The sequence below is a fragment of the Mucilaginibacter aquaedulcis genome (assembly GCF_030409325.1).
GTDB lineage: Bacteria > Bacteroidota > Bacteroidia > Sphingobacteriales > Sphingobacteriaceae > Mucilaginibacter > Mucilaginibacter aquaedulcis.
The window spans coordinates 57,672-115,342 of sequence record NZ_JAUFPR010000003.1 but is presented as its reverse complement, the minus strand read 5'-3'; the positions used below and the strand labels follow the sequence as shown (position 1 = coordinate 115,342).

General features: G+C 42.2%; 50 protein-coding genes (2 of these 50 cut by a window edge). 35 read left to right on the top strand and 15 right to left on the bottom strand.

Annotated features, from left to right (window positions below; all coding sequences use genetic code 11):
* The 5 genes from QWZ01_RS15705 to QWZ01_RS15685 form a co-directional block, all read left to right on the top strand.
* On the top strand, window positions 1-293 hold the 3' end of the coding sequence (locus tag QWZ01_RS15705) for a cell division protein FtsQ/DivIB (RefSeq protein WP_290324836.1). The gene continues 577 nt to the left of window position 1, outside the view; only the last 293 of its 870 coding nucleotides appear in the window; its start codon lies beyond the left edge, outside the window; its stop codon occupies window positions 291-293.
* A gap of 4 nt (window positions 294-297) precedes the next feature.
* Complete coding sequence (ftsA, locus tag QWZ01_RS15700) at window positions 298-1,641, top strand: cell division protein FtsA (protein WP_290324834.1); 1,344 nt, start codon at window positions 298-300, stop codon at window positions 1,639-1,641.
* A 227-nt stretch (window positions 1,642-1,868) separates the two neighbouring features.
* The gene (ftsZ, locus tag QWZ01_RS15695) at window positions 1,869-3,491 is read left to right on the top strand and encodes a cell division protein FtsZ (protein WP_290324832.1); all 1,623 of its coding nucleotides are present in this window, start codon (window positions 1,869-1,871) and stop codon (window positions 3,489-3,491) included.
* A gap of 368 nt (window positions 3,492-3,859) precedes the next feature.
* Window positions 3,860-5,104, top strand: a complete 1,245-nt coding sequence (locus QWZ01_RS15690; protein ID WP_290324830.1) for an aminotransferase class I/II-fold pyridoxal phosphate-dependent enzyme — start codon at window positions 3,860-3,862, stop codon at window positions 5,102-5,104.
* Window positions 5,105-5,349: 245 nt separating this feature from the next.
* A complete protein-coding gene (locus tag QWZ01_RS15685; protein ID WP_290324829.1) occupies window positions 5,350-7,086 on the top strand; it encodes a phospho-sugar mutase in 1,737 nt (578 codons plus the stop codon).
* 111 nt (window positions 7,087-7,197) lie between these two features.
* Here QWZ01_RS15685 and QWZ01_RS15680 read toward each other — a convergent pair whose 3' ends face one another.
* On the bottom strand, window positions 7,198-7,377 hold the full coding sequence (locus tag QWZ01_RS15680) for a hypothetical protein (RefSeq protein WP_290324827.1): 180 nt from the start codon (window positions 7,375-7,377) through the stop codon (window positions 7,198-7,200).
* 337 nt (window positions 7,378-7,714) lie between these two features.
* Between QWZ01_RS15680 and QWZ01_RS15675 the strand changes: the two genes are divergently transcribed.
* Both QWZ01_RS15675 and QWZ01_RS15670 read left to right on the top strand, forming a co-directional pair.
* The gene (locus QWZ01_RS15675) at window positions 7,715-9,148 is read left to right on the top strand and encodes a glycoside hydrolase family 125 protein (RefSeq protein ID WP_290324825.1); all 1,434 of its coding nucleotides are present in this window, start codon (window positions 7,715-7,717) and stop codon (window positions 9,146-9,148) included.
* 309 nt (window positions 9,149-9,457) lie between these two features.
* Window positions 9,458-9,637, top strand: coding sequence for a BF3379 family histone-like protein (locus tag QWZ01_RS15670; RefSeq protein ID WP_022830046.1), 180 nt, complete (start codon window positions 9,458-9,460; stop codon window positions 9,635-9,637).
* 56 nt (window positions 9,638-9,693) lie between these two features.
* Here QWZ01_RS15670 and dapA read toward each other — a convergent pair whose 3' ends face one another.
* The 3 genes from dapA to QWZ01_RS15655 all read right to left on the bottom strand — a co-directional run bounded on the left by dapA (window position 9,694) and on the right by QWZ01_RS15655 (window position 14,295).
* Complete coding sequence (dapA, locus tag QWZ01_RS15665) at window positions 9,694-10,572, bottom strand: 4-hydroxy-tetrahydrodipicolinate synthase (protein WP_290324819.1); 879 nt, start codon at window positions 10,570-10,572, stop codon at window positions 9,694-9,696.
* 670 nt (window positions 10,573-11,242) lie between these two features.
* Window positions 11,243-13,255 carry an NAD-dependent DNA ligase LigA gene (gene ligA, locus QWZ01_RS15660; protein ID WP_290324817.1) on the bottom strand — a complete coding sequence of 671 codons (2,013 nt, stop codon included), beginning with the start codon at window positions 13,253-13,255 and terminating at the stop codon, window positions 11,243-11,245.
* 119 nt (window positions 13,256-13,374) lie between these two features.
* On the bottom strand, window positions 13,375-14,295 hold the full coding sequence (locus tag QWZ01_RS15655) for a DUF6263 family protein (protein WP_290324816.1): 921 nt from the start codon (window positions 14,293-14,295) through the stop codon (window positions 13,375-13,377).
* 166 nt (window positions 14,296-14,461) lie between these two features.
* On the opposite strand from QWZ01_RS15655, the gene QWZ01_RS15650 reads away from it, so the two are divergent.
* Entirely contained in the window at window positions 14,462-14,713 is a 252-nt protein-coding gene (locus tag QWZ01_RS15650) for a hypothetical protein (protein WP_290324815.1), read from the top strand.
* 106 nt (window positions 14,714-14,819) lie between these two features.
* On the opposite strand, the gene QWZ01_RS15645 is transcribed toward QWZ01_RS15650, so the two are convergent.
* The gene (locus QWZ01_RS15645) at window positions 14,820-16,571 is read right to left on the bottom strand and encodes a DUF885 domain-containing protein (protein WP_290324813.1); all 1,752 of its coding nucleotides are present in this window, start codon (window positions 16,569-16,571) and stop codon (window positions 14,820-14,822) included.
* A gap of 117 nt (window positions 16,572-16,688) precedes the next feature.
* On the opposite strand from QWZ01_RS15645, the gene QWZ01_RS15640 reads away from it, so the two are divergent.
* Entirely contained in the window at window positions 16,689-17,177 is a 489-nt protein-coding gene (locus tag QWZ01_RS15640; RefSeq protein ID WP_290324812.1) for a DinB family protein, read from the top strand.
* 51 nt (window positions 17,178-17,228) lie between these two features.
* Here QWZ01_RS15640 and QWZ01_RS15635 read toward each other — a convergent pair whose 3' ends face one another.
* Complete coding sequence (locus tag QWZ01_RS15635; RefSeq protein WP_290324811.1) at window positions 17,229-18,539, bottom strand: alpha/beta fold hydrolase; 1,311 nt, start codon at window positions 18,537-18,539, stop codon at window positions 17,229-17,231.
* 364 nt (window positions 18,540-18,903) lie between these two features.
* Between QWZ01_RS15635 and QWZ01_RS15630 the strand changes: the two genes are divergently transcribed.
* Complete coding sequence (locus QWZ01_RS15630) at window positions 18,904-21,249, top strand: TonB-dependent receptor domain-containing protein (protein WP_290324808.1); 2,346 nt, start codon at window positions 18,904-18,906, stop codon at window positions 21,247-21,249.
* Between the two features lie 3 nt (window positions 21,250-21,252).
* Here the strand turns inward: QWZ01_RS15630 and QWZ01_RS15625 are convergent, their stop codons facing one another.
* The 3 genes from QWZ01_RS15625 to QWZ01_RS15615 form a co-directional block, all read right to left on the bottom strand.
* Entirely contained in the window at window positions 21,253-21,468 is a 216-nt protein-coding gene (locus QWZ01_RS15625; RefSeq protein WP_290324806.1) for a KTSC domain-containing protein, read from the bottom strand.
* Between the two features lie 63 nt (window positions 21,469-21,531).
* Entirely contained in the window at window positions 21,532-21,912 is a 381-nt protein-coding gene (locus tag QWZ01_RS15620; RefSeq protein WP_290324805.1) for a DUF1634 domain-containing protein, read from the bottom strand.
* A 16-nt stretch (window positions 21,913-21,928) separates the two neighbouring features.
* Window positions 21,929-22,765, bottom strand: coding sequence for a sulfite exporter TauE/SafE family protein (locus tag QWZ01_RS15615; RefSeq protein ID WP_290325772.1), 837 nt, complete (start codon window positions 22,763-22,765; stop codon window positions 21,929-21,931).
* 142 nt (window positions 22,766-22,907) lie between these two features.
* Between QWZ01_RS15615 and QWZ01_RS15610 the strand changes: the two genes are divergently transcribed.
* The 4 genes from QWZ01_RS15610 (at window position 22,908) to QWZ01_RS15595 (ending at window position 28,588) form a co-directional block, all read left to right on the top strand.
* The gene (locus QWZ01_RS15610) at window positions 22,908-24,752 is read left to right on the top strand and encodes a UbiD family decarboxylase (protein ID WP_290324803.1); all 1,845 of its coding nucleotides are present in this window, start codon (window positions 22,908-22,910) and stop codon (window positions 24,750-24,752) included.
* A gap of 85 nt (window positions 24,753-24,837) precedes the next feature.
* The gene (locus QWZ01_RS15605; protein WP_290324801.1) at window positions 24,838-25,695 is read left to right on the top strand and encodes a hypothetical protein; all 858 of its coding nucleotides are present in this window, start codon (window positions 24,838-24,840) and stop codon (window positions 25,693-25,695) included.
* Between the two features lie 161 nt (window positions 25,696-25,856).
* The gene (locus QWZ01_RS15600) at window positions 25,857-27,236 is read left to right on the top strand and encodes a M16 family metallopeptidase (RefSeq protein WP_290324799.1); all 1,380 of its coding nucleotides are present in this window, start codon (window positions 25,857-25,859) and stop codon (window positions 27,234-27,236) included.
* A 14-nt stretch (window positions 27,237-27,250) separates the two neighbouring features.
* Window positions 27,251-28,588, top strand: a complete 1,338-nt coding sequence (locus tag QWZ01_RS15595) for a M16 family metallopeptidase (protein ID WP_290324796.1) — start codon at window positions 27,251-27,253, stop codon at window positions 28,586-28,588.
* A 247-nt stretch (window positions 28,589-28,835) separates the two neighbouring features.
* On the opposite strand, the gene QWZ01_RS15590 is transcribed toward QWZ01_RS15595, so the two are convergent.
* Both QWZ01_RS15590 and QWZ01_RS15585 read right to left on the bottom strand, forming a co-directional pair.
* Window positions 28,836-29,924, bottom strand: a complete 1,089-nt coding sequence (locus QWZ01_RS15590) for an AI-2E family transporter (RefSeq protein WP_290324794.1) — start codon at window positions 29,922-29,924, stop codon at window positions 28,836-28,838.
* 135 nt (window positions 29,925-30,059) lie between these two features.
* Window positions 30,060-31,541: a glycine--tRNA ligase gene (locus QWZ01_RS15585; RefSeq protein ID WP_290324792.1), complete on the bottom strand. Its 1,482-nt coding sequence runs from the start codon at window positions 31,539-31,541 to the stop codon at window positions 30,060-30,062.
* Between the two features lie 139 nt (window positions 31,542-31,680).
* Here QWZ01_RS15585 and QWZ01_RS15580 point away from each other — a divergent pair, with 139 nt between their 5' ends.
* The 4 genes from QWZ01_RS15580 to QWZ01_RS15565 all read left to right on the top strand — a co-directional run bounded on the left by QWZ01_RS15580 (window position 31,681) and on the right by QWZ01_RS15565 (window position 34,815).
* Window positions 31,681-32,346, top strand: a complete 666-nt coding sequence (locus QWZ01_RS15580; protein ID WP_290324790.1) for a ferredoxin reductase domain-containing protein — start codon at window positions 31,681-31,683, stop codon at window positions 32,344-32,346.
* A 77-nt stretch (window positions 32,347-32,423) separates the two neighbouring features.
* On the top strand, window positions 32,424-33,131 hold the full coding sequence (locus QWZ01_RS15575) for an ATP-binding cassette domain-containing protein (RefSeq protein ID WP_290324788.1): 708 nt from the start codon (window positions 32,424-32,426) through the stop codon (window positions 33,129-33,131).
* Window positions 33,132-33,613: 482 nt separating this feature from the next.
* The gene (locus tag QWZ01_RS15570; RefSeq protein WP_290324786.1) at window positions 33,614-34,108 is read left to right on the top strand and encodes an outer membrane beta-barrel protein; all 495 of its coding nucleotides are present in this window, start codon (window positions 33,614-33,616) and stop codon (window positions 34,106-34,108) included.
* Window positions 34,109-34,281: 173 nt separating this feature from the next.
* Window positions 34,282-34,815, top strand: a complete 534-nt coding sequence (locus QWZ01_RS15565; RefSeq protein WP_290324785.1) for a hypothetical protein — start codon at window positions 34,282-34,284, stop codon at window positions 34,813-34,815.
* A 71-nt stretch (window positions 34,816-34,886) separates the two neighbouring features.
* Here QWZ01_RS15565 and QWZ01_RS15560 read toward each other — a convergent pair whose 3' ends face one another.
* Window positions 34,887-35,885 carry a helix-turn-helix domain-containing protein gene (locus QWZ01_RS15560; protein WP_290324784.1) on the bottom strand — a complete coding sequence of 333 codons (999 nt, stop codon included), beginning with the start codon at window positions 35,883-35,885 and terminating at the stop codon, window positions 34,887-34,889.
* Window positions 35,886-36,137: 252 nt separating this feature from the next.
* On the opposite strand from QWZ01_RS15560, the gene QWZ01_RS15555 reads away from it, so the two are divergent.
* From QWZ01_RS15555 to QWZ01_RS15520, 8 genes are all read left to right on the top strand, one after another.
* A complete protein-coding gene (locus tag QWZ01_RS15555; RefSeq protein ID WP_290324782.1) occupies window positions 36,138-36,653 on the top strand; it encodes a hypothetical protein in 516 nt (171 codons plus the stop codon).
* A gap of 36 nt (window positions 36,654-36,689) precedes the next feature.
* On the top strand, window positions 36,690-37,178 hold the full coding sequence (locus QWZ01_RS15550) for a hypothetical protein (RefSeq protein WP_290324780.1): 489 nt from the start codon (window positions 36,690-36,692) through the stop codon (window positions 37,176-37,178).
* A 136-nt stretch (window positions 37,179-37,314) separates the two neighbouring features.
* A complete protein-coding gene (locus QWZ01_RS15545; protein WP_290324778.1) occupies window positions 37,315-37,818 on the top strand; it encodes a hypothetical protein in 504 nt (167 codons plus the stop codon).
* A gap of 170 nt (window positions 37,819-37,988) precedes the next feature.
* A complete protein-coding gene (gene gldG, locus QWZ01_RS15540; protein ID WP_290324776.1) occupies window positions 37,989-40,385 on the top strand; it encodes a gliding motility-associated ABC transporter substrate-binding protein GldG in 2,397 nt (798 codons plus the stop codon).
* A gap of 144 nt (window positions 40,386-40,529) precedes the next feature.
* Window positions 40,530-41,654: a DNA polymerase III subunit beta gene (gene dnaN / locus QWZ01_RS15535; RefSeq protein WP_290324774.1), complete on the top strand. Its 1,125-nt coding sequence runs from the start codon at window positions 40,530-40,532 to the stop codon at window positions 41,652-41,654.
* 111 nt (window positions 41,655-41,765) lie between these two features.
* Window positions 41,766-42,467, top strand: a complete 702-nt coding sequence (locus QWZ01_RS15530) for a DUF4397 domain-containing protein (protein ID WP_290324772.1) — start codon at window positions 41,766-41,768, stop codon at window positions 42,465-42,467.
* 10 nt (window positions 42,468-42,477) lie between these two features.
* Window positions 42,478-43,221, top strand: a complete 744-nt coding sequence (locus QWZ01_RS15525) for a DUF4397 domain-containing protein (RefSeq protein WP_290324770.1) — start codon at window positions 42,478-42,480, stop codon at window positions 43,219-43,221.
* A 47-nt stretch (window positions 43,222-43,268) separates the two neighbouring features.
* Window positions 43,269-43,928: a DedA family protein gene (locus tag QWZ01_RS15520; protein ID WP_290324768.1), complete on the top strand. Its 660-nt coding sequence runs from the start codon at window positions 43,269-43,271 to the stop codon at window positions 43,926-43,928.
* On the opposite strand, the gene QWZ01_RS15515 is transcribed toward QWZ01_RS15520, so the two are convergent.
* Complete coding sequence (locus tag QWZ01_RS15515) at window positions 43,918-44,643, bottom strand: TMEM175 family protein (RefSeq protein WP_290324767.1); 726 nt, start codon at window positions 44,641-44,643, stop codon at window positions 43,918-43,920. The genes QWZ01_RS15520 and QWZ01_RS15515 overlap by 11 nt on opposite strands.
* Window positions 44,644-44,915: 272 nt before the next feature.
* Window positions 44,916-45,887 (bottom strand): zinc dependent phospholipase C family protein, encoded by a 972-nt coding sequence (locus QWZ01_RS15510; protein WP_290324765.1) that lies wholly within the window; start codon window positions 45,885-45,887, stop codon window positions 44,916-44,918.
* Window positions 45,888-45,964: 77 nt separating this feature from the next.
* On the opposite strand from QWZ01_RS15510, the gene QWZ01_RS15505 reads away from it, so the two are divergent.
* Window positions 45,965-46,630: an HAD family hydrolase gene (locus QWZ01_RS15505; RefSeq protein ID WP_290324763.1), complete on the top strand. Its 666-nt coding sequence runs from the start codon at window positions 45,965-45,967 to the stop codon at window positions 46,628-46,630.
* On the opposite strand, the gene QWZ01_RS15500 is transcribed toward QWZ01_RS15505, so the two are convergent.
* Window positions 46,627-47,379 (bottom strand): class I SAM-dependent methyltransferase, encoded by a 753-nt coding sequence (locus QWZ01_RS15500; protein WP_290324761.1) that lies wholly within the window; start codon window positions 47,377-47,379, stop codon window positions 46,627-46,629. The two genes, QWZ01_RS15505 and QWZ01_RS15500, sit on opposite strands and share 4 nt — an antisense overlap.
* A 263-nt stretch (window positions 47,380-47,642) precedes the next feature.
* Between QWZ01_RS15500 and rpsT the strand changes: the two genes are divergently transcribed.
* From rpsT to QWZ01_RS15460, 8 genes are all read left to right on the top strand, one after another.
* Window positions 47,643-47,897, top strand: coding sequence for a 30S ribosomal protein S20 (rpsT, locus tag QWZ01_RS15495; RefSeq protein ID WP_090529771.1), 255 nt, complete (start codon window positions 47,643-47,645; stop codon window positions 47,895-47,897).
* A 279-nt stretch (window positions 47,898-48,176) separates the two neighbouring features.
* Window positions 48,177-48,875, top strand: a complete 699-nt coding sequence (gene radC / locus QWZ01_RS15490; RefSeq protein WP_290324751.1) for a RadC family protein — start codon at window positions 48,177-48,179, stop codon at window positions 48,873-48,875.
* A gap of 638 nt (window positions 48,876-49,513) precedes the next feature.
* A complete protein-coding gene (gene pheT, locus QWZ01_RS15485; protein ID WP_290324749.1) occupies window positions 49,514-51,913 on the top strand; it encodes a phenylalanine--tRNA ligase subunit beta in 2,400 nt (799 codons plus the stop codon).
* Between the two features lie 213 nt (window positions 51,914-52,126).
* Window positions 52,127-52,417, top strand: a complete 291-nt coding sequence (locus QWZ01_RS15480) for a hypothetical protein (protein WP_290324746.1) — start codon at window positions 52,127-52,129, stop codon at window positions 52,415-52,417.
* Between the two features lie 20 nt (window positions 52,418-52,437).
* Window positions 52,438-52,728 carry a cell division protein ZapA gene (locus QWZ01_RS15475; protein WP_172336454.1) on the top strand — a complete coding sequence of 97 codons (291 nt, stop codon included), beginning with the start codon at window positions 52,438-52,440 and terminating at the stop codon, window positions 52,726-52,728.
* A gap of 245 nt (window positions 52,729-52,973) precedes the next feature.
* Window positions 52,974-54,539: a ribonuclease Y gene (gene rny / locus QWZ01_RS15470; RefSeq protein WP_290324740.1), complete on the top strand. Its 1,566-nt coding sequence runs from the start codon at window positions 52,974-52,976 to the stop codon at window positions 54,537-54,539.
* A gap of 71 nt (window positions 54,540-54,610) precedes the next feature.
* Window positions 54,611-55,165 (top strand): Mpo1 family 2-hydroxy fatty acid dioxygenase, encoded by a 555-nt coding sequence (locus QWZ01_RS15465; protein WP_290324738.1) that lies wholly within the window; start codon window positions 54,611-54,613, stop codon window positions 55,163-55,165.
* A gap of 102 nt (window positions 55,166-55,267) precedes the next feature.
* Window positions 55,268-57,671, top strand: partial view of a TonB-dependent receptor gene (locus QWZ01_RS15460; RefSeq protein ID WP_290324737.1) — the 5' portion only. It continues 860 nt past the right edge of the window; 2,404 of the gene's 3,264 nt are visible here — the first part of the coding sequence; the start codon lies at window positions 55,268-55,270; its stop codon lies off the right edge, out of view.

The following is a 57,671-nucleotide window of genomic DNA, read 5'->3' as shown; positions in this document are numbered from 1 at the left end:
TAAATAAAGACAGGGAAATTGAATTGATACCACGCGTTGGCAATCAGCGTATATTGATAGGAGATGCCGACTCATTGCAGGTGAAGTTTAAAAATCTGCTGGCCTTTTATAAAAAGGTATTGCCACAGGCAGGCTGGGATAAATACAGCATGATCAGTGTTAAGTACTCGGGTCAGGTAGTTGGTATTAAAAATGAAAATATGAAGGCAGACTCAATAAAGGCAAGTAAGGCATCAGCCCTGAAGCCCGATGCTGCCAAACTCACAAAGGATACAAGCGCTCAAATAAATTAGGAATATGGATAAAAGCTCAACACAAGAAAAAAGTTCGCCAATTGTAGTAGGATTGGATATCGGAACTACAAAAATATGCGCCATTGTTGGTCGCAGGAGCAAGAACGGGAAGATTGAGGTATTAGGAATTGGCAAGGCCGAGTCTGCGGGAGTTACCCGTGGTATGGTATCAAATATTGATAAAACAGTACAAGGCATAACCCAGGCGGTTGATGTTGCCGGGGCGCAATCAAATGTTGAGATCAGGGTGGTATTTGTGGGTATTGCGGGTCAGCACATTAAAAGTTTGCAGCACCGTGGTTTAATAACCAGGAGAGATCTGCAGTCGGAAATTGGCCGTAAAGATATTGACAAACTCATTGAGGATATGTACAACCTGGTGATGCCTCCAGGCGAGGAGATCATCCACGTGTTACCTCAGGAGTTTACTGTAGATAACGAACCGGGTATTAAAGACCCGATAGGTATGGCCGGTGTAAGGCTGGAAGCGAACTTCCACATTATATCGGGCCAGGTTACGGCTATCAAGAACATTGTAAAATGTGTAAACAAAGCCAGCTTGGATAGCCAGGACCTGATATTAGAGCCATTGGCTTCTTCAGAATCTGTATTGAGCGAAGAGGAAAAGGAAGCCGGTGTTGTTTTGGTTGATATTGGTGGTGGTACTACAGACGTGGCCATATTCCACGAAGGTATTATTCGCCACACCGCGGTAATTCCGTTCGGTGGTAATAGCGTAACAGAGGATATTCGTGAGGGCTGTTCTGTAATGCGCAATATCGCCGAGCAATTGAAAGTAAGGTTCGGGTCAGCATTGGCCGATGAGAATAAAGAGAACGAAATTGTTTGCGTACCCGGTTTACGTGGCCGCGAACCAAAAGAGATCTCTGTAAAAAACCTGGCATACGTTATCCAGGCTCGTATGGAAGAGATCGTAGAACATGTATACTACGAAATCAAATCATCAGGCTATGAGAAAAAACTGATTGCCGGTATAGTAATTACAGGTGGCGGCGCGCAGCTTAAACACCTGCGTCAGCTGGTTGAGTTTGTTACCGGGTTAGATTGCCGTGTGGGTTACCCAACAGAGCATTTGGCCAAGAACGAGGTACTACCAAAAAATATTTATGAGGAGCTGCAAAGCCCAACTTTTGCAACAGGTATAGGTTTGTTGATAAAAGGTATACAGAGAACAGAATACATGAACGCGGCCCCGGGTGCCGAAACAAAATCAGAAAAACCCAAGTTTGAACCAAAAGCCAAAGAAGGCGGTTTGTTTGACAGGTTATTGAAAAAGAGTATCACATTTATTAAAGATGATATCAACGACGAAGACTTTTTGAAATAGTTGATTAGTATCAGGAAGTTAGTATCAAGTATCACAATAATATGAGCATTGTAGAAAGTCTTGATACATGATACTAACTACTCGATACCCAAACACAATATTTATTCACAACCAATAACTTTTCCACATTATAGACATTTGTGGATAACTATTGTTGAAAAAGTCATATTATTACGATGGTAAAATCTAAATATTGGTTGAATCACATATAGCTGAAAACGAAGATTATGCAGTTTGAGATGTTAAAAGAAAAATCGTCAATTATCAAAGTAATTGGTGTTGGCGGTGGCGGCGGTAACGCGGTAAACCATATGTACAGGTCGGGAATAACCGGTGTTGACTTTATAATTTGTAACACCGATGCCCAGGCGCTGGAGTTAAGCCCTATACCTAACAAGGTACAGTTGGGTGCCAGTTTAACCGAAGGTATGGGTGCCGGTTCAATACCAGAAGTGGGTAAAAACTCAGCTATTGAAAATATCGACGATATTAAGCAAATGTTGGGCGTTAACACCAAAATGCTGTTCATTACGGCAGGTATGGGTGGCGGTACCGGTACAGGTGCCAGCCCGATAATAGCTAAGGCTGCCCGCGAAATGGATATACTGACCGTAGGTATTATCACCACACCGTTTTCATTTGAAGGCAAGCGCCGTAAAATGCAGGCCGATGCTGGTTTGGAAGAATTGAAAAAATACGTTGATTCATTCCTGGTAATATCAAACGATAGGCTTCGTCAGATATTTGGAAACTTAACCATGAGCTCTGCCTTTGCACAGGCCGATGATATATTAACAACTGCCGCTAAAGGTATTGCCGAGATCATTACCTTACCGGGTTATATCAACGTTGACTTTAAAGACGTACGCACTGTAATGAAAGACAGTGGCGTATCAATCATGGGTAGTTCAACAGCCGAAGGTGAGAACCGTGCTTTAAAAGCTGTAGAAGGTGCTTTGTCATCGCCATTATTAAAGGATAATGAAATTGAAGGCGCAAGGTATATCCTGCTTAACATCAGCTCGGGCCTTAAAGAGGTTACCATGGATGAGGTGAGCATCATTACCGATTATATACAGGAAGAAGCTGGTTTAGCTGCCGACCTGATTTGGGGTAACTGCGTGGATGATAATTTGGGCGAGCAATTGTCTGTTACCATTATTGCTACAGGTTTCCAAACCAAGGATGAGCGCGAAAAAGAGAATAGCAACAAAAAGATCATCTCTATGCTTGAGCCTGAGGCTAAGCCTTTGGTTAAGCCTGTTAATGAATTTATTAACCCGGTAAAAGCTGCCGCTGCAGCTCCTGTTGCTGAGCCTTATATGAAACAGAAGGATGAGCCAAAACAAACCGGCTTATTTGATATGTTTGCCCGCTCTGAAGAAAAAGAAGAGGTTGTATTAAGATATAATTTAGAAGAAGAGGCATCGGAAGAAGAAAGTGAACCTGATAACGCAGGCTTTACTTTCAAAATGAGCGAGCCTGAGTCATACAGTGCCCCGGTTATCAGGGAAGAGAGAAGAATGCCTGAGCCACCGGCTCCGGCACCTGCCCCCGAACCAGAGCCAGTAGTTGGCGCCGATGACAATAAAACAAATGAATCAATTGAGGAGCAGCTGAAAAAATCGCGCGAGCGTATCATGCGCCTGAAAGATCTGAGCATGAAACTGCGCAGCGGCAACATCCAGGAGCTGGAAAATGTACCTGCTTACAAACGCAAGGAAATTGCCCTTCAGGAAACCCCGCAATCAGACGAAAGTCAGATCTCCAGGTTTAGCCTGATGCCAGATAGCGAAGGCAATACCGAGATTCGCAAAAATAACTCCTTCTTGCATGATAATGCGGATTGAAAAGTAGAATCAAGAGAAAAGAGTCAAGGCATAAGACCACAATAATTAAAAACAGGAAAGATATCGAAGGAGTAATTCTCAGATAGCTTTCCTGTTTCTGTTTTAAAGAGATACCAATTTTTTCAAGTCTTGATTCCTGAATCTAACCATTTGTCTCGTTTTCCTTAAGCTACCGTAGGAGTAATTCTTAGATATCTTCCCTGTTTTTGTTTAAAGGAATACAAGATTTTCAAGTCTTGGTTCTTGGCTCTAACCTCTTGATTCTTTTCCTTAAGTTATAACCTATTCTAAAAAGTTATAGCTATTGCTGCAAGCTATTAAAACGGCTATATTTGTACTTTAAAAACTATCTACAAAAGCATACTATTTTGGATTTATTTGATAAAATAACAAAAAGTTTGGGCGGCCCAATTGGTCAGCACCAAAAATGGTCGCACGGTTATTTTTCATTTCCTAAACTGGAGGGAGAGATTGGGCCGCACATGCAGTTTAATGGCAAAGAACATTTAGTTTGGAGCCTGAACAATTACTTAGGTTTGGCCAACCACCCCGAAGTAAGAGCAGCCGACGCGCAAGCTGCTGCCGATTATGGTATGGCTTACCCAATGGGTGCGCGCATGATGTCGGGAAACTCTATTCACCACGAGGAATTAGAGAATGATCTGGCTGCTTTTGTAGGCAAACAAGCTGCTTTTTTATTGAACTACGGTTACCAGGGCATGGTGTCTATTATTGATTCGCTGGTTGACAGGAATGACGTAATAGTTTACGATGCCGAGTCACACGCCTGTATTATAGATGGTGTGCGTTTGCATATGGGTAAACGTTTTGTTTATCAGCATAATGATATTGAAAGCTGCGAAAAGCAGTTGGAACGTGCTACCCGTTTGGCCGAACAAACCGGCGGCGGTATCTTGCTGATCACCGAGGGTGTGTTCGGTATGTCGGGAGTGCAGGGTAAACTGAAAGAGATAGTTGAGCTGAAAAAGAAATTTGATTTCCGTTTATTGGTTGATGACGCGCATGGTTTTGGTACCATGGGTAAAACCGGAGCCGGAACCCATGAGGAGCAGGACTGTGTTGAAGGTGTCGACGTATATTTCGGAACATTTGCCAAATCAATGGCGGGTATTGGTGCTTTTGTAGCCGCCGATGAGCAGATCATCCATTTTCTGCGTTATAATATGCGTTCGCAAACATTTGCCAAAGCATTGCCTATGCCAATGGTTATGGGATTAAAAAAACGCTTTGAGTTGTTAAAGTCAAGCCCTGAACTGCGTGAAAAATTGTGGCTAATTGCTACGACCCTTCAAAATGGCCTAAGGGAACGCGGTTTTGACCTGGGTGCCAGCAATACTATGGTTACCCCGGTATTTTTAAAAGGCGATCTGTTTGAGGCAACCAGCCTTACCCGCGATCTGCGTGAAAATTATGGCATATTCTGCTCTATAGTAATATACCCGGTTATCCCTAAAGGATTGATCGTATTGCGCATTATTCCAACAGCTACACATTCATTGGAGGATGTACAGCGCACCCTTGATGCCTATACCGAAATGGCCGAAAAACTAAAATCAGGCTATTATAAAGAAAACAAGCTGGAGATAGCTTAAGCTTAAACCATATATTAAAATATAAACAAAACGACCTCAAATTTTTGAGGTCGTTTTGTTTATGGGTATTTTACTTATTCAATTAAATAGATTTCAGATACAAGAAGTTCCTGAAAAAATATTGCAGGGAAACATAGTATTCAAAAAAACCGTAGAATATTTTATTGTTCAATTGCGCTCACACTTTTTATTACCATATTTGTTATCAAACTTATTACAATAATTTACCCATTAATAACATACACATGCAAGAATTAGACCCCTCCGTTCTACAGAAAGTGAATACATGGCTTCAAGGAAACTATGACGCCGATGTTAAACAGCAGATTCAAAAATTACTTGATGATAAGGCATATACCGAATTAACCGATTCTTTTTACAGGGATCTGGAATTCGGAACTGGTGGTCTTCGCGGTATTATGGGGCCTGGCTCAAATCGTATCAACAAATACACCATAGGCGCTGCTACACAGGGCCTGGCAAACTATCTGAAAAAAACTTATCCCGGCGAGAAAATTAAAGTTGCTATTGCGCATGACAGCCGCAACAATGCTGATTTTTTTGCTACCACCACAGCCGAGGTATTTTCGGCAAATGGTATACACGTATATTATTTTGAAGCACTGCGCCCAACGCCCGAGCTTTCATTTGCTGTGCGTCATTTAGGTTGTAAAAGTGGTGTAATGCTTACCGCATCGCACAATCCTAAAGAATATAACGGTTACAAAGCCTATGGCGAGGATGGTGGCCAGTTTGTTGCACCGCATGATAAAGCTGTAATGGACGAGGTTGCGGCCATTAAAAGTATTGATGAGGTTAAATTTAACAGGGTTGATGAAAATATTGAAGTAATAGGTAAAGATATCGATGATCTGTACCTGTCAGAGATCGTAAAACTTTCTGTATCTCCAGAGGCCATTAAGCGCCAGAAGGATCTGAAAATTGTTTACTCGCCAATTCACGGTACCGGTATAACGCTTACCCCAAAAGCACTGGAGCTTTTCGGTTTTGAGAACGTGATACTGGTTGATGAGCAAACCACTCCTGATGGTAACTTCCCAACGGTAGTATATCCGAACCCTGAGGAAAAAGAAGCATTGACCCTGGCTCTTAAAAAAGCCCGTGAAACCGATGCCGACCTGGTGCTGGCTACAGACCCGGATGCCGACCGTGTGGGTATAGCTGTTAAAAATACCGATAATGAGTTTATCCTGTTTAACGGTAATCAAACCGGAAGCCTCCTGATCAACTACCTGCTTACTGCATGGGAAGAGAAAGGAAAACTAACCGGTAAAGAGTACATTGTTAAAACCATTGTAACATCTAACCTGATTGAGCAGATAGCTAAAGCTAAAAATGTGACCTTTTATAACACGCTTACCGGCTTTAAATATATTGGTGAACTGATGACCCAGTTACAGGGTAAACAAACCTTTATAGGCGGTGGCGAAGAGAGCTATGGCTACCTGATAGGTGAGCTGGTGCGCGATAAGGATGCCATTGTATCAAGCGCCTTTATTGCCGAAATGACCGCTTATTATAAGGATAAAGGAACCAGCCTGTTTGAGGCGCTTATTGATACTTATGTACAGTACGGTTTCTTCAAGGAGAAACTGATCTCGATAACAAAAAAGGGAAAAACCGGGGCAGAAGAGATTGTGGCTATGATGGAAAAATTCAGAAACAATCCTCCGGCAACATTGGGCGGTTCAAAAGTGATTACCTTGAAAGATTATGAAAAAGGGGTAGAGACTGATCTGAACACCAATACCACCAAGGCTATCGAGTTGCCAAAATCTGATGTGCTTCAATTTATAACTGAAGATGGCAGTATCATATCTGCCCGCCCGTCAGGTACCGAGCCTAAGATCAAGTTTTACTGCAGCGTAAATGGTAAACTGGCCAGTAAAGCAGCTTATCATGAAACTGATGCACAGCTTGATGCTAAAATAGATACCATTATGCAGGATCTGGGAGTTTAAGCAATACCGGATAGATAAAAAAGAGGCCGTATTATAATATATAATACGGCCTCTTCTGTTTTTATGATGGTGATAAACCTTCCCCTTTACGGATATTTTTAAAGCTGGGTATTAATGATAATAACCTGCTTTTCCAATAAAATTAGGGTCGGTTGGTTTAGTGTTCCTGGTAAATAGTTCTATCACGTAAACAGCAGCTATTACGAAAACGCCTGCTATTAATACACACAATAAAACAAATTGCGAATACAAGCTACTTAGATGTAATGCATGGTTTAATTTAGTTATCATATTGCTTAAGGTTTATTATAATTGATATTCTAAAATTATGAATACCAAATTATAAATATCTTGCTCAGAGATAGTTGTACATTAAATTGTGATGGAGTGTGCATAAATGTGAATTAATGTAAAATAGCGTGTAAAAAAACGACACATTCCTATACAGTAGATTAACCACAGCTGTTATTTTAAGCTTTTGGATATTTCGGTTAAGCTAATTTATGGAGGTTGTGGTTTTTATTTAAAAGGCGCAAATGCTCTGCTAAAACCTTTTAAAATAATAATAGATTATCTTTCGGATAACCAAAGGCTTTTATATTTTTACAGCTACCATTAAAAAATCTGTATGCTTACCAGAAGACATTTTATAAAGTTAAACGGCATTGCTACCGCAGGCTTGAGCCTTGGGCTTACGCCATCATTATTTGCAAGCACATTGCCTGCATTTGAAAGCCAAAGACCAAAATTGGCCGACAGGAAATTTACCAGTAAAGCGGTTGAAGCCATCATCCAAAAGGTTAAAAAGGATATTAAGGATCCTGAACTGGCCTGGTTGTTTGAAAATTGCTATCCAAATACACTTGATACTACAGTAAATTACTCAGAAGCCGGAGGCAAGCCCGATACCTTTGTAATTACAGGCGATATTAACGCCATGTGGATGCGCGATTCATCTGCGCAGGTTTGGCCGTATCTGCCCTTCATTAAAACCGATCCGGCGCTTAAAAAGCTTATTCAGGGAGTTTTGAGCCGTCAGGCTAAGTGTGTGTTGATAGATCCTTATGCTAATGCCTTTAACCAGGGCCCAACTGGCAGCGAATGGGATACCGACCATACCGTTATGAAGCCCGAACTGCATGAACGTAAATGGGAGATCGACTCATTATGCTACCCGGTAAGGCTGGCTTATAACTATTGGAAAATAAGCGGCGACACCAGCTTTTTTGATGAAAACTGGCAAAAGGCAGGAAAAACCATCTTAAATACCTTTAAGGAGCAACAGCGTAAAGAAAACAAAGGGCCATACTATTTTCAGCGTAAAACACAGGTAGCCAGTGATACCGCTCCTAACAAAGGTTATGGTAACCCGGTTAAACCTGTAGGTTTGATCTGCTCTATCTTCCGCCCGTCGGATGATGCAACAATATATCCTTTCCTGATACCGTCAAACTATTTCGCGGTAACCAGCCTGAATCAGATGGCCGAGATGTTTGCAACTATTGGTAACGATAGTACAACATCAGCAGCTTGCAGGGCTTTGGCCAGCGAAGTTGATGCCGCCTTGAAAAAATACGCGGTAGCCCAACATCCTGAATTTGGAAAGATATTAGCCTTTGAGGTTGATGGTTATGGTAACCAGCTTTTCATGGACGATTCAAACGTGCCAAGCCTGCTGGCATTGCCTTATCTTGATTCATTACCGGCAACTGATCCGTTGTATCAAAACACCAGGCGCTTTGTACTGAGTTTAAGCAACCCATACTTTTTTAAGGGAACGGCAGCAGAAGGTATTGGCGGCCCGCACGTAGGTATAGGCTATATATGGCCAATGGCTATTATTATGCGCGGTTTAACATCAAGCAACAAGGAAGAAATTACAGAGTGTTTACGCTTATTAAAAACCACACATGCCGGTACAGGCTTTATGCATGAGTCGTTCAATAAGGATAATCCGGCTGATTTTACCCGTAAATGGTTTGCCTGGGCCAATACTTTATTTGGCGAGTTGATCATAAAAACGCATCAGCATTACCCGGATATATTGCAAAAAACCATTTAATAGATATTTATATATAATAATTGTATTAAATATATGTGTTTGGTTGCTTTAAATCTTATTTAATAATATACTAAGGGTATGTTAAAATATAGTTAAGGTATATTATGTTATGAATAAGATTATTTAAATTTAATATGTGATTTTGATATTGTATAATTATAAGTAAATGGAACAAAAGCGTTTAAAATGTGGAAAAAAAGCACTTTTAAGGCAGTATTTTTCCTTGTCAAAAATTTTTAATTAAAAAAAAACATTTTAGATTAGCTTAAATTAAAACAATAAACCGCATAATTTAAAAGGAGTAATTAAATGAAAAAATTTACTGAAGTAAAAGAGCTTGTAGCATCTTTGGAGGCCGACGCCGACAAATTCTACAACAAAGGAAACAGCGCTGCCGGAACCCGTGTTCGTAAAGGCATGCAAGATCTTAAAAACCTGGCTCAGGCTATCCGTTTGGAAGTACAGGAAGCGAAAAATAAAGAAGCTTAGTAAGATTTTTATTATTCCAATAAAAAACCCGGTTAGTTAGTAACCGGGTTTTTTGTTTATGCTAATTTTTGCGTTTCCTTCTTTATGGCCTCTGCAATACCGCTGCTTACCGGTACAAGGGGCAACCTGAGTGTTTCGCCGCAAACACCTAAATGCTTCAGGGCGTTTTTAGCACCTGCCGGGTTACCCTGAACAAACATTAACCTCGTAAATTCAATAAGGCTGCTGTGTATCTTTTGAGCCTGCTTGTAGTCGTTGTTCAGCAATAGCTGCACCATGGCCGACAGCGGCTTAGGCAAAGCATTACCAATTACTGATATTACGCCAACCGCCCCAAGAGCCATCATCGGCAAAGTAACCGGATCATCGCCTGATATTACCATGAACTCCTCTGGTTTATCACGCATCAATTGGTTAAACAGGTCAAAATTGCCCGATGCTTCTTTTATAGCTATAATGTTTTTAAAATCACGGGCCAGGCGCACTGTTGTTTCAGCAGCTATGGTGCTGCCTGTACGGCTGGGTACGTTATATAAAATGATAGGTAGCGGTGCAGCCTGCGCTATAGCTTTATAGTGCTGGTAAATGCCTTCCTGCGTAGGTTTGTTGTAATGCGGGCTTGATGAAAGTATAGCATCATAACCCTCGGTATTAAATTCTTTTACTTGCTCAACAACTTCATGGGTGTTATTACCACCTATACCTGCAACCAGCGGAACACGCTTATTTACAACCTTTGCCGTAAATGCCCAAACCTGCTTTCGCTCATCGGCATTCAATGTAGCGCTTTCGCCGGTTGTACCTAATGATACCAGGTATTGCACCCCGCCATCAATCAAATGTTCAATAAGGTTTTTTAAACCTTCGTAGTCAACTTGACCATCCGCCTGAAAAGGGGTCACCATGGCTACCCCTGTTCCGTAAAATATATTCATGAGTAAAATTAAAGGATGCTAATATAGTGAGTTCGTAGCAAGTAGCTGGTATCGGGTATCAAGTATTTGCCAAATTTGTATAAAATACTCAGGTTTATTACCATGTATTCAGCATCGAATATAAAACATTCAAAACTCAAAGGGGGAATCATAATCCCTGGTTCTAACTGCTTGACACTAAATTATAAACTTATCCTCAGCCTGATTGCCAATTTGATATTGATGCCGCTGATGAACGACGTACTGTAATAAACCTGATGTTTAGATATTGCAGGCCTGCACCCAAGTGGGGGTAAGCTTTAAACACATATATATATATTTAGGATGCTTTTTGAGGACTTTTTGCGTCACCAAGGGGAGGGTGAACTCTGTTTTTCAGATTCCAGTCTTCGATATTAACCAAGCCTATTTTAGTTTTATAGTGATGCTGATCTTTTGGGCAGCGCACTAAGAAGCCTCCTTTTACCTGTTCAATTACAGGCCTGGCTCCACACTCTTTGCAAGGTTCACAATTAATATTTTTTTGTATTTCAATAAAAGACCCCATCTAAAAGTATTTTTTATAAAAGATTATTTTACTACTACGTATGGGAATTACGTAATTAAAGTGTGTTTGGTTTTGCAAAGATAATATTTTTTTAAAATATTTAATTACCTTATTATTAATGTGTTATCCGATCATTGCCAGTAATTCTTCGTCGCTGATGATTGGGATATTCAGTTTTTGTGCTTTTTCTAACTTAGCAGGACCCATATTATCACCTGCAACCAGATAGTTGAGTTTGGCCGATATACTGCTTAATATTTTACCACCATTTTGTTCAATAATATCCTTAAGCTCATCGCGAGAGTATTTTTCAAATACGCCCGATATGATGAAACTTTGTCCGGCTAATTTTTCGCTGGCCAGTTTAACCTCTTTTTCTTCCACAACAAATTGCAGGCCCAGTTCTTTTAACTTTTCAATTTCCTGATGATGCTGCTCAGTGCTGAAATATTCAATGATGCTTTGTGCAATGCGTTCGCCAATTTCATCGGCAGCAACCAGTTCTTCCTGAGTGGCAGCTATTAGCCCGTCGATTGATTTAAAGTGTATGGCCAGTTTTTTGGCAACGGTTTCGCCAATATAACGTATACCCAGGCCAAACAACACTTTTTCAAAAGGCATCTGCTTTGACTTTTCAATACCCTCCAGCATGTTGTTGATTGATTTATCGCCAAAGCGCCCCATCTGCTTCAGTTCATCGGCACGGGTATGTAGTTTATAAATATCGCTAATATGCCTGATATATCCGCGAGAATACAGCGTTTCGATGGTTTCATCGCCAAGGCCATCAATGTTCATGGCTTTACGGCCAATAAAGTGCTGCATTTTACCTACTATCTGTGGCGGGCAGCCCTCATCATTAGGGCAATAGAAAGCAGCTTCGCCTTCCTTACGTTCCAGATGGGTGTTACAGGCAGGGCAGGTGGTGCGGTAAACTACAGGAACAGCATTTTGAGCCCGCTTTTCAGGATTTACGCTGATGATCTTCGGGATGATCTCGCCGCCTTTTTCTACAAATACGGTGTCGCCCTCATGCAGATCAAGCCTGATGATCTCGTTGGCGTTGTGCAGGGTGGCGCGCTTTACGGTAGTACCGGCCAGTAATACAGGTTTCAAATTAGCAACCGGTGTTACTGCCCCCGTACGGCCAACCTGGTAGCTTACACTCAGCAGTTCGGTTTCAACCCGCTCGGCTTTAAATTTATAGGATATTGCCCAGCGCGGTGATTTGGCGGTGAAGCCAAGCTCCTGCTGTTGCGAATAGTTATTAACCTTGATCACTATACCATCAATATCATAGCTGAGTCCAAAGCGGTCTTTATCCCATTTGGCTATGAATTGTAATACCTCGTCGATATTACTGCATAAGCGACTATGCTCATTAGTATGGAAGCCCCAGTTTTTAACGGCTTGCAGGCTTTCCCAATGGGTTTTAAATACCGGTTTTTCGGTGTACAGGAAATACAGAAAGCAATCCAACGGACGTTTAGCAACCTCGGCCGAATCCTGCATTTTGATGGTGCCTGAAGCAAAATTGCGCGGGTTGGCGTAAGCTACCTCGCCGTTTTCCAGGCGTTCGTTATTAAGGCGCTCAAAGGCCTTGCGATGCATAAAAACTTCGCCGCGTATATCAAAATAGTTCGGGTAATTGCCTTCGTGCAGGCGCTTAGGAATGGTATTTATAGTGCGTACGTTGGTAGTTACCTCATCACCCTGAACACCGTCGCCGCGGGTAACGGCATGTACCAGTTTGCCATCTTCATAGGTTAAGCTCATGGATAGGCCATCAAACTTAAGCTCGCACACGTACTCAAAATTATCGCCAATGGCCTTGCGGATGCGCTGGTCAAAATCAAATAACTCCTGTTCGTTATAAGTGTTGCCCAATGATAGCATGGGCCACCGGTGCCTAACAGTTACAAATTCCTTGGTGATATCGCCGCCTACCCTTTGTGTAGGTGAGTCGGGATCTGCAAACTCCGGAAATCCCTTTTCCAGTTTGTTAAGCTGCTCCAGTTTCTGATCAAAATCATAATCATTAATTGTAGGCATGGCCAGCACATAGTAGTTGTAATTGTGCTGTTTTAGTTCGCTTGTTAAAGCCAGGATCTGTTTTTTAGCTTCGGCTGGTGACATAGGTGCGAAGTTAGTAAATTGCTTTATTAGTTCAATTGGTCATCGGTTCAATGGCTATTTGCAATATATGTAATTTATGCAAAATAGCTCAACTTATACAATAACCAACAACTGACAATTTACTTATCCGCACTTACAGTTTCGTTCACTACGCTCATCGGGAACACTATCCCTCCCGGAATTTTAGGATTGTCTTTAATTTCAACAGTGCCGCTTAATGATTGCTTTATTTTTGATTCGCTTACCCAGCCTGTAGTCTTATCTGCTTTAATATCGGCTACCATAGTGCCAGTTACATGATATTTCATGGGCATGCCATTCACCTGCTTAAAATCGCCGTCGCCGGCCGATTCTATTTTGCCATCACCATGTATGGCATAGCTGGTAGGTGTTATATCTGTAAGTTGGTAAACGGTGGTTACCTTGGCGGTCATGGCACTCTCGAGCATGGTGTTTATCGTCCATTTATCGTTTTTTGATACCGGGGTTTCCGGAAAAAGCGCGGTCGAGAGCTCGATGCTTCCTTTAAGGGCCTTTGCGCCAAACGATTGGATAAACTGTTCTTTGATCTGATCTTTTTGAGGGCCCTGTATTTGTGTATATCCATCTAAAACAGATGATATCATATTTTCTACATTCTCTACCGAGCGCACCCTGCCGCTTTTGGTTAATGTGGCCGTAAATGGTTTATTCACAATACCGGCCAGCATAGATGACATTACATCGTTCGGATCCTTCTTTTGCGAATCAAAATTGAGCGGGCCCGTGGGCAGCTGCATTTTCATGCTTACGTTTTTATAATTAACCTCCATGTAATACAGGGAATCATCAACATTAAGCACTTTGAACGCCGTGGTGCCGGTTATGGTAAGGTTCACATTGTTGGCCTGCCCGTTCACAGTTTGCTTAATGGCCGACGTAGTATTGGTGACCATGGTATAAGTATTACCTTTTATTAAACTGAGGGCCAGCTTTAATTTTTGCGCCTGGCATGAAAAACCTATAAATATTACTAAAAATGAGCTGATAATATATTTCATGAGGTAGTTATTATGGCGGCTAAAGGTATTATAATATTTGCGCAAAAAATTACAATAAATTATAACAATTATTTAAAAGTAATTTCGTTAACTTTATAGTAATCAGTGGGCTTTACATTTTTTTACACACTTTACTACACAAGTTAACGATTGAAAGGGGGTTTTTATGTTACAGCAAATAGCATTTATACCGCAGCATCAGTTTCATGTATTGATCAATTTCAAGGATGATGAACGTATTGTAGCTGTTTTACCCAATAGGGAGGCTGGAAGATTCCGCGTGGTTGATCAGGGTAGAGTTATAGCAGAAGTTAATTATGACAGGCAGAGAAGCAGCATTGTTTGTTGCCGGGGCAAGCTGGAAGATAACATTATGACCCAGCTTGCACATCAAATAAAAAATCATTACGCACAGTAAAAAAAGACTTTGATAGTTCATGGGTGATGGCTTATGGTTCATAGTCCATGGGTTTTTATTTCTCATGGGCTATCTCTTTTTTTCAGCCTTTCACCATAAGATATTACTACTTTTTTGCAGGCGGTTTAGCCAGCATAGCCTCTTTTATAAACTTAACCGGGGCGCTGCCATAGCTTAAAAACTTCTCGTTAAATTCTTTCAGTTTGTACTTATCATCCATTTTGGTTTTGTAGGCATCGCGCAGATCAATGATCTCTTTGTAACCGGTGTAGTAACTGGTTAGCTGCACGCTGCTTACACTTACCCTTTTCCATTTGCCTTCAGCCTCGGCCTGTTGCTGGAAAGCTTCGTTAGTGAGCATTTTAATGGCCTGTTCTTTGGTCATGTTGCCACTGTGTACACTATAATCCAATATGGTATTACAAACCGAACGCAGGTGCCATTTATACCACATCAGCCTCATTTCGGGCTCATTGTTACCGTAGCGGTTATCAAGCATCATTTCTTCTGCGTATACTGCCCAGCCCTCATTCATAGCTCCGTTACCAAAAACCGATTTAATGATGCTTGGCGCCTTGTTGGCGTAAACACCTTGTACATAATGGCCTGGTACGGCCTCATGAATACTTAATATCTGTATAATGTATTGGTTGTACTCACGTAGGTAGCTTTCGGCTTTCTCGGGGCTCCAGCTGGCTAAACTGCCAACGTTATAGTAAGAGTTACCGTCTTTATCATATGGGCCTGGACCGCTCATGGATGCACCCGCGACACCAGCCATGTAGCCAGGTTCCTTACGGATGATCAATGGTTTTGACGGATCAAGCGTTAGCAGGTCTTTAGTTTTTACAAAATCATTCAACTTAGGAATAAGCTGTACAATGGCCGATTGAAAATCATCAGGCTTCACATGTTTGGATGATAGTGTATCGATCATAGCGCTAACTAATGCAAGCGTATCGGCAGGAATAGCTTTGCTGCCAAAATATTTAGGCCACAGCTGGCGGCTTATTTTAGCCATTTCGCCATGGATGTATTTTTTACGTTTAAGCGCGGCATTGTAAACCTGCTGGGCATTACTGGCCGATACTATTTCATACTTGAATTTATCTTCATAAAGATCTTTACCCAGCCTGAAACTGCGCGGATGATCATTTTTCAAAGCTTTTAACCAATCGGTATAACCCTTTATGGCTTGCGCGGCGGTGGCAGCTCTGTCGGTCATTAATTTTTGCTCGGCCTTGGGGATGTCGGTTTTCTTTAACGAATCTGCAAAGTCTTTTTCAATTACGCTGAGGCCGCCCAGGTTTTGTTCAATAGCCAGGCTGGTAAGCTCCGCAACCGGGTTTTTGATCTGCTTTTCGGCGTCTTTGTAATAAAGCGGAACTTCGGCCATGCGCTGATAAAAATTACGCAGACGTTTAGCTAAAGGCGCATAATGTTCATTTAATATATAGGCGAAGGTGCCTACCACGTTGTATGATGATGGATCCCACTCGTAGGCCTTAAGCTGCTGAATTTGCCATTGGGCATATTCCATCTGATTCTGCATCATTTTATAATCAATGCGGTTAGCTTCGCTCAGGGTGGTTATTTCAAAACGGCTTAGCGAGTCGATCTGAAATTTGGCAAAGTCGAGCATTTTCTGGCGATTTTGCTCATTTGGAATATATAGTAGGCTATCATATTTATGATACCCAACCGATGTTGCCCAATCAGGATTTAATTTCCATAATGCTTCCAGAAAGTTGTTTTCATAAATGGTAAAAGCAGCGTTGTCTTTACCCAGCAAAGGGCCTCCGCCGCCGCTGTCTTTTTTACAGCCGGTAAACGCGGCCATAAATATTGCAACAGCCAAAAACAGTTTTAAGATGATATTTTTTATCACGTGATTATGAAATTAAATGCCCGGATAAACTTAAAACATTTAGATCACATAAATCAATCGGGCGATAAATTTGTTACCTTATGTACTATGAAAACAGCAAATAACGAACATCAGATACTCATTGACGAACTTATTCACCTGCTAAAAGGGGGAAACGCACATGCCGATCTGGAAACGGCCCTGGCTGGTTTACCCGGTAACTTGCGGGGAGAAAAACCGGATAAGTTACCCTACAGCATTTGGCAGCTGGTTGAGCATATACGGATTGCCCAATGGGATATGCTGGAATTTAGCAAGGATATCAATCATCAATCGCCAAACTGGCCCGATGATTACTGGCCCAAAGAAACCAGCCCTAAAGATGATGAAACCTGGAACAAATCGGTCAAGCAAATAAAAGCCGACAAAGACGCGTTTATCAACCTCATAAAAAGTGGCGATCTTTTTGAAAAGATACCTCATGGCGACGGGCAAAATATCCTGCGTGAGGTATTGCAGGCTGCCGACCATGAATCGTACCACGTAGCTGAAATCATTATAATACGCAGATTGCTGGGCGCTTGGAAAGCATCCTGATCTGAAACAAAACAGCCCGTGGTTTCATAACCACGGGCTGTTTTGTTTGGCTTATTTTACCTTATGTAAAAAGCTGATCATAGCTTTTACAAATTCGGGTTTAAGCGGAAGGTCGGGTTCATTATAGGTGGCCGTATTTTTATCCTTATCGGCAGGGGCTTCTTTCAGCACATGGTTCATACCGGGTATAATAGCAAGTATCGCGTCTGACTTGGCTTTTTTCAGTTTTTCGGCATCGGCCACAGTTACCTGAAGATCGGTTGTGCCCTGAACAATCAAAATAGGGATTTTTATTTTCCTGATCTCGCGGGTAGGGTTGTACCTGAACCACGACATAAGGTATTTCTGTATGCTTGGTCTTGCATAAGGATAAAGCGCCGGGTCAATATTATCGGTGATCTTACCTCTTCTTAAACTATCAAGCATACGGTTAAAACCATCAGATATCAATTGTGATTTTGACTTCATCTGTTCGGTCATGATTTTATCTGCCGAGTCGCCCGCGCCTTCAACAGAGATAAATGCCTTTACCGGCTGGTCGTTGGCAGCCATCATACCTACCAATGATCCTTCGCTGTGCCCAAGGATAATTATCTTTGAAAAACGTTGGTCATCGTTCAACATGTTGATCAGGCCTACAGCATCATCAACATAATCCTCAAAACGCAGTTCAGTTTCTTTGGTTGAGCTTACGCTTTGGCCAACCAGGCGTTTATCATAACGTAGTGATGCGTAGCCGTTTTTACCAAGCTCATTGGCAATCATTTTATACATGTTAGAGGTTAAGCCTAATTTAGGGCTGTTACCATCCCGGTCTGTTGGGCCCGAGCCAGCAATAATTAGCACAACAGGTATTTTATCGGCAGCATTTTTAGGCATAGCCAATGTGCCCGAAATTGAGCCCGAAAAGGTTTTTAAAGTTACCGGCGATTCTGTTATAGATGGATCGGTAGGGATAGTTGGTGAAGCCGGTGCTGCATTGGTAGCAGCAGCGGGAGCCTCATATGGCTTTAAAAGCAAACCGGTAAACTTGGTTTGTGAGTTTACAGATAAGTTTAATAGAAAAGTATTTTTCTCAAACACGGCTTTATAATAAGCCAGAGGAGCTTCATACTTCATAAAATCGGCTTGTACCAGGTTGCCGAGTTGTGATTTTAACTGCCGAGTAGTAGTTCTGAATTTATCGGCAGGTAAAGCCTCCTTCATTTCGGAGCTAAACATGCTGTAAATACTATCAGGCTGATTATGATTATACAATTCTTTAAACCTGTTTAAGGCAACTACATAATTAGCTGGCTCCGGCTGCGCCATTATTTTTGTAGCGAAACAGATGATCAGGATAAAAAAGCTTACTTTCTTCATGTTTTATGGTAAAAAAATTGTAGAATAACCGTTAAGGCCGAAATTAATAAAAATTGAATTGTTTTTGCTTTAATTGATTTTTCGGACAAAAAAATCGATGGCTATCATGACACCAAAGTAAAAAAATTAAGAATGAAATAACATTTATTATTTGCATATCTAAATTTGGCAATACGTATTTATATGTTTTAATATATTGTTGCTATATTGCGTAGCATTTTCAATCAAAGAAAATATAAGGAAATCTCTACACTACTAATTAATGAAGGTTTTATTTGGGAGCTTGTTTTCGGCATTCTTTGTCGGAATGTGTTGTTTTACTTTCGCGCAAACAAAACCTTCAGCAATTCAGGGTAAAGTGTTAATGGAAAGCAACGAGGGTGCAGAAGCTGCGACTATTGTACTCCTGAAAGCTGCCGACTCTTCCGTAGTAAGGTCAAGCCTGGCCGACAGATCCGGGGCATATGTTTTTTCGGGGATTAAGCCAGATAGTTATCTTCTTTTGGCAACCAGCATAGGTTGCAGTAAAGTTTATTCAGGGCCTTATAAGGTTGCAGACGACGCAAATATTACAGCTTCAAATATTATACTTAAACTGATAAACAGTCAGTTACAGGAGGTGCAGGTTATTGCCCGCAGACCATACATTGAAGTAAAGCCCGGCAAGGTTGTTCTTAATGTACAAAACAGCATAGTTGCCGATGGTAACTCGGTATATGACGTGCTCAGGCAATCGCCGGGGGTACATGTAAACAACGGTAATGAGCTGTTAAGTATTGTTGGCCGCCAGCCCGCTTTAATAACTATTGATGGCAAACCAACCAACCTAACCGGCGATGATCTGGTGAACTTACTGCGCAGTATGCAGAGCAGTAATATTGATCAGGTAGAGATGATCACCAGTACTTCCTCAAAGTATGATGCATCAAGCGGCGGTATTATAAATATTATACAAAAAAAAGGAACCAATATTGGTACAAATGGCTCTGTTACTGCGGGTTTTGGTTATGGAAAATATTATAAAAGCAGGGCGGGTATTGTTTTTAACACCCGCACATCTAAACTTAACATTTTTGGTAATTACTCCCTTGATGATAACAAGACCAGCCGCTATATAAACACTAACCGGAATATTAATTATGATAATATTTTGAGTAATTATAATGTAGATTATAATAATACTCAACATTCATATAATCACAATTTCAGGTTAGGGGCTGATTACTCCCCATCCGCAAAACAAACCATAGGCTTTTTGGTAAGTGGAATTGTAAGGGAAGATAATTTCTTGAAAGACAATAATCTGAAAATATCCAACCAGAACAAGCTCGATTCGGTGATCGTTGCCCAATCGTCGCTTGACAGAGGTTCCAGCTTTTTAAATTATAATATTAATTATGATGGCGCGCTTGATAAAAGCGGGAAAAACCTTTCGGCCGATGTAGATTACTCAACGTACACCCGTCATTCAAATGAGTATATCACCAATAATTTTTATACTCCGGAGGGTGTTAGATACCGCGATTCGTTGCAGCTTCAAAATCTTTCACCATCACACATCCACATCTGGACTGCAAAGATCGATTATATAAACCCGCTTTCAAAAACCTCAAGGCTGGAAGCAGGCGTAAAATATAATAACGTAAAAAGCGATAACAACTTGATATTTGGCCCGCTCGTGAACCGCGCCTATGTTGCAGACCCTAATTATACCAACCGATTTATTTATACAGAAATTGTAAGTGCTGGTTATTTAAACTACATAGGCAAAGTGGGAAAGCTCGATATTACCGCAGGCATCCGTGCCGAAAAAACTACTTCAACCGGTAATTCTGTTGGTGTAGGTTCTGAACCGGCCATAACCAATAAGAACAGCTATTTCAACATCTTTCCGCAAACACAACTAAGCTATCAGCTCAATAAAAATAACACTTTAAGCCTGAGTTATAACCGGGGTGTTCACCGGCCCGATTACCAGGATATTAATCCATTTTTATACTACACCGACCTGTATGACTATGTTTCGGGTAACCCAAATCTGAAGCCGGAGTATACCAATTCAATACAATTATCGCATACCTATAAGGAGACCTTTATAACTACCTTATATTATAATGTTACCAATGATGCGTATGATTTTCCGATCTATGAGCAAAATGACTCATCAAAAGTTAATATCACCATTCGTAAAAACTTCGGGAGAATTTTTGTTTATGGAGCCTCTTTTTATGCACCGGTGCAGTTTAACAGCTGGTGGAGCGGCAGCTTTAACCTTGATGCCTCGTATCAGCGCTACACGGCCTATGCTGTAAACGGTTATTTTAACAAAGGGATGCAGGATATTATTTTCAACACTACTCAAAATTTCTCCCTGAGCAGTAGCATACAGGCAGAGGTTTCGGGCAGGTATGAGTCGCCCACGTTATATGGGGTTAATGAGTTGAAACAGAGCTACACCGTAAATACCGGATTAAGCAAACAGGTGCTACAAAAACGCGGTAGCTTAAAACTGAGCGTTATTGACATCTTTAACAGCGACCGCGAAAGGTATCATATCCTGTACCAAAATGTTGATCTTTCGGGTATCAATAAACGGGAAACCCGCAGGGTGATGCTTAATTTTACATATCGATTTGGTAAAACATCGGTTAAATCGGCCACTAAGCACAATACCGGGGGCGATGAAGAGCAGCGCCGTACAGGAAATTAATAGCTATCTGATACGTAATTCGGGATACCTGCCTTTAACTTTGGTTACGAAAAAGTGTCCCAGGGAGTCGGAGTTGATTAGTTTTTTATATGCTGTTGACGAAAAGCCAAAGTACTGCCACACTCCGCCGCTATCCCTAAACTCAACTTCTAAGATTTTGGCTGAGGGGTCATAGCCTAAGCTATTTAATGCCGATGAATCAACCATGCGCCTTTGCATATAATATTATAATATATGCAAATCGAAAAAGGTTTTAAATATTTTATATTTTTTTAATAAGGCTTATCCGGCGTGGCCGCTGAGCATACTCGCGGTAATGATCAGCAGTACCAGAATGGTAATTCCGGTGTACAGGTAATCTCTCTCCAAAATAAAACCTATGGCCGAAAAAACTACCCGGAGAATAGGGGTTGCTATGAGTAAAATAATACCGGCCTGTATAATGGCCCTGCCTCTGAATGTAATAACACCATTAAATATACCCGGCGCATTATGTACAAAATCAGGTACGCCCTTAAAGGTGTGGTAATCGGCTGGGATATGGCCATGGCGATACAGATAGATAATGCCGCCAATAAAAATAATGCTCATAGACAGTAACACCCCGAGGCGGAGTATCCAACCTATAACGGCTTGCATATCGGTATCTTTAAAACGGCTCATCTTTTTAATATATCATTTATATTTTTCCGGCAAAGCCGTTATATATCATTTGCGTAGCTAAAAACGTTACCACTATGGCAAATATCCAGCGCAACCAACCCGATGAGTTCGTATGCACCAATATTTTTGATCCGCTCAAGGCACCCAGCAAAACGCCTATAGCTACAGGCATTGAAAGTCCCGGGTCAATGTATCCGCGTTGCAGGTAAACAACCGCGCTGGCAGCAGCTGTAACGCCTATCATGAAATTACTGGTGGTGGTTGATACTTTAAATGGAATGCGCATAACGGTATCCATAGCCAGCACCTTTAACGCGCCAGATCCAATACCCAGCAGCCCGGATATTACTCCTGCAAAAAGCATCATAAAAAAGCCGCTGCCAACATTCTTTACGCTATAGGCCACAGGACCGTTAGCAGTTGGGAAACTACTGTTGAGCTTTAGCTTTTCGGCCAATATGTTTTTTTCCTGGTTTATAAGTTCGGCCTTTTTTCGTAACGACATTACAGCCGAGGTAATAAGGATAACACCGAATAAAATAGCGATAAAATTTGTGGGGATATAAACTGCTATTAAAGCGCCAACCATTGCCCCGGCGGTGGTGGCAATTTCTAAAAACATGCCCAGCCGTATATTGGTGATCCCTTCCCTCACATAAGCCGCTGCCGAGCCCGATGATGTAGCTATTACCGATACCAGCGAAGCCCCGATAGCGTAATGAATATCAACCTTTAACAATAAAGTAAGCAGGGGGATAATGACAAAACCGCCACCCAGGCCCGTTAATGAACCCAATAAACCCGCGAAATACGAGCCGATAAATATGATCAGTGTAAGTACAATTACCGACATCATTTTGCAGTCAACTTGAATGCGAAAGTAGCAAAAAAATGTTCATTAGTTCATTTGTATCATTGCTTCATGGGTATGTGATTTGTCATTAATGTGACCATGCACAATTGACCGGATAAATCAAATATTAGTACTTTCGTGCATGGGTTATAAAAGTTTACAGGACTGCATTGCCGATCTTGAAAAAAATGGTCATCTGGTACGTATTAAAGAAGAGGTTGATCCGTATTTGCAGATGGCAGCCATTCATTTACGGGTATTTGAAAACCAGGGGCCTGCTATTTTATTTGAGAATGTTAAAGGCAGCAAATTTCCTGCTGTATCCAATTTATTCGGAACATTGGAGCGCTCGAAATTTATTTTCCGGGATACGCTCGATAAGATCAAAACCCTTGTTGAACTCAAGAATGATCCCATAAAAGCTATCAGGCATCCCTTTCAATATACCAACGTGGCGCTTACTGCTTTATCGGCCCTGCCGATGAAAAAAAAGAGCGGGGCACCTGTTAATTTTGGTCGCTGCCAGATAAGTGATATTCCGCAGATTGTGAACTGGCCGATGGATGGCGGACCTTTTGTAACCATGCCACAGGTATACACCGAAGACGCTGACAAACCCGGTATCATGAATGCCAACCTGGGCATGTACCGCATACAACTGGCCGGCAACGATTATATTTTAAATCAGGAAATAGGCCTGCATTACCAGATACACCGGGGTATAGGCGTGCATCAAACCAAGGCAAATGCCAAGGGGCAGCCGCTAAAGGTGAGCATATTTGTGGGCGGCCCGCCCGCGCACCCCGTAGCCGCGGTGATGCCATTGCCTGAAGGCTTATCAGAAATGACCTTTGCCGGGGCGCTGGGTAACCGCCGTTTCCGCTATTTTTATGACGATGAGGGCTTTTGCATTTCTGCAGATGCCGATTTTGTGATCACCGGAACAGTTATGCCTCATGATAATAAGCCCGAAGGCCCTTTTGGCGACCACCTGGGTTACTATAGTTTGATACACCCATTTCCTTTATTGAAAGTGCACAACGTGTATCACCGTAAGGATGCGGTGTGGTCGTTCACCGTAGTTGGCCGTCCGCCGCAGGAGGATACCAGTTTTGGGGCTTTGATCCACGAGATCAGCGGAGCTGCCATACCTAAGGAAATACCGGGTTTGCACGCCGTTAACGCGGTGGATGCGGCAGGGGTTCATCCGCTATTATTTGCTACGGGCAGCGAGCGTTATACACCTTACCTCAAAGAGCGCAAGCCACAGGAAATAATCACCATAGCCAATCATATACTGGGCAAAAGCCAGCTGAGCCTGGCCAAATACCTGTTGATAGCGGCACAGGAAGATGACCCGTCACTGGATGTAAACAATATAGCGGCATTTTTAAATCACATATTGCAGCGGGTTGATTTTACACGCGATCTGCACTTTTACACCCGTACCACCATTGATACCCTTGATTACAGCGGCAGTGGACTAAACTCGGGCAGTAAGGTAGCCATTACGGTAGCAGGAGAAATTAAACGTGAACTTTGGACTGAGCTGCCTTCCTGGTTTAGCTTGCCCAAGCCGGTTAATAACTATAAAATGGCGCTCCCGGGTGTACTCATGGTTGAAGTGCCCAAGCATATAAACCATAAGGATATTGATAATATTATCAGCATTATGGAATACAAGCTCAAGGAGGATGAAGATGAACTCAGCGGTTTAGCCCTGATAGTACTTTGTGATGATGCCGCCTTTGCTGCCCAAAACGTTAATAATTTTGTGTGGGTAACATTTACACGCAGTAATCCATCGCATGATATATATGGCATTGGTAGTTTCACCGAACATAAACACTGGGGCTGCACCGGCCCATTGATCATTGATGCCCGTATAAAACCTCACCATGCCCCCGTCCTGGAAAAAGACCCCGAAGTTGAAAAACTGGTTGATAAAATGGGCGAAAAAGGAGGCTCATTGCACGGAATTATTTAAGGGACTGTGGGATTATAAGACGATAGGACGATTGGACTGTGAGAGGATTAGACGGACGAAAGATTATTAGACAAAAGACTATTGGATGAAAATCAACGCAATCATTACCTTCATCAAAACCAATAGTAAAGAAACCATCAATCAACGGTCAAAAATCAACGTAATCACCACCATCATCCAAAATCAACGGTCAAAAAATCAACGTGATCGGCGTAATCATCAGAATCAACGGTTATCTTTGCCCGCTATGAAGAATTTTGTGTTTTGTTTAATGGTGATGCTGGTTGCTGTAGGTTGTGCTAAAAAAGAAGTACCTCACTATACCATATCCAGATTAGTTAAAAGCGATACAGCAAATATGCTGACAGTTAATATAGCCAAACGCCTGAGCCAGGCAGATCTGTTAAGTATTGCCGCCAAGGTAAAAGAAGATAGCTCGGCATTAACCAACCTGCAATTGAGGTATCTGCTGCCGGGACACAATGATAAAAACACCGGCGAAAACAACTTTTACGCCATAGCCAAATATCCAAACAAAGGCAATGTAACCATGCAAGATACCCTGAAAGATGCCGATGGCAACGAGGTACGCCTGAGAATAACCGGCCTTACCGAGCAGGTTGCCAAACAACTACTGGCTTTAAACCCTAAAGAAATACAGGGCAAAAATATTTTGGGCCGTTTTGTTGATGATTATAACGAAACCGTAATTATTCCGTTTACGGATGCTACCGACCCCAAAAAGGAAATATACATTATTGAACTGGATGCGACCGGCAAAGTAGTTTCGGCAACCGTACCGCAGATTGATAATAAAGATGGGATACAAAAACTGGTGGTTACTCACCGTGGCGACTATTGTACCCTGAAGGATAGTGTTCTCACCCAGTATTCGATTGACGATCTTGGGCTGCCTTATAACAGTATAAAATCAGGTATTTAACACGTTTTTGCTGCCTGGCAAAACTTGCCGGCAGTAAATTAAATGTGCGGATATCACTTTATGCAGAACAGCAGTTAAAAAACACGCCTTAAAATCCGTAAAATCTTCCAGTTTTATAGAATATACCGATATATTTATAGTGTAAAAAATATTATAAGTATATGACCAGGAACTTTATCAAAACTTTAGCACTAAGTGTTGCAGGAGTGTTTAGCTTTTGCTGTGCAATAGCGCAACCCCGATTGCCGGAAGGCTACTTCTGGAAAAAGCTTCCAAACGGATTGGAAGTTGTGGTTATTGAAAACAGCAAGGTGCCGCTGGCAACCATTGAAATTGCTGTAAAAAACGGTGCTTACACCGAGGGGCCCGAATTTAGCGGCCTATCGCATCTTTTTGAGCACATGTTTTTTAAGGCCAATAAGGATTATCCAAACCAGGCGGCATTTTTAAAACGCACGCAGGAATTGGGCGCCATCTGGAATGGCACAACCGATGTGGAACGGGTTAATTACTTTTTTACTTTTGACAGGGATAGCCTTAAAGCGGGTTTAAAATTCATGAACGCGGCCATCCGCTTCCCCATCTATCGCGAAGAGGATATGAAAAAGGAACGCCCGGTGGTTGACGGCGAGTTTCAGCGTGCCGAGAGCGATCCAGGTTTTCAGCTTTGGTACGGTATCCAGCAAAAGCTTTGGGGTGATCTCATCACCCGTAAAAACCCAATAGGTATCCATGAGGTGATCAACACGGCCACGCCCGAAAAAATGATGATCATTAAGGATAAATATTACTTCCCTAACAATAGCTTGCTTACCATTTGCGGCGATGTAAAACATGAAGCTGCCTTTGCCATGGCCGAAAGTATTTTTGGCGACTGGGCCAGCAGCGGCTTTAACCCGCATGAAAAATATCCTATACCTCCTTTTAAACCGCTTACCAAAAGCGAGTATTTTGTGAAGGAAAGCACCATTGCGCAAACACCATACATGGAGCTTACCTGGCAAGGGCCATCATACCTGACCGATTCGGCATCTACCATTGCAGCTGATGTGTTCTCGACCATCATCGGGTTAAACTCATCTAAGTTTCAGCAAGCTTTGGTTGATAAGGGACTGGCAAGCGGTGCTTCTTTAAATTACACAACCAGCCGCTATGTTGGCCCTGTTGATATCAACGTTGTCCCTAACCCTAACAAGTTAAAGGAATGTTATGATGAATTGATGAACCAGATAAGCCAGTGGGTTAAGCCGGATTATTTTACCGACGAGCAATTGAAGGATGCCAAGGCCATTCTGCTTAGAAACAACATCCATCAGAAAGAAAAACCATCAAGTCTTGCCAGCCAGTTGAGCTATATGTGGTGCAGTACCTCGCTTGATTTTTATACCGATCTGGATAATAATTATCAAAAGGTAACCCGTGCCGATATACAAAAATACCTGAACACTTACGTGGTAGGTAAACCGTATGCAGCGGGTATCATTATAGCACCTGCGTTGAGTAAACAACAGAATGTAGCTTCGTTTTTTGTAGCTAAGTAAATTTTAAACTTATCATGATGAAGAAATATGTATTCACCCTGCTGATTGCAGCGGCGATAGGAAATATAAAGCCGGTACAGGCACAAAATAAGGCTTACGAAACCACGGTTAACGGTGTAAAGGTAATTGTGCAGCCAAGCGGTAACGATATTGTAGAGATACAAACTATTATAAAAGGCGGTGTACAAAATTACAAGGCCGATAAAATGGGTATCGAATCGATAGCTATGGACGCGCTTACCGAGTGCGGAACCTTAAAGCACGATAAAAACAGTTTTAAAGATCAGCTGGATAAAGTAAGCGCTACCGTAGCAGGCAGCAGCAACAAGAACTACTCTATCCTGCGCATGAATTGTATCAAAGGTGATTTTGATGTGGTTTGGCCTCTATATGTTGAGGCGTTAACACAACCGCGTTTTGATGCCAAGGAGTTTGCCCGTATTAAACAGGATGCTATCAACAACATTAAACAAGCCGATTCGCAGCCCGATAATGCCATTGACAAATATGCCGACAAAATAGCCTTCGCCAACCGCGATTACGCTAAGGACCCTAACGGTACGGTTGATATTGTAAGCAAGCTTACTCCTGAAGAAACAAAGGCCTATTACCAGTCCATATTAACCCATTCACGCCTGGTGATTGTGGTAGTTGCCGATCTGGATAAGGAAGTTATTGAAGCCAAAGTAAAGGCCATGCTGAGTGGCATAAAACAAGGTGCCCCGTTTGAATTTAAAAAATCATTTTTCAGGGTTTATAAAAATTCCTTCAATTCAGAATCAAGAGAACTGGCTACCAATTACGTAGAAGGGATCACCAGCGGTCCGCAGCCCGGCACTGCCGATTTTGACGCGTTCAACGTAGCCATGCGCATATTTGCCAATCGTCATTTTTTAGATGTACGTACCAACAATGGTTTATCATATGCCCCGCAGGCCTGGTTTAGCGTCGGGCAAACCTCAGTGGCTAAATTCGCGGTATCAACTACACAGCCCGATAAATATATAGCGGTGTTTGATAAACTGGTTGATAAAATAAAAACAGAAGGTTTTAAGGGTGATGAAGTTGCCAACATGAAGGTTACTTACCTTACCGGCTTCTATTATAAAAACGAAACCAATAGCGCACAGGCATTTTCCATAGCATCAAACGAAGTATTGTTCAACAACTGGAAACGCTCATTAACCCTGGTAGATGATGTAAAGAAACTGACTACAGAGGAAGTAAGCGACGCTTTCCGCAAATACATCAATAACATTGTTTGGGTTTATCAGGGCGACCCTAAAAAGGTGAACCAGATATTATATATCAACGGCACCCTGAACAAAGCTGATAATCCGGTAAGTCATTGATTGAGTCAAAATTAAAAAGGCAAAAGTTATTGGTTGCTGAATATAAATAGTAGGAAGAAATAAAAAATTGTCATTGCGAGGTACGAAGCAAGAGCGAACAATGCAAATCCGCGATTGCCGCGCTGCGCTCGCAATGACAAAATACAGCGATAATGTGTTATTTTATTGTTTAAGATGCCAACTTAATGGCAAGCTTTTCACAAAGCTGAGTTTCACCGATATTTCTGCATCCCGTAATTTTTGCTTTTTAATTTTGACTTTTGACTTTCCTCTGCAGAAGTCCTTTATAGCGTGTGGGAATGGTATCGCCCAGGAGTTTGCCCCAGGGTTTAAGGTTATCAATACGGTCAAACACTATCTTTAGTACGGCCACAAAAGGTATGGAGAGGAACATGCCTGATAGGCCCCAAAGCATATTGCCCAGCAGTACTACAATGATTGATACCAGCGCGTTGATCTGCACCTTTGATGATACGATACGCGGTACCAGTATATTATTATCAATAAACTGTATCACCATATAGGCAATGATAACACCCAGTTGGGTAGAGTAACCATCTTTTGTAACTGTAGCCATCAGTACAGGCAGAGCAATGGCTATGATGCCGCCAATGTAGGGCAGCAAATTCAGTATAGCGCCAATAACCCCGATCAGTATGCCATACTTTACACCTAATAGCAACAGCGCTGTTGAATTAAGGATGGCTACAATTGCCGTTTCAATCAGTAAACCTTGTATGTAGCTTTGTATGGCCATTTTGGTTTCCTTTAAAACATCGGCCACCTGCCTGGAATTTTCTTCGGCAAATACCTCAAACAGGAAGTTAAGGATGAGGGTTTTGTAAAACAAGATCAGGAACACATATACAGGTATAATAAACACCAACCCAAAGGTGCCCAATACCGAGCCGAGCGTACGGCCAATGAGCGCCTGGCTATTATTCATGGCATCCTTGATCAATTGATCCTGCTTTTGAACAGAATAATTAAAAGTAGCAGCCACCCAACTTTTAAATGTAACGAACATCTCCCCGAATTTTTGCTTCAGCGTAGGCAGCGAATCACTGAACTGTATAAGCTGGGTAGAAAGAAAATAAAACAACGCGATGATCAGTACCGCCGCGATAAACATGGCAATAATGATAGACAATATCTTAGGTACCTTTTTCCCTTGCAGCCAGTTGCATACAGGATTAAGTAAAATGGCAATAAAAGCAGCGAAAGCCAATGGGATAAGCACATCGGCCAGTTGCGAAAAAACATAAACCAGTAAAATAAGCCCAAACAGGGTTACGGTACTTTTTAAATAAAAGGGGTACTCTTTAATAGCAGGCATAGGGGCAGGAGGTTAATTATACCAATAAGGAATAATGCTTTGAATTGTTTTGACCTTAAAGGTAGAGCATTCGGCCCTGTAAAACAAAAAGGGCCCGCTGATCAGCGGGCCCTCCGTATATGAGCATTAGTTTGCTTATTTCAATAGATTTCTCCAGCTCACCTGGTCGCCGATGATCTTTTCAAGGTCGGCAGATGCCACACGTTCCTGTGCCATGGTATCGCGGTAGCGGATGGTCACGGTATCATCTTCAAGCGTTTGGTGATCAACAGTGATACAGAAAGGAGTACCAATAGCATCCTGACGGCGATAGCGTTTGCCTATGGCGTCTTTTTCTTCGTACTGGATGTTGAAATCAACCTTTAAGCGATCCATGATCTCGCGGGCTTTTTCGGGCAAGCCATCTTTTTTGGTCAACGGGAAAATAGCGGCTTTAACAGGGGCCAGGCAAGGGTGCAGGCGAAGCACGGTACGGCTATCCTGTTTATCTTCAGTGCTCAGGTCTTCTTCCTCAAACGCATTGATCATAGTAAGCAGGAACATCCTGTCGAGCCCGATAGAGGTTTCAATTACATAAGGGATATAGTTACCGTAAGGTTTGCCGGTTTCAGGATCAACCTCAGGGTCAAAATACTGCATTTTTTTACCGGAGAACTGCTGATGCTGGCTCAGGTCAAAATCGGTACGGCTGTGTATACCTTCCACTTCTTTAAAGCCGAACGGAAATTCAAACTCAATATCATAAGCGGCATCAGCATAATGAGCCAGCTTGGTGTGTTCATGGTAACGGTATTTGGCGGCGTCGGTACCCAGGGCAAGGTGCCATTTCAGTCGGGTTTCTTTCCACTGGTTAAACCATTCTTTTTGAGTGCCGGGGCGTACAAAAAATTGCATCTCCATTTGCTCAAACTCACGCATGCGGATAATGAACTGGCGGGCAATAACCTCATTACGGAACGCCTTACCAATTTGAGCTATACCAAAAGGGATTTTCATCCTGCCCGATTTTTGAACGTTCAGATAGTTTACAAATATACCCTGGGCAGTTTCGGGGCGCAGGTATATGGTATCTGCATCATCGGCCACGGCACCCATCTGGGTACTGAACATCAGGTTAAACTGGCGCACATCGGTCCAGTTGCGGGTACCGCCGATAGGGTCGGCAATTTCATGTTCCAGTATCAGTTCTTTCAGGCGAGGCAGATCCTCATTTTTAAGGGCCTCGTCCATATCATGCTGCAACTGTTCGGCCTTGTCAGTTTTACCATCTTTGTCGTAACGCTCTATTTTATCTTCCAGCAGCTGATCGGCACGGTAACGTTTTTTAGAATCTTTATTATCGATCATCGGGTCGCTGAAACCATCAACGTGTCCGCTGGCCTTCCATATTTTAGGGTGCATAAATATGGCACTGTCAATACCAACAATGTTATCGTTCATTTGCACCATGGCTTTCCACCAGTAGGTTTTGATGTTGTTCTTTAATTCGGCACCAAACTGCCCGTAATCATAAACAGCGCTCAGGCCATCATAAATCTCGCTTGAAGGGAAAACAAAGCCATATTCTTTGGCGTGCGATATAACATTTTTAAAAAGTTCGTCGGTTGATTTGCTCATAATAGCTGCAAAGATAGTTTTTTTTGGATTTTTAGAATTGGGAATTTATTTGCTACGATTTTATAAAATTTTATAATAAGCTAAAACCAAATACCGGGTAATTCCCTTATCTTTCATATACCAAATTATTTGCCTCATCATGGAACATATTGTCAGAATCCTGGATATACATCCCGTTACCCACAACGTAAAACAATTTATTATTGAAAAGCCCGATGATTTTACCTTTACACCGGGGCAGGCAACCGAGTTGTCCATTAACCAGGATGAATGGGCCGATAAACGGAGCCCCTTTACCTTTACCAATTTTACCGATGATCATTTTCTGCAGTTCACCATTAAGATATATACCGACCATGCGGGTGTTACTAACCACTTGGGCGAACTGAAAGTTTGCGACGAGCTGATCCTGCGCGAACCTTGGGGCACCATTGGATACAAAGGGCCCGGATATTTCATTGCCGGAGGGGCAGGCATAACCCCATTCCTGGCGATACTGAGGCAGCTTAACCGGGATGGTGCACTGGCCGATAACAAGCTGTTCTTCTCCAATAAAACCGATCAGGACATTATACTGGCCGATGAACTCAAAAGCATGCTTGGTGAAAACGCCCTGTTTACCATAACCGATCAGAAAGACAGTGAGCATGACCAGCGCCGCATTGATGCCGAGTTTTTAAAGGCCGAGGTAAAAGACTTAAGCAAGCATTTTTACGTTTGCGGTCCCGATGCCATGGTGCAGGAGATAACCGGTATACTGACCGACCTTGGCGCCAATGCCGATGCTGTTGTTTTTGAGAGATAGCGGCAGGGTATCGAAAAATATCAAACAAATCCGAAATCGAAATTCCGAATTCCGAAATACTCTTTTACATTTGAGGCATGAGTATCCGGGTGCAGGCATTAACAAAGGTTTACGGTACGCAAAAGGCGGTGGATGGTATCAGCTTTAGCGCTGAGCCCGGTGTGCTGGGCTTTTTGGGGCCCAATGGCGCCGGTAAATCTACCACCATGAAAATACTTACGGGCTTTATCCCCCAAACTTCGGGTGAGGCCTCTGTTTGCGGGTTTGATGTGGTAAGCCAATCTTTGGATGTGCGCCGCCGTATTGGTTATCTGCCCGAGAGCAACCCGCTGTATACGGATATGTATGTCAAAGAATCATTGGGCTTTATTGCCGGTATTCATCAGCTGCATGAGCCCGAAAAACGCATAGCCGAGGTTATTGAGCAAACTGGCCTTGGTCCCGAGCAGCACAAAAAAATAGGCCAGCTATCCAAGGGCTACCGCCAGCGGGTTGGGTTGGCCCAAGCCATTCTGCATAACCCCGATGTGCTTATTTTAGATGAGCCTACCTCGGGCCTGGACCCTAACCAGCTGATAGGGATACGTCAGCTGATCCAGGAGCTGGGCAAAACTAAAACCATTATCCTGTCTACCCATATTATGCAGGAGGTGGAAGCAGTGTGCAGCAAGGTGATCATAATCAACAAAGGCAAAATAGTTGCTGATGATACCCTGGCAGGTTTGCGGGCTAAAAATAATAATGATACCCTCGAGCAAATATTTATTTCCCTTACCGCCAATTGATAAATAGCGGCTTCCCCTTTTACAACTTTTTAAAATTTTATTTTAACACTTTTTGGTTCAAAAAACTTCAAAATTGGCAGGGTTTTATTTAGTTTTTGATGGAATTGGCTCAAAGGATCGCGTTTTTATTGGTTTTTGCGCTGTTTTTTGAGGTTTAAAAAGTTGTAATTTGCTGATTATTAAGTGTTTGATTTGTATTTTTTTTTTCGGATTGTTTTCAACCCTGACCGGATTGATTTTTTGGAAAAGAAATTCCCTGCGGAAGCACCTGAACAAATTTACGAAAATAAGGGCTGAAAATTGAATTTTACCTTTGTGATTTTATACTTAGGATAATGAAAAAATAGACGGAATGAATTATTATGCCGAATTATTTTAAAATATTTTGAAACTATTTTTAATAATAAGCGTCTATTATTCAATAACCGCAGTTAATGGAACCCCGCCTTTAGCTGTATAATAATCACATCAAACCAAAAACCATGAAAAAAATTCTATTAGTATTAGCCCTTATCGCGGGCACAGCATTCACCACTTTCGCACAAACTAAATCTGGCGGCGCCGGAAAATTCAGCATTGGCTTTGAGGCAGGTTTGCCAACCGGCGACGCTCACCATATTTTCAATTCAGTATTGGGCGGTTCATTAAAATATGAACTACCTGTAGCTCCAAGTACATACTTTACAGTTTCTGCCGGATATAATTCTTTTCATGCAAAAGACGTATTTGGTGGAGGTTCATACGGTGCCATACCTGTTAAAGTGGGTGTTAAATACTATATCCAGAACGGATTTTTTGCTGAGGGACAAGTAGGGGCCGCGTTTGTAACTGAAAGTGGCGGTGGTACAGCATTCGCTTATTCGCCAGGTATCGGTTACACTTTTGCCGAAGGTTTTGAACTGGGTATCCGTTATGAAGGCTGGTCAAAAGACGGTACTTTAGGCCAGGCCGGTTTACGAGTAGCTTACCGTTTCTAAAATAATTAACAGATCATGATTATGAAGGCCCGGTGATATTATTACCAGGCTTATTTATTTAATATCCATTAATAATTATATTTTCGCGGCTTAAACATTCGCGGCTTTTATGCGTCTGATAGTTCAAAACGCATATAACACAAAAACAAACCCGCGTTATCTTATTACACTTTATGAAAAAAATCTTACTAACCTTAATCATTGTTACAGCAACAATGTTCACCACCTTAGCGCAAACTAAAATTGGCAATGGCAAATTCAGCGTAGGCCTCGAAGCCGGATTACCCGTAGGCGATGCAAGTAATTATGCCGATTATGTTATAGGAGGTTCGCTCAAGTATGAGCTTCCGGTAGCTAACAATCTGTTCATTACCGGAACGGCAGGTTACAGCAGCATACATGCCAAAGGCATTAACATTTCTTTCAGCTCACCAAACTATAGCTATGAGTTTCATAGCGATGGCGGCTCTGCGGGCCTTATCCCTGTAAAAGTAGGTGCCAAGTATTATTTTGATAAGCGCTTTTTTGGCGAAGGGCAGTTAGGCGCGGCCTTTACCACCTCAGGCAATGGCAGCACATTGTTCGTTTACTCGCCGGGTGTTGGTTATACTTTTGATGGTGGTTTTGAGGCCGGTTTCCGTTACGAGGCATGGTCAAACAACGGCACTATCGGGCAGCTGGCTTTACGCTTAGCCTACCGTTTCTAACCAATATTTTTAAAAAGGAAAAAAGCCCGGAGATCATATCCCGGGCTTTTTTTATAGGCAAGGGGCATCAGTTAATAAATGTTCCTTACCCGCTTGTATATCTTATCTCTTAATGTGTTAAAAAACATACTTCTTTCCTTTTCGCCTACCAGGCTAATATGGGTTGATTTGCTGATGATGTTCTGCAGGTTTTTATAAGTGTAATCGCAAAAGGTTTTGTCCTGCGTGCCCATGAAATTTAGCCCGTTATGGTTCAGGTAGGCAATCTGCTTATCATCGGCATGTACATATATGGAGTTATCGCCAATCAGGCATTCGTTCACATAAATGTGATAGGGAGCATTTGTAGCCATGGGCGTCTGGTTAAATATAAATTTTCGCCCGGCCTCGGCCTGCGCCTCTATATGGTTCAGCAGCTCCACCAGTTGAGTGTATACCAGCAGTAAAATATCCTTATCGGCAAAAATATTGGTATGCCGGTAAAATTCAATTTGCCTGATGGTCACATGGATACTCTCCTCCGTCCATATTTCGGTAGATGGTATCTGCGTGTACAGCCTGATGATCTCCTTCGCCGTTTCTGTGGTTTCGGAATCTTCTTCATAGCCATTAAATTGTTGCCTGGCCAGTTCGGGGTAGCCAATAAGTGTGCGTTTCCAGAAAAAGAACTTAAAGGCGCTCAATTCCGGGAACTGCATAAAATGAAACAGCGGTACATCCTTAGTAAAAAAATAGATCTGCCCGTTTTTTAATGTTTTAAACAGTTTAAGGCTATTTAAAACATCGTGCAGGTAATCATTAAACGTGAACGTTACGCTGTTAACCTGGTTGCCAGCAAAAAGCACGGTGTTGTTGTTGAGCTGTAAAAGTTGATCTACCGAAACTTTATACTTGCCACATAGCAACTGTACCTCATCCAAACTGATGGGTTTTTCGCCCCGGATGCGCCGGTAAGCGCTGTCGTTACTGATATCGAGCAGTTCGGCCACCTCATCTACAAACGAAAGATGAGGCGCAAGCTGCGACCTGATGTGATTAAAAAATAATAATTGAGCAGGGTTATTATCCATAATCCAAAATTTAGGGGGAATGTTTGGTATTTATTAATAAGCTATCTCATCGGTTTTAGTAAAAAATGCTAAAAATGGTTTTAACTGTCTATAAATGTAGTAAATATCAAAAGTTTTTTCAAATGCCTGTATTACAGTATTTAAAACCTGCTTAAAATGTTGAGCGGGTGTTGTTTTCTCATTTTATAACAGGTATGGCGGCCTGTAGCTTTACTGTAAACATTATCATTATTAACAATCAAACTTATGGATATGAAAAAGTTAATACTATTAGCAGTTCTGGGCTTAATTTCATTAAATAGCCTGGCCCAAGCCCCTGCAAAACCAGTTGTAAAAGGCGGCAGTAAATTTAGCGTGGGTGCCGAAGGCGGTTTACCCACGGGCGATGTGCATTTACTTTTTGGTAAAGTGATTGGTGGGTCGCTTAAATATGAGATCCCTGTTGCCGCCAACATTTACTTCACCATTTCGGCAGGTTATAATTCTTTTATCCTGAAAAAAGAGTTTAGAGTAGATGGTTATAAATCATCTGCCGGGTTTGTGCCCTGCAAATTGGGCATTAAAGGCTACGTGGAAGGTGGCTTGTTTTTAGAAGGCCAGTTAGGGGTAACCTTTAGCACAGCGGACGGTGGCGGTAACGCTTTTACTTATGCGCCCGGCCTTGGGTACACTTTTAACGGCTGTTTTGAAGCGGGCGCACGTTATGAGGCATGGTCAAACAACGGAACCATTGGCCAGGCTGGCTTAAGGCTGGCTTACAGGTTTTGATGTAAGCCACATTTTCATATTTCAAAAACTGATCAAATGAAAACGATAATCTTTTTAAGCCTTGCAGGGTGCTTAGCGCTTTGCAGTTGCAGCAAAATCATACACCCGCATGAAGAGGTAATGTCGAGCTTTAAAACAAAGGACGATGTGAAAAAACAGTTTGGCACACCCGATGAAAAAAGGGAGCTGAACGAAGTTACGGAATGGTTATATAACTGCGATACCATATCGGCCTTTGCTGCATCAAAAACAAAGGTACGGATGCATGGAACCCTTAATAATGTTTATGGAACTTTTGAGCACCCAAGTACAGATGTCAATGAATTTACCCACTACATCCATTATGTGAAATTTGATTTTGACAAAAAGGGAAAGGTTATCGATTGGGATAGCAAAGAGGTGAATTTTGCACAAAAGAGGATAAGTATAGTTAAAACAGCTGCGCTTGTAATGGGAGTTGGAATAGTGATAAGTCTCTATGCATGGCATGAGGCATTTGCACAATTAGGGAAACCAGCCAAGTAAATTCGTGCTTTATGAGTTAAAATTCTCCTGCCATTTGGTGAGAAACGATAAGTAGCGCTATGATTTTCAATCCTATTCCATCCGGAAGATTTAATTGCAACGTTGTTTTTCATATAAACCTAAAATTCACAACAACATGAAATTGATAATTTTTTTAAGCCTTGCAGGGTTCTTAGCGCTTTGCAGTTGCAGTAAAATCATACACCCTCATGAAGAGGTGATGTCGAGCTTTAAAACGAAGGAAGATGTAAAGAAACAGTTTGGTATACCTGACGAAAAAAGGGAGCTGAACGAAGTTACGGAGTGGTTGTATAACTGCGATACCATATCGGCCTTTACGGCATCAAAAACAAAGGTGCGGATGCATGGAACTTACAACACGGTATATGGCAGTCTTGATCGCCCGAGTACAAACGTAACTGAATTTACCCATTACATTAGTTACGTAAAATTTGATTTTGATAAACAGGGAAAGGTAATCGGCTGGGATAGCAGGGAAGTGAACTTTGCTGAAAAAAGGATAAGACCAGGAGCCACGGCGGCAGTTGTAATAGGTTCGGTAGTAGGGGTACTTTACATCGCAGAATATTTATGGCTTAATAATTTGTTAAGTAGTTTGGGAAAATCAAGTACACAATAACTATTAAATAATAACAAGATCTTAAATGATGAAATCATAAACCTGTTTTATGCTGAATAGAAGGATAGCTATTGTAACTCATAAAGGATCACGCGCTAATAAAAGTGCTGTTACCCTTTTTGCTTTAGCACAATAATATTGTAATTTCGGCGCTTAACATCGTTTGAAAATTGCTTAGCATCCTCAAAAAAGAAATCACCTCATACCTCAGTTCGTTGGTAGCGTATGTTACTATCGGGGTATTTTTATTAGTGCTGGGTTTGTTTTTGTGGGTGTTTCCCGATTCAAGCATTTTAGAGTACGGCTATGCGGGCCTCGAAAGTCTTTTCAGTACCGCGCCCTACCTGTTCATGTTCCTGATACCGGCAATTACCATGCGCTCATTGGCCGAGGAACGTAAAGAGGGTACTTTCGAGCTGCTGTTCACCCGGCCGCTTACCGATTGGCAAATTATAACAGGGAAATACCTGGCCAGCTTACTGCTGGTGCTTTTTGCCCTGCTGCCTACATTGGTTTATTATTTTTCGGTAAGTACGTTGGGTACACCGCAGGGTAATATTGATACAGGGGCGGTCATTGGCTCATACATCGGTTTGTTTTTGCTGGGTGCTGTGTTTACGGCTATCGGGTTGTTCGCTTCGTCGGTAACCAAAAATCAGATCATCGCCTTTACCATAGCCGTATTCCTTTGCTTCTTTTTTTACAGCGGTTTTGATTCGTTGAGCCAGCTGCTTTCATTGCAGGATCTTGGTTTGCAAAACCTGGGTATTACGGAACATTACCAATCCGTGAGCCGCGGCGTACTGGATACGCGCGATCTGGCTTATTTCCTGGTGGTGGCCGGTTCATTTATATGGCTTACGCTGTTTGTCATTATCCGTCAGCGTAAAAAGAAACTGTTTTCGGCTACTATGCTGGGTTACATTGGTGCTTTGATCGCTGTAATTATTTTATCGAATATCACGTTTACCCGTTTTGACTTTACTGCCGAAAAACGATATACCATATCGCCCATCAGCCGCCAAATTGTAGATGGCCTGCAACAGCCGGTAAAGGTGACGGTTTACCTGCAGGGCAACAATTTGCCGGGAGGCTTTAAACGCCTGCAAGGTGCTACGCGCGATATGCTGAATGATCTGCAAGCCTACAGCCATAGTAAGCTGCAGTTTGAATTTGCCGATCCGCTGAAAAACCTTTCGGGCGAGCAGCAAAATCAGGCTATTCAGGATCTGGAAGCCAGGGGGATTGAACCTACCAACCTAAGCGTAAAAACGGATGATGGTGTATCGCAAAAGCTCATATTCCCGGCCGCATTGGTATCCGTGAACGGCAAGGACATCCCTGTAAAATTACTGCTGAGCAGGATAGGCCTCTCGCCCGATGAAGTGCTTAATAACTCCATTCAAAATTTAGAATACGCTTTTGTATCGGCCATAAAGAAAGCGGCCAGTGGGGGCAAGCCACAAATTGGGTTTACCGAAGGCCATAATGAGCTGACTGACCTGCAACTGAACGATGCCATGAAATCGCTTGCCGATGGTTACGAGGTTGGCCGGGTAAATTTGAACAGTATTACTGCTGTAGGTTTGCAGAAGATGAAACTGCTGGTGATACCCAAGCCCGACAAAAAATTTACCGAGCTGGAAAAATTCAAGCTCGATCAATACATCATGCACGGTGGCCGGGTGCTGTGGGCTATTGACCAAGTAAACGCCGAGCTCGACAGTTTGCGCGGCCATGGCGGCGAGCAGCTGGCCTTTGCCAAGCAACTGAACCTTGACGATCAGCTTTTCCGTTATGGCGTACGTATCAATTATGATTTGATAGCCGATATGAACTGCTCGCAAATACCTATAAGCACCGGCAACGTGGGCGGGCAGGCGCAAATACAAATGCTGCCTTGGCTGTTTTACCCTATATTTATCCCGATATCCAAACATCCGGTAGTAAAAAACCTGGACGGCATCAGCAGCGAATTTGCCAGCACCATTGATCTGCTCGATACTAAGAACGTTCAGAAAACTATCCTGTTAACTTCATCGCCCTACAATAAAAAACTGAGCGCGCCGCATATGCTATCGTTACAGGCACTGGAGCAGGAACCGAATCCTAAAGAGTTTCAGAGCACGCCCAAAACGGTAGGGGTGCTGCTGGAGGGTAAATTTATATCCGACTGGCGCAACCGCCCGCTGCCCGAGGGGCTGCAGGAGCAGGTGGCCATACAGTCCGAAAGTGTACCTACCAAAATGATTGTGATAAGTGATGGCGATATTTTGAAGAATCAAATAGGCAGCGATGGTTCGCCATACCCTTTGGGCTACGATCATTATACGCAGCAAACCTACGGCAACAAAAACCTCCTGCTGAACATTGCCGACTACATGACCGACGATTCGGGCCTGATAGCGCTGCGCACCAAAGAGATCAAGATACGCTTGCTCAACCGGGCCCGCATCCGTAACGAAAAAATGTATTGGCAGCTGGTAAATACAGTTGCGCCATTGATTTTAGTGTTAATATGTGCTATTTTTCAACATTACATTCGCAAACGGAAGTATGCCCATTAAATTTTATATTTTTGGTAACCTTTTTTACCTCACCTCAAACCCTCTCCAAAGGAGACGGGCTTAAGAGAAGGTTAGAGAAGTCCTCTCCTTTGGAGAAGATTCAGGTGAGGCTTTTATATTTTTGATTGATTAAATAGACCCTATATGAGATTTATTGTTTCTACATCAACATTACTCAAACAATTGCAGTCGGTAAGCGGCGCGTTAAGCAATAGTACTGTTTTGCCTATACTGGAAAACTTTTTGTTCGAGATAAAGGATGGAAACTTGACCATTTCTGCAACCGACCTGCAAACCAGCATGACCACTTCTTTGTCTGTTGAGTCAAAAGAAAACGGTCGTATAGCAATACCATCGCGTATATTGCTGGAAACCTTAAAGTCGTTGCCAGAGCAACCTGTGGCTTTTTCTGTAGATGATAACACGTTTGCCATTGAAATAAACGCGGGCGACGGAAAGTACAAACTGAGCGGGGAGAATGGTGAAGATTTTCCGAAAATTCCGGTGGTTGAAAACGCGTCGTCGGTAAATTTACCGGCATCAGTTTTAGCCGAGGCTATTAACAAAACTATTTTCGCGGTAAGCAACGATGAGTTGCGCCCGGCCATGACCGGTGTTTTTTGCCAGTTAAGCACCCAGCACCTTACCTTTGTAGCTACCGATGCCCACAAGCTGGTACGCTACCGCCGTAAAGATGCCAAGGCGGCAAGCACAACATCGTTCATATTGCCTAAAAAGGCTTTAACCTTATTAAAATCATCATTGCCAACTGATGATGTGAATGTATCGGTAGAGTATAACTCAACCAGTGCTTTCTTTAAATTTGGTAACATTAACCTGGTATGCCGTTTAATTGACGAACGCTACCCTGATTACGAGGCGGTTATACCACAGGTAAACCCTAATAAACTGAGTATTGACAGGCTTACCTTCCTGGGTTCGTTAAACCGTGTGGCTATTTATGCCAACAAAACCACCCACCAGGTAAGGCTTAAAATTAACGGCAGCGAGCTGAACATATCATCAGAAGATATTGATTTTGCAAACGAAGCTCACGAGCGTTTAAGCTGCCAATACGAAGGCGAAGACATGGAAATTGGTTTCAACGCGCGTTTTTTAATAGAAATGTTAAAGAATTTAAATTGCGAAGAAGTATCTTTGGAAATGTCGACACCTAACCGTGCCGGACTATTACTGCCGCAGGGTGGTGATGAAAATGAAGATGTGCTGATGCTGGTTATGCCGGTAATGCTCAATAGTTATGCTTAAGTGTAAACTTAAATTATAAATCCAAAATTAAGTCCGGCTGTAAAGAACCGGACTTTTTTGTTCGTTATGGATAACAAAAATTACGGTAAGCAGTTATATAGCTTATTATATATGAATATAAGGGTTAAAGCTTTGTTTATTATCGCCTTTGTTGGCATCCTGTCGGCCTGTAAAAAGAATGACGATGCACCGGTTGTTAAACCAACTACATTGGTTAATCTGGTGAATGCATCCAATGCAACCATCAATTTTTATGTGAACGGCACCCGCATTAATAATACAACAAGTTATTTTCCGGGTGGTACGCTGGGTTATCTGCCTTTTGCAGCGGGTAGTCAAAACTTCCAGGTAAAAAATGCTGGTCCGGCTACACCGAATTATTTATTTACCATGCCGCTTAATTTTGATACCGAAAAAGCATACTCTTTGTATGTAAGCGGACAAACGGCCGAAAGCGTGTTTTTTACCGATGATGACTTTAGTCCCGATACATTGGGTAGAGCCAAGATCAGGTTTGTGAATGCTTCACCCGATGCCGGTGGGCTGGTATTTTCATTTACAGGCAAGAGCAGCCTCGGTGCAATTTTAGATACCGCACAGTTTAGCAACGTAGCCTATAAGACCACTACAGATTTTGTAGCAGTAACAAGCGGTGTTCGTAACATTGGAGTTTACAACTCATCTTCGCCAACAAATGTTAGGCGTGATACGGTAACGCTTGCAGGGGGCAAGGTTTACACCCTTGTAAGTTACGGTACGGTTGGCACTTCAGGTAACCAGGCGCTGGGTGCCACTTTAATAACCAATCAATAAATACAGATAAATGGCTACTCCAAATAAAAGCGGCTTATTGATTTCATTTTTCCTGGTAGGGGTTTTCCTGCTGCCGTTAATATCGTCATGCGGCAAAGGCGCCAATGCTAATGCCTCTGGCTTGAACACGCAACTGCAAATCGTAGACCTAAGCCCCGACGCACAGCCTTTGAACTTATACCTCAACTCGATCAAGGAAAGCACAAATATTTATTCATACCCCAACAATTCAGGGTATTTTTTCATTTCGACATTAATACCACCAATTCAGCTACGTACCGCTACGGTTAATGCCATAACCGTGCTCAGGATTGATAGTGTTTTAAAGCCCAATTCTAAATATACCCTTTTTGTAACCGGGTACAGGGCTGATAGTTCTATTAAAAATTCTGTGCTATCGCTTGATACTGCCACGTTGCCTGATAAGGGGCGCGCCAAGATCAGGTTTGCTCATACTTCACCTTCATCGCCCAACCTTGATCTGCGGGCAAATGACACTACCAACAGCGTGTTGATGAATGTTAAATTTAATACCGTAACCAAATACGTTCAGGTACCCGTTGGCAACTATAATTTCACCATAAGCAATCACGCTACGCCAACAAAAATTGAAACAAGTATTCTGAACTTTACCGTTCAGGACGGCCGCGCCTATACTATTTATACGCAAGGTATTGTGGGGCGAACAGATTCTGTTGCCTTTGGCGCCAATGTATTAACTAATAATTTACTGCTGAAGAATACACAACAATAGCAGCTATTAGCTTAATATTCCTATTTTAGCCCCAAAATTTAAAAACTGTGGAAGTAATCAAAACCATTATCGACTTTATACTGCATATTGATGTTCATTTAAGCCAGATAACCCGCGATTACCAGGGCTGGACTTACCTCATCCTGTTTGCCATAATTTTTGCCGAAACCGGTTTTGTTGTTACCCCATTTTTACCCGGCGACTCGCTGCTGTTTGCCGCCGGAGCCCTTATTGCCACCGGCCAAACCGGTTTGGATATTTACCTGATAGCCCTGATCCTGGTTGTAGCCGCGTTTACAGGCAACACAGTCAATTATTTACTGGGTAACTATTTAGGCCCTAAAGTTTTTAAAGAAGAAAACAAGATATTAAAACTGGAATACTACCTGAGCACCAAGGCCTTTTTTGATAAGCATGGTGGCAAGGCAGTAATATTCAGCCGGTTTTTACCAATAATCAGAACCATTGCGCCTTTTGTGGCGGGAGTGGGCCGTATGCCATTTTTACGTTATAGCTTGTACAATATTATTGGCGGCGCACTGTGGGTGCTTAGCTTTTTGTTCATCGGTTACTTTTTTGGCAACATCCCGGTTATCAAGAAAAACTTTACGCTGGTAGTAATGGCTATCATCCTGATATCTATAGTACCACCAATTTACGCGGCCATTAAGAACAGAGCCAATAAAAAAGCCGCCGCTAAGCAGTAGCAAATAACTTTCGTTGTTTGCCGCCCCTGTAACTATACCAAAAAGTGTAGGCTAAGGGAATAAGGCAATAAATAAAGCCAGTTGGGCCGGCATATTTGGGTAAAACAAATGCCAGTAACATACCAACTATGCATATGATCATGCATATCAGGTTGATGTTGGTTACGGTTATGGTTTCAAATAATTCTTCTTTGCTAAGCTCCAACTCATTCGCTTGTTTTTGCGCGTTGCGGTACATGAGGTAGAATAACAGGTATATCACAAAAAAGCCTGCTCCGTATATCAGCATGAGCGATTGCACCTGTTCATCCTTGATCATGGCATAACGATGTCCGTTTTTAACGTAGGTCCCATCTTCTGATGCAAACATGAGCATGGATAAAAACTTGAGCGGATAGGCATATATGAGCACCACAAAAAGTAAAAACGCGTTCAGGGTATTGGTGTAGGCATCTTTAAGTCCGTAGTGTCTGAAAAATATATTCTGATTATTCCAGATCTGAAAAAGTAGGGCAAAGCAAACCGCGAAGCTTACCGTACCTTTCATGGTTTCGGTGAGTTCGTCAAATGATTTGGGTACCTCAATAGAAACGATGATGAGCGTTAATGCAAATGCCATCACCGCATCACTAAATGTTTCCATCCGCGATGGCTCATTACTTCGCCACCTTATTCTGTGGGTTTTGTTGGTTAAGGTGGCTATTTTTTTTCGCATGGTTGACAATCAGTTAGTTAAAAATAACATTTTTTGGGCTTTATACCAATCTTCTGTATAATGGCGCATCAGGGCAACGTCTACTCCAGATTTTCTGTAAGTGTTAAGCACCTACGGCGCTTAACACTTATTGGGGTTTTTCTATAAAGCTTTGGTTCCTCCGGAACGGAAAAACGGCATTATTCAATTTAAAGCATATGCAAAATCGGGTAACGCTGATCGCTCGTAAAAGATCTCTCCTCGTATTTTGTTCGAGATGGCAATGAGTGCGGTTACCTACCCGATTGATAAATACATTTTCCGGCCCCGTACATCACTTCCTCGCGGTGTAAGTTATTTTTCTCCATTTCGCTTAGGGGCTGTTTGATCAACTTATTCAGATCGGGCTGACCGGCATCAACCCATGCCGAATACCAGAAGCTCCCTACCGAAAGTATAGAAGCGCGTAACTGTCGCTCAATCATTCCTTTCAATAGTTTTTGGTAGGCAAGGCTATAGGCATCTGAATAAGCACTAATTTCTTTTTTGCCATGTAATACCATGCCATATTTTTTATCGGCCGGAAAGGTTTTACCGAGCTGGCTTTCCATCCGTAAAACTGTATCCACACTTTTATAGGATATGCGGCAAATTTTAAAAGCTTCGGCCAGAGGATTTTCAATATAGCGCGCCCTGCCCACAAAGTAATTATAGCGTTTGGCAGATAACTCGGGGATACGGCTCTCCCAAAGGGCGTGTATCCCGGTTTGGCCGCTGAGCTGCCCGTTATAGTTTTGGGTTAAATGCAGCGGCACATGCGCATCGGCAATGTAATGTCCAAGGTTGGCCGATGTGTTGAGAATAGCCGTAGTATCATGCGCCTTAAATGCCCGCACAAGTTTATAATACTGATATTGGATGGTCCACGGAACGGTGCCATATTTATCTAATGTATCAGCAGTGTATTTCGCGGCTGCGGCCTTCCACTTTTGAGGTATGGCAGCAAAAGGCTTTTTGCCATAGTGGTCAGCATCAAAAAAATGCCTTGGGGCCTCGGTCGAGTCAACATACCGGCGTTTGTCGGCACTCACGGCGTGCTGTGTCAGATAGTCGATATTATTTTTGTAGAAGCCGGCCATGGCTTTGGGTAGGGTAAACACCGCCAGCCGGCCAATACGATAATGCGCGAAAAAGCCCCACGACGAGCAAAGCAGTATTAAACAAATGCCTGATAAACCTAAAATAAAGCGGCGCTTCATGGGCATAAATATGGCCTTTAGTTTTGAGTTTCAAATTAATTAAACAACAAAGTTTATAACTTTACTATCTAAACCTGTTACCAATGTCCCTTAAAGCTTTGTTGTTTGACCTTGATGGTACCCTGATAGACTCCGAATTTTTTCATTTTGAATGCTGGAACGAAATTTTGGAAGAATTTAATGTTGAGCTGAGTTATGCCGATTGGTTAAAGAATTATGCGGGTGTACCCATGCCAGCCAACGCGGCACGCCTCATTGAAATCTATAATATTACCGCTCCATTGCCCCACATTATTGAAAAGCGGGAACGATTAACATTGGAGCGCCTGAAAACAAAGGATGTAAACCTGATGCCTTACGTGGCTGATGTGCTGGAATATTTCAGGGCGCAGAACCTAAGGCTGGCGTTGGTAACCTCGAGTCCGCGGCAGGATGTGGAGGCCGTTTTTGAACGGAATGGTTTAGGCAGGTATTTTGAACTCATTATTACCCGTACAGAGGTTACCAAAAGTAAACCCGACCCGGAAAGCTACCTGTTGTGTGTGGAGAAACTGGGTTTGCAAAAGGAAGAATGTTTGGTTTTTGAAGATACCATCAATGGTATAAAATCGGCAAAGGCCGCAGGGTTAACCTGTATAGCCATCCAAAGTAATACGGATGAACATCATAAACTAACCATAGCCGATAAGCTTTTCCTGGATTTTAACCAGGCAAAGGAGTATTTGATTAATGAAGGTTTGATAGCTTAAAGTTTCCCTACATAAACCTTAGTATCGTAATTAATGGTGATCAGCTCGTGCTGCTGGTAGCGGTTAAACAGCTGCTGCAGATCGTTGATCATGAGTTGATACCCCGGGTGAGTTTTCGTGGGCATGTATGACGACGAAAGCAGTCGCCCTGCCAATCCCTCAAAATCAAAAACCTGTTTGTTGGGGAATACCTCCAGCCTGAAAGGTTCGGGAGCATAAAACGCGCCGATATGTTCGATATCAATGTTACGATGGTCAATCTTAACATAGTCCTGCCCGTGGGTGATGATGAGCTGGTCATACTCCTTTTCAAAATCCGACGATGTTTTACGTTCGTTCCAGATGAGCACCACGATGCCGCCGGGTTTCAGTATGCGCTTAAACTCTTTGCGGGTTTCCGTAGCGTTAAACCAGTGAAAGGCCTGCCCGGCGATAACCGCGTCCATACTGCCTGCGGATAGCCCGGTGTTTTCGGCGGTGCCGTCTGTAGTGGAAAAACCAGGATAGGGGCTTAGCAGTTCAATGGCTTTTTGCCGCATTTCGGTATTAGGCTCAACAGCAATGGTCTGGTAACCGGCATCTAAAAATAGTTCGGTTGATATGCCTGTACCGGCACCAATATCAGCAATGAGTTTATGTATGGTTAATCCATAATTGTCCTGTAAAAAGTCAATAATTTCGGCGGGGTAGTGCGGGCGGTACTTAACGTAATCTTCTACACGGTTGCTGAATCTTTTGGTGCTATCCATAGTATGGCCGAGGTTTTAAACTTGTGGGATCAGAAAACATAACGTTTGGCGGCGGGGGCATATTGCTTTTGCAGCGCTAAAAGCCCCATTACAAGTAAAGTAAAATAAGTTGATAGCTTAACAATAACGTTATCAATACTATGCAGATAAACGTTGTTTATAAAAGTTTAAAATTTTAATAAAAAACCACTTGCGTATTTAAATTTATCAACCTATATTTGCAGTCCTTAAATAAATAGAAAAAAGAATAACAAAGCTATACAATGGCAAATCATAAATCGTCTTTAAAAAGAATCAGGGCAAACGCTGCGAAGCGTCTGCGTAACAGGTACCAGGCTAAAACAACCAGGAACGCTATTAAGAAATTAAGAAACACCACTACTAAAGCTGATGCAAGCGCACTGTTAGGTAAAGTGATCTCTATGTTAGACCGTTTAGCCAAAAAGAACGTTATTCACAAAAATAAAGCTTCAAACAATAAATCAAAGCTTACTAAATTTGTTAATGGCTTAAGCTAATCTTAGCTTTCAAAATATTTAAAAGGGATTGTGCCGCGGCATGATCCCTTTTTTGTTTGGGGGTAAATCTAAAAGGGGAAATAAAACTTGTCATTGCTGCGTAGCGTGGCAATCGCGAATTTGTCTGAACCAAGATTTTGAGGATTTAGAGATTACCAAGATAATCTGAAATTGATGTAAAATCCTCTAATCAGATAAATCTGTTTAATCCTGGTTCAGATAAATCCTATAATTCTAAAAACTACACCCCGGGCAAAATAATTTCCATAATTTAATGCCGTGGAAAACTACAAAGACAAGATCAGTATTAAATCATGGGCCGAGGAAGACCGTCCGCGCGAGAAACTGAGCACCCAGGGTCGCCGCGCGTTAACTGATGCCGAACTGATAGCCATACTTATCGGCTCGGGCAGCCGCACCGAAACCGCGGTTGAGCTGAGTATGCGCATACTGCACCACTACGAAAACGATCTGAACAAGTTGGGTAAAGCCTCCATCAGCGAGCTTTCCAAATTTAAGGGGATAGGAGAGGCCAAAGCCATTTCCATTATTGCCGCCCTTGAAATTGGCCGCCGCCGTAACGATACCGAGGTTAAAGCCATTGAATATATTAGCGGCAGCCGCGATGCCTACAATATTATGCGCCGCCACCTTATTGATCTTAATCACGAGGAGTTTTGGATATTGCTGGTTGGCCGTTCGCAAAAAGTATTGGCTAAGGAGCTGGTAAGCAAGGGCGGCCTGTCAGCCACTGTTGCCGATCCTAAAATTATCTTTTATATGGCCCTGCAGCAGCAGGCCAGCGGTATTATCCTTATCCATAATCACCCATCGGGCAACCTGAAGCCCAGCCAACAGGATATCGACCTCACCAAAAAAATAAGTGCCGCCGGCAAAATGCTCGAAATCAATGTACTTGATCATTTAATCATTACTGACAACGGGTATTATAGCTTTGCAGATGAAGGGATTATTTAAATCAAAAGTCAAAATTAAAAAGTCAAAAATTTGAATAGATCTGTCCTGGTTAAATTCTATTTGCCTTACTTGCTTTATGGGTTTATGATGTTTTATGCAAATACGTTTTTATGGGGCTTTTCAGCTGGTCCGGCAAATATTATACCCTACATTACATTAATATCTTCTCTTTTGTTATTTGCTGTTGCGTCCGCATTATATCTCTTTTACCCTAAAGCAGCTTCGGTTATTGCGCTTAGCAGTTTAATTGGACTTTCATTTTTAGAGATTAACTTTTTGAGTGACTTACGCTGGACATTAAATCTTGGTAATTTATTACTTGTAAGCACATTGTTTTTGTATATCTATAATTTGATAAATTCTATTGTGTTTCTAATCAACTATAAAAAAATAACCCAGGTTAGCCATTTATCCCGGTCCCTAAAGATTATACTGGCATCTTTACCTGTAGTTTTAATTTTATTTTGGGTAATGGCTGTGTTTTTTTAAATTTTAAGTCTTTTCTTGTCTGCCGCTATGAGATACACTGCGCTAATCTCGCAGTAGTAGAATAATACACAAAAAATCCATTTTAAATCCCAAATCCCAAATCCGACTTCCGAAATCTTTATATCTTTGCCGATTATCATTGCTTACTGATGAAGATATCATATAACTGGCTTAAAGAATTTATTGATACAGATAAAACTCCACAGGAAATTTCAATTATCCTTACCGGTACCGGTTTGGAGGTGGAGAGCCTGGAAAAAGTACAACCTATCCCCGGCGGTCTTGAGGGCCTGGTGATCGGTTATGTAAAGGAGAGCGTTGACCATGCCAATTCTGATCACCTGCATGTAACCAAGGTTGATGTTGGCGGTCCGGAAGATCTGCAGATTGTTTGCGGTGCCGCTAATGTAGCAGCGGGACAAAAAGTAGTGGTGGCTGTTGTTGGTACTACCGTTTACCCGGTATCGGGCGAACCTTTTGCCATTAAAAAATCAAAGATACGCGGTGAGGTTTCTGAAGGGATGATCTGCGCTGAAGATGAGATAGGTTTAGGTACCAGCCACGAAGGTATCATGGTGCTTGATGCTGATGCACCCGTAGGTACCCCGGCTAAGGAATATTTTAAACTAAACGACGACTATATGTACGAGATAGGTTTAACACCTAACCGTGCAGATGCTGCATCACATCTGGGTACTGCCCGTGATGTTGCTGCATTCTTAAAGATCGCTATTAAGCATCCGGATGTTAGCGCGTTCAAAGTAGCCAACACCAGCAGAGTTATAAATGTTGTTGTCGAGAACGAACAGGCTGCCCCAAGGTTTTCGGGCGTAACTGTTAGCGGAGTTACCGTTAAGGAGTCACCGCAATGGTTAAAGGAGCGTTTGGCTGTTATCGGCATCCGGGCAATCAATAACATTGTGGATGTTACCAACTATGTTTTGCATGAGTTAGGTCAGCCGCTGCATGCTTTTGATGCTGATGAAATTAAAGGCAATACTATTCGTGTTAAAAACTTCCCGGAAGGCACTCCATTTAAAACGCTTGATGATGTAGAACGTAAGTTATCAGAGCAGGACCTTATGATAGGTAATGCCGAGGAGCCTATGAGCATTGCAGGTGTGTTTGGTGGTATTCATTCGGGTATTAAGGAGTCGACCAACAGTGTTTTTATCGAGAGTGCTTACTTCAATCCGGTTAGTATCCGCAAAACGGCTAAAAGGCATGGCTTAAAAACCGATGCTTCGTTCCGTTTTGAGCGTGGTACCGATCCTGATATGACAGTTTTCGCCCTTAAGCGTGCCGCATTGTTAATACAAGAGGTAGCTGGTGGCGAGGTATCATCAGAAATTGTTGACCACTACCCGGTGCCAGTTGCGCCATTCGCGGTTGATGTAACCTATAAAAACATCAACAGGCTGATAGGTAAACTGATTCCGCATACCGAGATCAAATCGATCATTGAGGCGCTGGATATTAAAGTGGTTAGCGAAACGGAAGAAGGCTTGTCATTGCAGGTGCCGCCATACCGTGTTGACGTTACCCGTGAGGTTGATATTGTGGAAGAAGTGCTGCGTATTTATGGTTACAACAATATCGAGATACCTACCCAGATCAGAGCATCGTTAAATAACTCGCAAAGGGCAGAGAAAGATACAGTACAAAATCAGATTTCTGACCTGCTTACCGCCAACGGCTTTAACGAGATATTGGCCAACTCGCTTACCAAGTCGGCTTATTCGGATAACCTGGATACCGCGGTGAAAATCCTGAACCCTTTAAGCAGCGATCTGGATGTAATGCGCCAGAGCATGGTTTATTCAGGGCTGGAGGCTATTGTCTACAACCAGAACCGCCGTGCCGCCGATCTTAAATTTTACGAGTTTGGTAAGATCTACAGTGTTAAAGACGATAAATATACCGAGGTACAGCGTTTCTCAATTTTCATTACCGGCGCAAATGCGGTTGAGCAATGGAATCAGAAATCTCAGCCGGTTACTTTCTATAACCTGAAAGCCATTGTTGATGGTATTTTACAACGGTTAAGCATTACCGATTACGTGGTTGAAGATGCTACCTGTTCAAAACTGGCTTTCGGCCTGCAGTACATGGTGAATGGTAAACAGTTGGTTAAGTTTGGCCCGGTAGCAGCAAGAGCGCTGAAAAAGGTTGATGTGGATAAGGAAGTGTTTTATGCCGACTTTAACTTTGACCTTGTGCTGAACGGTGTACGTAAAAATAAGATCGTTTACCAGGAAGTTTCTAAGTTCCCGGCGGTAAGGCGCGACCTGTCAATGCTGATTGATAAGAGTGTTTCTTTTGGCCAGCTGAAACAGATTGCCCTGCGTACCGAACGCAAACTGCTGAAGGAAGTTAGTGTATTTGACGTTTACGAAGGTGATAAACTGCCGGCAGGTAAAAAATCATACGCGCTGAGCTTTGTTATTCAGGATATAGAAAAAACCCTGACCGATAAAGCGATTGACAGCATTATGCAAAAATTAATTTATAACTTAGGTAAAGAGGCCGGAGCCGAGATCAGGAAATAATTTGATTTCGGATCTGGGAATTTCGATTTCGGATTTAGAGTTTCGGAGTAGAAATTTTGGATTTTATTTAAGATTAAAATTTAGAGTTTAATAATTAGATTCTCAGGAAGTTAGAATTCGGAAAATTAAAATTTCTGATTTGAGATTTAGAAATTAGATTTTCGGAGATTTGGAGTTTAGGATTTAGAATTTAAAAAACAGGATTTAAAAGAAATGCCTTCTGTAGCAGAACAATTAAATAAAATTGTAGACAAAACCGAGCGGTTAATAGAGCTTTGCGGTGCTTTACAGGAGGAAAACGATTTGTTAAAACTGGAAAGTGAGGCTTTAACCGTGGCGCTTGATGCAAGCAAAGCCAAGACAAAAGAGCTGGAAGAAAAGCTTCGTGTATTGAAGCTGGCAAAATCATTTTCAGAAACAAATGAGAAAAGTCTTGACATAAAGCAAAAAATTAACGACTTTGTGCAGGAAATAGATAAGTGTATTGTATTATTGAAGAAATAATACAAAAAGTGAAAGGCTCAATGGGAGAAATCTCAATAAAAATAAATATTGCTGACAGAGTTTACCCCTTAAAGGTAAACATGGAGGAAGAAGAAATAATACGCAGGGCGGCCAAACTGATTAATGACCGGATAAAAGAATATCAGGAAAATTACGCGGTGAGGGATAAACAGGATTTGCTTTCAATGGCGGTGTTGCATTATGCTACATCATCGTTAAAGGCAGAAAAGAAAGTTACCGTTGAAGATACCGATATTGCCGAAAAGGTGTATCAGTTAGATCATTTGCTGACTGAATTTTTCTCAAAGTAATTAACGTTCTTACATAATATACATACAGAGCACATTAAGATTTAACCGCAGTTAAATTTTAGGTTTCACTATTAAAAACTTAACGCTTCAATATTAAGCGGATCAAAGAGGCATGCGTTACTCTATGTTTTAACGTAACCCATGATTCCAATATCCGAAATGAAGTTTTTAAATACATGATACTTAAAAATTAGTTGCGGTTTTTTTATTTATATAACTACATAACCTTACCCTAAAAAAAGAAGATGGACGTATTATTATACATTATTATTGGGCTGTTGATTGGTGCCATTGTGGGCATCGTCATCGGCCGTTTCCTGTTGCGGAAGCTTTTCAAAGACCAGGAAACATCGGCACAAAACAAAGTGAAAAAGATACTGAAGGATGCCGAAAACAATGCCGAAATTCTGAAAAAGAACAAGCTGTTGGAAGCCAAAGAGAAGTTTTTACAGATGAAGGCCGAGCATGAGCAGGAAGTTAACACTAAAAATAACACCATTAATCAGCGCGAAAACGGTGTTAAACAAAAGGAGCAATCGTTAAACCAGCGTTTGGAGAATATGAACCGCAAGGAAAACGAGCTTGACAATACCCGCAAAAACCTGGAAAAACAAACAGAAATTGTTGTAAAAAAACAGGATGAGGTAGAGCATCTTAAAAACTCACACGTGCAGCAATTGGAAACAATTGCAGGTTTATCTGCCGATGAGGCCCGTAACCAGCTGGTTGATACCCTGCGCGAAGAAGCCCGCACCAAAGCCATGATCCAGATAAAGGATATTGTTGACGAGGCTAAGCTTACCGCTACCAAAGAGGCTAAAAAGATAGTTATCCAAACCATTCAGCGTACCGCTACAGAAAGCGCCATTGAAAACACGGTATCAATTTTCAATATCGAAAATGATGAGATCAAGGGCCGTATCATTGGCCGTGAGGGTAGAAATATCCGCGCGCTGGAAGCAGCTACCGGTATCGAGATCATTGTTGACGATACGCCGGAAGCTATCATATTATCAGGCTTTGACCCGGTTAGGCGCGAAATTGCAAGGCTTGCCATGCACCGTCTGGTAACCGATGGTCGTATTCACCCTGCCCGTATTGAGGAGGTTGTGGCCAAAACCAAAAAACAAATTGAAGAAGAGATAGTAGAAATAGGTGAGCGCACCGTGATCGATCTGGGCATCCATGGTTTACACCCGGAGTTGATCCGTATGGTTGGCCGTATGCGTTACCGTTCATCATACGGGCAAAACCTGTTGCAGCACTCACGTGAGGTAGCCAACTTCTGCGCTACTATGGCTGCCGAGCTTGGCTTAAATGTTAAGCTGGCTAAACGTGCGGGCCTATTACATGATATTGGTAAGGTACCTGATGATAACCCGGAACTGCCACACGCTATTTTGGGTATGCAGCTGGCCGAAAAATATAAAGAACATCCGGAAGTTTGCAACGCCATTGGCGCTCACCACGATGAAATTGAGATGACCTCCATGTTATCACCAATAATTCAGGCTTGTGATGCTATTTCGGGCGCACGCCCAGGCGCACGCCGTGAGGTGGTGGAAAGCTACATCAAACGTTTAAAAGAACTGGAAGAACTGGCATTATCATACCCTGGTGTTGAAAAAACCTTCGCTATACAGGCCGGCCGGGAGTTGCGCGTGGTAGTGGAGAGCGAGAAGATCACCGATGCGCAATCAGAAGTGCTGGCGGCTGATATCTCCAACAGGATCCAGACCGAAATGACCTACCCTGGTCAGATCAAAGTTACCGTAATCAGGGAAACCCGCTCGGTAGCATTTGCAAAGTAATTAAATAAAGGATAAAATAAACGAACCCTTTCTGCCTCAAAAACAGGAAGGGTTTTTATATTAGAATAAAAATGAGTTCAGGTAAAATATCAAATTCGGCACAAGGCAAGGCATCGTCAAAAACAAACGGCGATGATGGTAAGCGCAAGGTTGATATTTATTTTGCTAAATACGCCGAAAGTCATCAAAACTCAAGCAACGAAGCCATCCATTTTATCTGCATACCGCTAATCATATTCAGTTTGATGGGGCTTATATGGTCTATTCCGTTTCCGTATCTTAAATTTTTAGGCAGTTATAACGGTGTTTTTAACTGGGCATCATTTTTAATAGCATTTAGTATATACTATTATCTGAAACTTTCACCCATATTGTCATATATCATGCTGCTGGTTTTATTCGGCTTCAGTTATGCCATTATCGAGCTTGAACAATGGCACAAAGCGGGTGGTCCGGCGCTATGGCTGGTGTGCTTTATTATATTCGTTTTTGCCTGGATAGGGCAGTTTATCGGTCATAAGATAGAGGGGAAAAAGCCTTCTTTTCTGGACGATCTAAAATTTTTGCTGATAGGCCCAATTTATCTTCTCCACCTCATACTTAAAAAGTTAAAGATCAAGTATTGAGGCTCAGTTTTACTTTATGTTAACACAAGGGATTAAATATAATCTCTTGTTAACATAGGGTTAATATTGTAGCCGAACCTTTGTGTTCACAAATAAACACAAATGAAAAAGCTTTACTTTATCCTTTTATCAGTACTGATTATTGGTGTTGCTAACGTTGCCAAGGCGCAAATTACGACTTCATTAGTTAGCGGAAAAGTTACCGACCAGAAGGGCGTTACGCTGCCTGGGGTAACCGTTACCGTGTTAAACACAAGTACAGGCACCCGTTACGGTGCGCAATCAAACAGCGATGGTCGTTATACGATTGCCAACGTTAACCCAGGTGGCCCTTACACCATTTCTGCTTCTTTTGTTGGCTTCAAAAAAGATGAGAGAACAAATATTACCTTAAGCTTAGGTACTACAACTTTAAACTTTGCATTGGCCGATGAAACTACAACTTTAAAGGAAGTAAAGGTTAAAGCTACTGCTGGTGGTACTAAAACAGGTGCAAGCACCCGTATTGGTCAAAACCAGATCCGCACTGCGCCATCTATTAACCGCAGCTTGCAGGATTTAACCCGTAACACTCCTCAAAGTAACAATAACTCGTTCCAGGGTACCAACTACCGTTACAATAACGTAACGCTTGACGGTGCCATCAATAACGACGCGATTGGTTTTAGCCCATCATTAGGTGGTCAGAACAATGCTTCGGGCCAGGTAGGTAGCAGTACCCGTACAAGCCCGGTATCGTTAGATGCTATCCAGGACATACAGGTATTGGTTGCTCCTTATGATATTAAAATTGGTAACGTATTGGGTGGTAGTATCAACGCGGTAACCCGTAGTGGTACCAATGACTTCACCGGTTCAGTTTACGGATTTGGTCGTGGCGCGTTTTTAGTTGGTGCAAATAATGCCGCTGCTGCTTCTGGTGGCGACGGTTCAAAATTGCCAAGCAGCTTCCATGATTACCAAACAGGTATCCGCGTAGGTTTCCCTATCATCAAAAACAAATTATTCTTCTTTACAAACGAAGAAATTGCCCGCCGTGTTGATCCTGTGATCCGTGGTGCTGGTACTACAGGTGCAAACCAGATTTTGAGCTTACAGGATGCTCAAAACCTTGCTGCAGCTTTTAAAAATTATACAGGTGGCATTGATCCGGGTACTTATAACAACAGTACTATATTCTCAAATTCAAACAAGTTCTTTAACCGTTTGGATTGGAATATCGATGATCACAACCAGTTAACTATCCGTAACAATACCATCACCTCTAAAGCTACTAACTTAGAGCGTGACCAGCAAAACTTCCGTTTTGGCGGTATTGACTATACTTCACATAACAACTCAACATCAACAGTTGCCGAGTTAAAATCAAGATTTTCAAACAGCGTGAGCAATAGCTTGGTATTAGGTTATTCAAACGTACATGACTTCCGTGATCCTAACTCTGATCCTTCTTTACCACAGATCGAGATCACTGGCCGTGCTCCAGGTAGCACTATATTTATGGGTACCGACCGTGAGGCCGCTATTTTTGATATGCACCAGAAAACTGCTGAGTTTACTGATAACTTAACCTGGACTAAAGGAAAAAATACTTTCACTTTTGGTACACACAACGAGTTTTATAACATTACTTATAACTTCGTAAACGCCTGGAATGGCCGTGTTGCTTACAGCAGCATTGAAAACTTCCTTGCTAACGTACCTTCACGCGTTCGTGCTAACTTTAACTATACAGACAACACCCGCGATTATATATTAGATAATCCATCAGCTAAGTTTAAAGTTAACCTGTCAAGCGTATACGGTCAGGACGAAATTCAGTTAACTGATAATTTCAAACTGACTTTAGCTTTACGTTTAGATTATGCAGGTGTACCTAACAAACAACCTTTAAGCGATAAAACAACAAACGCTCCGGTTGACCCGAACTACGGCAACACATTTACCTATACTAAACCAAGAGATATCAAACAAAATTACCTGAGCAACATTGAGATCAACCCTCGTGTGGCATTTAACTATGATATCAATGGCGATCAAAGCGTGATCTTGCGCGGTGGTAGCGGCTTCTTTACAGGTCGTGTTCCATTTGCATGGTTTGGTTACGCGTTTTACAACAACGGTGCTACTTATGGTGCTTATGATAGCAGAGCTGCTCAAAAACCAGGTACAAACCCGGTTCAGGTTGCTCCTAACGGTGGTTTAAATTATGTAAACCAACAAGGTTTCAACACTTCACCTGCTGGTGCTACCCAGGTGGATATGATTGACAATAACTTTAAAATGCCTCAGGTATGGAGAAGCAGCTTAGCGCTTGATTACTCAACTGATAACCAGTGGAAATTCACTGTTGAAGGTATTTACACTAAAGTTATTCATGACTTGAAGTTTCAACAGGTTAACACTAAGGATAGCGTAACTTACTACAATTACGATACCCAGCATCAACAGCCTATATTTGTTAACCAAAAAATTAACAACTCTTATACTAACGCTTATTTACTGT

Coding starts and splice junctions, on each gene's coding strand:
- ftsA (WP_290324834.1), top strand. CDS start 298: ATGGATAAAAGCTCAACACAAGAAAAAAGTTCGCCAATTGTAGTAGGA.
- ftsZ (WP_290324832.1), top strand. CDS start 1,869: ATGCAGTTTGAGATGTTAAAAGAAAAATCGTCAATTATCAAAGTAATT.
- QWZ01_RS15685 (WP_290324829.1), top strand. CDS start 5,350: ATGCAAGAATTAGACCCCTCCGTTCTACAGAAAGTGAATACATGGCTT.
- QWZ01_RS15680 (WP_290324827.1), bottom strand. CDS start 7,377: ATGATAACTAAATTAAACCATGCATTACATCTAAGTAGCTTGTATTCG.
- QWZ01_RS15675 (WP_290324825.1), top strand. CDS start 7,715: ATGCTTACCAGAAGACATTTTATAAAGTTAAACGGCATTGCTACCGCA.
- QWZ01_RS15670 (WP_022830046.1), top strand. CDS start 9,458: ATGAAAAAATTTACTGAAGTAAAAGAGCTTGTAGCATCTTTGGAGGCC.
- dapA (WP_290324819.1), bottom strand. CDS start 10,572: ATGAATATATTTTACGGAACAGGGGTAGCCATGGTGACCCCTTTTCAG.
- ligA (WP_290324817.1), bottom strand. CDS start 13,255: ATGTCACCAGCCGAAGCTAAAAAACAGATCCTGGCTTTAACAAGCGAA.
- QWZ01_RS15655 (WP_290324816.1), bottom strand. CDS start 14,295: ATGAAATATATTATCAGCTCATTTTTAGTAATATTTATAGGTTTTTCA.
- QWZ01_RS15650 (WP_290324815.1), top strand. CDS start 14,462: ATGTTACAGCAAATAGCATTTATACCGCAGCATCAGTTTCATGTATTG.
- QWZ01_RS15640 (WP_290324812.1), top strand. CDS start 16,689: ATGAAAACAGCAAATAACGAACATCAGATACTCATTGACGAACTTATT.
- QWZ01_RS15635 (WP_290324811.1), bottom strand. CDS start 18,539: ATGAAGAAAGTAAGCTTTTTTATCCTGATCATCTGTTTCGCTACAAAA.
- QWZ01_RS15630 (WP_290324808.1), top strand. CDS start 18,904: ATGGAAAGCAACGAGGGTGCAGAAGCTGCGACTATTGTACTCCTGAAA.
- QWZ01_RS15625 (WP_290324806.1), bottom strand. CDS start 21,468: ATGCAAAGGCGCATGGTTGATTCATCGGCATTAAATAGCTTAGGCTAT.
- QWZ01_RS15620 (WP_290324805.1), bottom strand. CDS start 21,912: ATGAGCCGTTTTAAAGATACCGATATGCAAGCCGTTATAGGTTGGATA.
- QWZ01_RS15615 (WP_290325772.1), bottom strand. CDS start 22,765: ATGTCGGTAATTGTACTTACACTGATCATATTTATCGGCTCGTATTTC.
- QWZ01_RS15610 (WP_290324803.1), top strand. CDS start 22,908: ATGGGTTATAAAAGTTTACAGGACTGCATTGCCGATCTTGAAAAAAAT.
- QWZ01_RS15605 (WP_290324801.1), top strand. CDS start 24,838: ATGAAAATCAACGCAATCATTACCTTCATCAAAACCAATAGTAAAGAA.
- QWZ01_RS15600 (WP_290324799.1), top strand. CDS start 25,857: ATGACCAGGAACTTTATCAAAACTTTAGCACTAAGTGTTGCAGGAGTG.
- QWZ01_RS15595 (WP_290324796.1), top strand. CDS start 27,251: ATGATGAAGAAATATGTATTCACCCTGCTGATTGCAGCGGCGATAGGA.
- QWZ01_RS15590 (WP_290324794.1), bottom strand. CDS start 29,924: ATGCCTGCTATTAAAGAGTACCCCTTTTATTTAAAAAGTACCGTAACC.
- QWZ01_RS15585 (WP_290324792.1), bottom strand. CDS start 31,541: ATGAGCAAATCAACCGACGAACTTTTTAAAAATGTTATATCGCACGCC.
- QWZ01_RS15580 (WP_290324790.1), top strand. CDS start 31,681: ATGGAACATATTGTCAGAATCCTGGATATACATCCCGTTACCCACAAC.
- QWZ01_RS15575 (WP_290324788.1), top strand. CDS start 32,424: ATGAGTATCCGGGTGCAGGCATTAACAAAGGTTTACGGTACGCAAAAG.
- QWZ01_RS15570 (WP_290324786.1), top strand. CDS start 33,614: ATGAAAAAAATTCTATTAGTATTAGCCCTTATCGCGGGCACAGCATTC.
- QWZ01_RS15565 (WP_290324785.1), top strand. CDS start 34,282: ATGAAAAAAATCTTACTAACCTTAATCATTGTTACAGCAACAATGTTC.
- QWZ01_RS15560 (WP_290324784.1), bottom strand. CDS start 35,885: ATGGATAATAACCCTGCTCAATTATTATTTTTTAATCACATCAGGTCG.
- QWZ01_RS15555 (WP_290324782.1), top strand. CDS start 36,138: ATGAAAAAGTTAATACTATTAGCAGTTCTGGGCTTAATTTCATTAAAT.
- QWZ01_RS15550 (WP_290324780.1), top strand. CDS start 36,690: ATGAAAACGATAATCTTTTTAAGCCTTGCAGGGTGCTTAGCGCTTTGC.
- QWZ01_RS15545 (WP_290324778.1), top strand. CDS start 37,315: ATGAAATTGATAATTTTTTTAAGCCTTGCAGGGTTCTTAGCGCTTTGC.
- dnaN (WP_290324774.1), top strand. CDS start 40,530: ATGAGATTTATTGTTTCTACATCAACATTACTCAAACAATTGCAGTCG.
- QWZ01_RS15530 (WP_290324772.1), top strand. CDS start 41,766: ATGAATATAAGGGTTAAAGCTTTGTTTATTATCGCCTTTGTTGGCATC.
- QWZ01_RS15525 (WP_290324770.1), top strand. CDS start 42,478: ATGGCTACTCCAAATAAAAGCGGCTTATTGATTTCATTTTTCCTGGTA.
- QWZ01_RS15515 (WP_290324767.1), bottom strand. CDS start 44,643: ATGCGAAAAAAAATAGCCACCTTAACCAACAAAACCCACAGAATAAGG.
- QWZ01_RS15510 (WP_290324765.1), bottom strand. CDS start 45,887: ATGCCCATGAAGCGCCGCTTTATTTTAGGTTTATCAGGCATTTGTTTA.
- QWZ01_RS15505 (WP_290324763.1), top strand. CDS start 45,965: ATGTCCCTTAAAGCTTTGTTGTTTGACCTTGATGGTACCCTGATAGAC.
- QWZ01_RS15500 (WP_290324761.1), bottom strand. CDS start 47,379: ATGGATAGCACCAAAAGATTCAGCAACCGTGTAGAAGATTACGTTAAG.
- rpsT (WP_090529771.1), top strand. CDS start 47,643: ATGGCAAATCATAAATCGTCTTTAAAAAGAATCAGGGCAAACGCTGCG.
- pheT (WP_290324749.1), top strand. CDS start 49,514: ATGAAGATATCATATAACTGGCTTAAAGAATTTATTGATACAGATAAA.
- QWZ01_RS15480 (WP_290324746.1), top strand. CDS start 52,127: ATGCCTTCTGTAGCAGAACAATTAAATAAAATTGTAGACAAAACCGAG.
- QWZ01_RS15475 (WP_172336454.1), top strand. CDS start 52,438: ATGGGAGAAATCTCAATAAAAATAAATATTGCTGACAGAGTTTACCCC.
- rny (WP_290324740.1), top strand. CDS start 52,974: ATGGACGTATTATTATACATTATTATTGGGCTGTTGATTGGTGCCATT.
- QWZ01_RS15465 (WP_290324738.1), top strand. CDS start 54,611: ATGAGTTCAGGTAAAATATCAAATTCGGCACAAGGCAAGGCATCGTCA.